The sequence below is a fragment of the Pseudomonas sp. UYIF39 genome (genome assembly GCF_029963765.1).
Lineage (GTDB): Bacteria > Pseudomonadota > Gammaproteobacteria > Pseudomonadales > Pseudomonadaceae > Aquipseudomonas.
The window spans coordinates 1-57,671 of the sequence record NZ_JALBYU010000024.1 but is presented as its reverse complement, the minus strand read 5'-3'; the positions used below and the strand labels follow the sequence as shown (position 1 = coordinate 57,671).

At 59.8% G+C, this 57,671-nt stretch carries 50 protein-coding genes and 1 pseudogene (1 of these 51 running past the window's edge); 23 read left to right on the top strand and 28 right to left on the bottom strand.

Features of this window, described 5'->3' with window-relative positions; all coding sequences use genetic code 11:
- The 4 genes from MO767_RS25150 to MO767_RS25135 all read right to left on the bottom strand — a co-directional run.
- Window positions 1–694: the 5' portion of a CheR family methyltransferase gene (locus MO767_RS25150; RefSeq protein WP_282482729.1), read on the bottom strand. It extends 578 nt beyond the left edge of the window; 694 of the gene's 1,272 nt are visible here — the first part of the coding sequence; the start codon lies at window positions 692–694; its stop codon lies off the left edge, out of view.
- The gene (locus MO767_RS25145) at window positions 691–1,227 is read right to left on the bottom strand and encodes a chemotaxis protein CheW (protein ID WP_282482728.1); all 537 of its coding nucleotides are present in this window, start codon (window positions 1,225–1,227) and stop codon (window positions 691–693) included. The genes MO767_RS25150 and MO767_RS25145 overlap by 4 nt, the downstream gene beginning before the upstream one ends.
- Window positions 1,227–2,849, bottom strand: coding sequence for a methyl-accepting chemotaxis protein (locus tag MO767_RS25140; RefSeq protein WP_282482727.1), 1,623 nt, complete (start codon window positions 2,847–2,849; stop codon window positions 1,227–1,229). Before MO767_RS25140 ends, MO767_RS25145 begins: the two co-directional genes overlap by 1 nt.
- 185 nt (window positions 2,850–3,034) lie before the next feature.
- Entirely contained in the window at window positions 3,035–3,757 is a 723-nt protein-coding gene (locus tag MO767_RS25135) for a tellurite resistance TerB family protein (protein ID WP_282482726.1), read from the bottom strand.
- Between the two features lie 186 nt (window positions 3,758–3,943).
- On the opposite strand from MO767_RS25135, the gene MO767_RS25130 reads away from it, so the two are divergent.
- From MO767_RS25130 to MO767_RS25095, 8 genes are all read left to right on the top strand, one after another.
- Window positions 3,944–4,858, top strand: a complete 915-nt coding sequence (locus MO767_RS25130; protein WP_149631243.1) for a LysR family transcriptional regulator — start codon at window positions 3,944–3,946, stop codon at window positions 4,856–4,858.
- A 100-nt stretch (window positions 4,859–4,958) separates the two neighbouring features.
- The gene (locus MO767_RS25125) at window positions 4,959–6,446 is read left to right on the top strand and encodes a gamma-aminobutyraldehyde dehydrogenase (RefSeq protein WP_282482725.1); all 1,488 of its coding nucleotides are present in this window, start codon (window positions 4,959–4,961) and stop codon (window positions 6,444–6,446) included.
- Window positions 6,447–6,528: 82 nt separating this feature from the next.
- On the top strand, window positions 6,529–7,680 hold the full coding sequence (gene ydcS / locus MO767_RS25120; RefSeq protein WP_282482724.1) for a putative ABC transporter substrate-binding protein YdcS: 1,152 nt from the start codon (window positions 6,529–6,531) through the stop codon (window positions 7,678–7,680).
- Window positions 7,681–7,869: 189 nt separating this feature from the next.
- Window positions 7,870–8,907 (top strand): ABC transporter ATP-binding protein, encoded by a 1,038-nt coding sequence (locus MO767_RS25115; protein WP_282482723.1) that lies wholly within the window; start codon window positions 7,870–7,872, stop codon window positions 8,905–8,907.
- 1 nt (window position 8,908) lies between these two features.
- Window positions 8,909–9,856 (top strand): ABC transporter permease, encoded by a 948-nt coding sequence (locus tag MO767_RS25110; protein WP_282482722.1) that lies wholly within the window; start codon window positions 8,909–8,911, stop codon window positions 9,854–9,856.
- Window positions 9,846–10,655 carry an ABC transporter permease gene (locus MO767_RS25105; protein WP_282482721.1) on the top strand — a complete coding sequence of 270 codons (810 nt, stop codon included), beginning with the start codon at window positions 9,846–9,848 and terminating at the stop codon, window positions 10,653–10,655. Before MO767_RS25110 ends, MO767_RS25105 begins: the two co-directional genes overlap by 11 nt.
- Before the next feature lie 50 nt (window positions 10,656–10,705).
- Window positions 10,706–12,130, top strand: a complete 1,425-nt coding sequence (locus MO767_RS25100) for a gamma-aminobutyraldehyde dehydrogenase (protein ID WP_282482720.1) — start codon at window positions 10,706–10,708, stop codon at window positions 12,128–12,130.
- Between the two features lie 146 nt (window positions 12,131–12,276).
- Window positions 12,277–13,761 (top strand): amino acid permease, encoded by a 1,485-nt coding sequence (locus MO767_RS25095; RefSeq protein WP_282482719.1) that lies wholly within the window; start codon window positions 12,277–12,279, stop codon window positions 13,759–13,761.
- A gap of 78 nt (window positions 13,762–13,839) precedes the next feature.
- Here the strand turns inward: MO767_RS25095 and MO767_RS25090 are convergent, their stop codons facing one another.
- Complete coding sequence (locus MO767_RS25090; protein ID WP_282482718.1) at window positions 13,840–14,430, bottom strand: hypothetical protein; 591 nt, start codon at window positions 14,428–14,430, stop codon at window positions 13,840–13,842.
- Window positions 14,431–14,992: 562 nt separating this feature from the next.
- On the opposite strand from MO767_RS25090, the pseudogene MO767_RS25085 reads away from it, so the two are divergent.
- A pseudogene (locus tag MO767_RS25085) lies at window positions 14,993–15,487 on the top strand (Bro-N domain-containing protein).
- A gap of 70 nt (window positions 15,488–15,557) precedes the next feature.
- Here the strand turns inward: MO767_RS25085 and MO767_RS25080 are convergent.
- Window positions 15,558–15,743, bottom strand: a complete 186-nt coding sequence (locus MO767_RS25080) for a hypothetical protein (RefSeq protein WP_282482717.1) — start codon at window positions 15,741–15,743, stop codon at window positions 15,558–15,560.
- 391 nt (window positions 15,744–16,134) lie between these two features.
- Here MO767_RS25080 and MO767_RS25075 point away from each other — a divergent pair, with 391 nt between their 5' ends.
- Entirely contained in the window at window positions 16,135–17,760 is a 1,626-nt protein-coding gene (locus MO767_RS25075; protein WP_282482716.1) for a glucan biosynthesis protein D, read from the top strand.
- Between the two features lie 63 nt (window positions 17,761–17,823).
- On the opposite strand, the gene MO767_RS25070 is transcribed toward MO767_RS25075, so the two are convergent.
- The 3 genes from MO767_RS25070 to MO767_RS25060 all read right to left on the bottom strand — a co-directional run bounded on the left by MO767_RS25070 (window position 17,824) and on the right by MO767_RS25060 (window position 21,448).
- Window positions 17,824–18,930 (bottom strand): NADH:flavin oxidoreductase/NADH oxidase, encoded by a 1,107-nt coding sequence (locus tag MO767_RS25070; RefSeq protein WP_282482715.1) that lies wholly within the window; start codon window positions 18,928–18,930, stop codon window positions 17,824–17,826.
- A gap of 199 nt (window positions 18,931–19,129) precedes the next feature.
- Window positions 19,130–20,839 carry a single-stranded-DNA-specific exonuclease RecJ gene (gene recJ, locus MO767_RS25065; protein WP_149631254.1) on the bottom strand — a complete coding sequence of 570 codons (1,710 nt, stop codon included), beginning with the start codon at window positions 20,837–20,839 and terminating at the stop codon, window positions 19,130–19,132.
- Between the two features lie 66 nt (window positions 20,840–20,905).
- Entirely contained in the window at window positions 20,906–21,448 is a 543-nt protein-coding gene (locus tag MO767_RS25060; protein WP_007897614.1) for a YaeQ family protein, read from the bottom strand.
- A 147-nt stretch (window positions 21,449–21,595) separates the two neighbouring features.
- Here MO767_RS25060 and MO767_RS25055 point away from each other — a divergent pair, with 147 nt between their 5' ends.
- Both MO767_RS25055 and MO767_RS25050 read left to right on the top strand, forming a co-directional pair.
- The gene (locus MO767_RS25055; RefSeq protein ID WP_282482714.1) at window positions 21,596–22,795 is read left to right on the top strand and encodes a CaiB/BaiF CoA-transferase family protein; all 1,200 of its coding nucleotides are present in this window, start codon (window positions 21,596–21,598) and stop codon (window positions 22,793–22,795) included.
- Window positions 22,749–23,702 carry a TIGR02285 family protein gene (locus tag MO767_RS25050; RefSeq protein ID WP_282482713.1) on the top strand — a complete coding sequence of 318 codons (954 nt, stop codon included), beginning with the start codon at window positions 22,749–22,751 and terminating at the stop codon, window positions 23,700–23,702. Before MO767_RS25055 ends, MO767_RS25050 begins: the two co-directional genes overlap by 47 nt.
- A 170-nt stretch (window positions 23,703–23,872) precedes the next feature.
- Here MO767_RS25050 and MO767_RS25045 read toward each other — a convergent pair whose 3' ends face one another.
- The 11 genes from MO767_RS25045 to ffh form a co-directional block, all read right to left on the bottom strand.
- Complete coding sequence (locus MO767_RS25045) at window positions 23,873–24,160, bottom strand: DUF3509 domain-containing protein (RefSeq protein ID WP_282482712.1); 288 nt, start codon at window positions 24,158–24,160, stop codon at window positions 23,873–23,875.
- Window positions 24,161–24,322: 162 nt separating this feature from the next.
- Window positions 24,323–25,681 carry a transporter substrate-binding domain-containing protein gene (locus MO767_RS25040; protein WP_282482711.1) on the bottom strand — a complete coding sequence of 453 codons (1,359 nt, stop codon included), beginning with the start codon at window positions 25,679–25,681 and terminating at the stop codon, window positions 24,323–24,325.
- 133 nt (window positions 25,682–25,814) lie between these two features.
- Window positions 25,815–27,224: a threonine synthase gene (gene thrC / locus MO767_RS25035; RefSeq protein ID WP_282482710.1), complete on the bottom strand. Its 1,410-nt coding sequence runs from the start codon at window positions 27,222–27,224 to the stop codon at window positions 25,815–25,817.
- Between the two features lie 66 nt (window positions 27,225–27,290).
- Complete coding sequence (locus MO767_RS25030; protein WP_282482709.1) at window positions 27,291–28,595, bottom strand: homoserine dehydrogenase; 1,305 nt, start codon at window positions 28,593–28,595, stop codon at window positions 27,291–27,293.
- A gap of 134 nt (window positions 28,596–28,729) precedes the next feature.
- Complete coding sequence (dsbC, locus tag MO767_RS25025) at window positions 28,730–29,461, bottom strand: bifunctional protein-disulfide isomerase/oxidoreductase DsbC (protein ID WP_282482708.1); 732 nt, start codon at window positions 29,459–29,461, stop codon at window positions 28,730–28,732.
- A gap of 157 nt (window positions 29,462–29,618) precedes the next feature.
- The gene (xerD, locus tag MO767_RS25020; RefSeq protein WP_282482707.1) at window positions 29,619–30,515 is read right to left on the bottom strand and encodes a site-specific tyrosine recombinase XerD; all 897 of its coding nucleotides are present in this window, start codon (window positions 30,513–30,515) and stop codon (window positions 29,619–29,621) included.
- A gap of 98 nt (window positions 30,516–30,613) precedes the next feature.
- Window positions 30,614–30,964 carry a 50S ribosomal protein L19 gene (rplS, locus tag MO767_RS25015; protein WP_003175895.1) on the bottom strand — a complete coding sequence of 117 codons (351 nt, stop codon included), beginning with the start codon at window positions 30,962–30,964 and terminating at the stop codon, window positions 30,614–30,616.
- 45 nt (window positions 30,965–31,009) lie between these two features.
- Entirely contained in the window at window positions 31,010–31,783 is a 774-nt protein-coding gene (gene trmD, locus MO767_RS25010) for a tRNA (guanosine(37)-N1)-methyltransferase TrmD (protein WP_282482706.1), read from the bottom strand.
- Window positions 31,765–32,301, bottom strand: a complete 537-nt coding sequence (gene rimM, locus MO767_RS25005; RefSeq protein ID WP_282482705.1) for a ribosome maturation factor RimM — start codon at window positions 32,299–32,301, stop codon at window positions 31,765–31,767. Before rimM ends, trmD begins: the two co-directional genes overlap by 19 nt.
- A gap of 5 nt (window positions 32,302–32,306) precedes the next feature.
- On the bottom strand, window positions 32,307–32,558 hold the full coding sequence (gene rpsP / locus MO767_RS25000; RefSeq protein WP_007944872.1) for a 30S ribosomal protein S16: 252 nt from the start codon (window positions 32,556–32,558) through the stop codon (window positions 32,307–32,309).
- Between the two features lie 249 nt (window positions 32,559–32,807).
- Window positions 32,808–34,184: a signal recognition particle protein gene (ffh, locus tag MO767_RS24995; protein ID WP_123365747.1), complete on the bottom strand. Its 1,377-nt coding sequence runs from the start codon at window positions 34,182–34,184 to the stop codon at window positions 32,808–32,810.
- Between the two features lie 210 nt (window positions 34,185–34,394).
- On the opposite strand from ffh, the gene ccsA reads away from it, so the two are divergent.
- The 3 genes from ccsA (at window position 34,395) to MO767_RS24980 (ending at window position 38,146) form a co-directional block, all read left to right on the top strand.
- Window positions 34,395–35,207, top strand: a complete 813-nt coding sequence (ccsA, locus tag MO767_RS24990; protein ID WP_282482704.1) for a cytochrome c biogenesis protein CcsA — start codon at window positions 34,395–34,397, stop codon at window positions 35,205–35,207.
- A 12-nt stretch (window positions 35,208–35,219) separates the two neighbouring features.
- Window positions 35,220–36,455 carry a transporter associated domain-containing protein gene (locus MO767_RS24985; protein WP_282482703.1) on the top strand — a complete coding sequence of 412 codons (1,236 nt, stop codon included), beginning with the start codon at window positions 35,220–35,222 and terminating at the stop codon, window positions 36,453–36,455.
- 374 nt (window positions 36,456–36,829) lie between these two features.
- On the top strand, window positions 36,830–38,146 hold the full coding sequence (locus tag MO767_RS24980; protein WP_056743381.1) for an MFS transporter: 1,317 nt from the start codon (window positions 36,830–36,832) through the stop codon (window positions 38,144–38,146).
- A gap of 129 nt (window positions 38,147–38,275) precedes the next feature.
- Here MO767_RS24980 and purT read toward each other — a convergent pair whose 3' ends face one another.
- The 4 genes from purT to MO767_RS24960 all read right to left on the bottom strand — a co-directional run bounded on the left by purT (window position 38,276) and on the right by MO767_RS24960 (window position 41,023).
- A complete protein-coding gene (gene purT, locus MO767_RS24975; RefSeq protein ID WP_046048195.1) occupies window positions 38,276–39,457 on the bottom strand; it encodes a formate-dependent phosphoribosylglycinamide formyltransferase in 1,182 nt (393 codons plus the stop codon).
- 161 nt (window positions 39,458–39,618) lie between these two features.
- Complete coding sequence (locus MO767_RS24970) at window positions 39,619–39,834, bottom strand: DUF1289 domain-containing protein (protein WP_282482702.1); 216 nt, start codon at window positions 39,832–39,834, stop codon at window positions 39,619–39,621.
- Window positions 39,831–40,355, bottom strand: coding sequence for a gamma carbonic anhydrase family protein (locus tag MO767_RS24965; protein ID WP_007954617.1), 525 nt, complete (start codon window positions 40,353–40,355; stop codon window positions 39,831–39,833). Before MO767_RS24965 ends, MO767_RS24970 begins: the two co-directional genes overlap by 4 nt.
- Window positions 40,356–40,423: 68 nt before the next feature.
- Window positions 40,424–41,023 carry a CoA pyrophosphatase gene (locus MO767_RS24960; protein WP_282482701.1) on the bottom strand — a complete coding sequence of 200 codons (600 nt, stop codon included), beginning with the start codon at window positions 41,021–41,023 and terminating at the stop codon, window positions 40,424–40,426.
- A gap of 152 nt (window positions 41,024–41,175) precedes the next feature.
- Here MO767_RS24960 and MO767_RS24955 point away from each other — a divergent pair, with 152 nt between their 5' ends.
- The 7 genes from MO767_RS24955 to nagE all read left to right on the top strand — a co-directional run bounded on the left by MO767_RS24955 (window position 41,176) and on the right by nagE (window position 49,864).
- Window positions 41,176–41,727 (top strand): NUDIX hydrolase, encoded by a 552-nt coding sequence (locus tag MO767_RS24955; protein ID WP_033056401.1) that lies wholly within the window; start codon window positions 41,176–41,178, stop codon window positions 41,725–41,727.
- A gap of 64 nt (window positions 41,728–41,791) precedes the next feature.
- Complete coding sequence (locus tag MO767_RS24950) at window positions 41,792–42,295, top strand: L,D-transpeptidase family protein (RefSeq protein WP_282482700.1); 504 nt, start codon at window positions 41,792–41,794, stop codon at window positions 42,293–42,295.
- A 294-nt stretch (window positions 42,296–42,589) separates the two neighbouring features.
- Complete coding sequence (locus tag MO767_RS24945; RefSeq protein ID WP_010463034.1) at window positions 42,590–43,321, top strand: GntR family transcriptional regulator; 732 nt, start codon at window positions 42,590–42,592, stop codon at window positions 43,319–43,321.
- A gap of 30 nt (window positions 43,322–43,351) precedes the next feature.
- Window positions 43,352–44,458: an N-acetylglucosamine-6-phosphate deacetylase gene (gene nagA / locus MO767_RS24940; RefSeq protein ID WP_282482699.1), complete on the top strand. Its 1,107-nt coding sequence runs from the start codon at window positions 43,352–43,354 to the stop codon at window positions 44,456–44,458.
- Entirely contained in the window at window positions 44,439–45,461 is a 1,023-nt protein-coding gene (locus tag MO767_RS24935; protein ID WP_282482698.1) for an SIS domain-containing protein, read from the top strand. The genes nagA and MO767_RS24935 overlap by 20 nt, the downstream gene beginning before the upstream one ends.
- Window positions 45,462–45,602: 141 nt before the next feature.
- Window positions 45,603–48,119, top strand: coding sequence for a phosphoenolpyruvate--protein phosphotransferase (gene ptsP, locus MO767_RS24930; RefSeq protein ID WP_282482697.1), 2,517 nt, complete (start codon window positions 45,603–45,605; stop codon window positions 48,117–48,119).
- A gap of 29 nt (window positions 48,120–48,148) precedes the next feature.
- Window positions 48,149–49,864 (top strand): N-acetylglucosamine-specific PTS transporter subunit IIBC, encoded by a 1,716-nt coding sequence (gene nagE / locus MO767_RS24925; RefSeq protein WP_282482696.1) that lies wholly within the window; start codon window positions 48,149–48,151, stop codon window positions 49,862–49,864.
- A 102-nt stretch (window positions 49,865–49,966) separates the two neighbouring features.
- Here the strand turns inward: nagE and MO767_RS24920 are convergent, their stop codons facing one another.
- Together MO767_RS24920 and purL are read right to left on the bottom strand one after the other, a co-directional pair.
- Window positions 49,967–50,278: a YqfO family protein gene (locus MO767_RS24920; protein ID WP_282482695.1), complete on the bottom strand. Its 312-nt coding sequence runs from the start codon at window positions 50,276–50,278 to the stop codon at window positions 49,967–49,969.
- A gap of 20 nt (window positions 50,279–50,298) precedes the next feature.
- Entirely contained in the window at window positions 50,299–54,195 is a 3,897-nt protein-coding gene (gene purL, locus MO767_RS24915) for a phosphoribosylformylglycinamidine synthase (protein ID WP_282482694.1), read from the bottom strand.
- A gap of 274 nt (window positions 54,196–54,469) precedes the next feature.
- On the opposite strand from purL, the gene mltF reads away from it, so the two are divergent.
- Window positions 54,470–55,930 (top strand): membrane-bound lytic murein transglycosylase MltF, encoded by a 1,461-nt coding sequence (mltF, locus tag MO767_RS24910; protein WP_282482693.1) that lies wholly within the window; start codon window positions 54,470–54,472, stop codon window positions 55,928–55,930.
- A gap of 99 nt (window positions 55,931–56,029) precedes the next feature.
- On the opposite strand, the gene pdxJ is transcribed toward mltF, so the two are convergent.
- Complete coding sequence (pdxJ, locus tag MO767_RS24905; RefSeq protein ID WP_282482692.1) at window positions 56,030–56,776, bottom strand: pyridoxine 5'-phosphate synthase; 747 nt, start codon at window positions 56,774–56,776, stop codon at window positions 56,030–56,032.
- A 102-nt stretch (window positions 56,777–56,878) separates the two neighbouring features.
- Window positions 56,879–57,562, bottom strand: a complete 684-nt coding sequence (gene recO, locus MO767_RS24900; protein ID WP_282482691.1) for a DNA repair protein RecO — start codon at window positions 57,560–57,562, stop codon at window positions 56,879–56,881.
- Between the last annotated feature and the right edge of the window lie 109 nt (window positions 57,563–57,671).

Here is a 57,671-nt window from a genome sequence, read left to right as displayed (position 1 = left end):
CCACATGGGTCAAACGCTTGAGCACTTCGAACACTTGCTGCTGGGTCGGCTGATCGAAATAGATCAGCAGGTTACGGCAAAACACAAAGTCATAAGGCGGCTCGTTGGCCAGCAACGCCGGAGCCAGCAGATTGCCGACCTGCAAACGCACTTGTTCGAGCACTCGCCCGCTGAGGCGATAGCCCTCGCCTTCGGCGGTGAAATGCCGGTCGCGAAAGGCGATGTCCTGACCCCGAAACGAATTCTTGCCGTACAGCGCGTGCCGGGCTGTTTCCACCGACAACGGACTGACGTCCATGCCTTCGACCTTGAACTGGTGCGGCTGTAACCCGGCATCGAGCAACGCCATGGCGATGGAATACGGTTCTTCACCGGTGGAACACGGCAGGCTGAGAATTCTCAGCGCACGCATATTGTTGATGTCGCTCAGGCGTTGGGTGGCCAGTTTCGCCAACGTGGCGAAGGATTCCGGGTAACGGAAAAACCAGGTCTCGGGGACAATCACCGCTTCGATCAGCGCCTGCTGCTCGTCCTGCGAACCCTGCAAGGTGTGCCAGTACTCATCGGCCGTCAGCGCGTTGGATGCCGTGCTGCGCTGGCGCACCGCACGCTCGATGATCGCCGGGCCCACCGAGGTCACGTCGAGACCGATGCGCTCTTTGAGGAAATCGAAAAACCGCTGATCGCTGCTCATGGCCGCTCCTCAAGCAGCGCCAGGTTCAGAGGCTGCGACGGAAACAGCAGCGCACGAACCTGATCATCGAGCAAGTCGGCAACCCGCACCCATTGCAGCAAACCCTGGGCATCTTCTCGTACCGGCCCGAGGTACGGCGCCTGACGATTGTCCAGGCCATAGGGCTGAAAATCCGCCGGGTTGCAGCGCAAGGTATCGGTGGCCTGTTCCAGAATCAGTCCGAGCAATTGCGCCTCAGCGGTTTCATCCGGACGGTAATTGACCAGCACCAGGCGCGTGCTGGTGCGGGCCTGGGCCGGTTGGCCGAACGTCAGCGCACTGAGATCGATCACCGGCACCACCGCGCCGCGGTAGGCGAATACCCCGGCGACCCAGTCCGGCGCGCGGGGAATCGGTTTCAACGGCAGACGCGGCAGCACTTCCGCCACCTCGATAGCCTGCAAGGCATAACGCTCGTTGCCGATGCGGAACACCAGAAACAATGATTGCAGCGCCGGCTTCACGGCGATGCGTTTGGCCGTGGGTTCGCTCATCAGACTTTGAATCGCGAAACGCCGCTGCGCAGCCCTACGGCCACCTGGCTCAGCTCATCGATGGCGAAACTGGCCTGGCGCAGGGACTCGACGGTCTGGCTGCTGGCATCGCCCAACTGCACCAGCGCGTGGTTGATCTGCTCCGCGCCCGTGGCCTGGGCCTGCATGCCTTCGTTGACCATCAACACCCGCGGCGCCAATGCCTGAACCTGATGGATGATCTGCGACAACTGCTCGCCGATTTGCTGCACTTCGGACATCCCACGGCGCACTTCTTCAGAGAACTTGTCCATGCCCATCACCCCGGCCGACACCGCCGACTGGATCTCGCGCACCATCTGCTCGATGTCGTACGTGGCGACGGCAGTCTGGTCCGCCAGACGCCGCACTTCGGTGGCGACCACGGCAAAACCGCGGCCGTATTCACCGGCCTTTTCGGCCTCAATCGCCGCGTTGAGCGACAGGAGATTGGTCTGGTCGGCGACTTTGACGATGGTCACCACCACTTGGTTGATGTTGCCGGCCTTCTCATTGAGGATCGCCAGTTTGGCGTTGACCAGTTCGGCCGCGCCCATCACCGAGTGCATGGTCTCTTCCATCCGCGCCAGGCCTTGCTGCCCGGAACCGGCGAGCACCGAGGCCTGATCGGCGGCGGTGGACACTTCAATCATCGTGCGCACCAGATCCCGCGAAGTGGCCGCAATCTCACGGGACGTCGCGCCGATTTCGGTGGTGGTGGCGGCGGTTTCGGTGGCGGTCGCTTGCTGTTGCTTGGAGGTGGCCGCGATCTCGGTCACCGAAGTGGTGACCTGCACCGAGGAACGCTGGGCCTGGGACACCAGGGACGTCAGCTCGGCCATCATGTCGTTGAAGCCGGTTTCCACGGCGCCGAATTCGTCCTTGCGCGCCAGATTCAAGCGGTTGCTGAGATCACCGGTACGCATGACTTCGAGAATTCCGACGATACGGTTCATCGGCGCCATGATTGCGCGCATCAACAAAAGACCACACAACCCAGCACTAATGACCGCGACCAGCAACGAAATGGCCATGATCAGCTTCGCCGCTGCTACCGATGAAATGATCGAGTCAGTGGCCGCCTCAGTCGCTTCCCTGTTGAATTCAATGAGCTCGTCCAGCTGTTTGCGGCCGACGGCCCATGCCGGGGTCAGCTCTTCGGTGAATATGCGACGGGCCTGTGCGAAGTCCTTATTCTGGTAGGCATCGAGTACCGCTTCGAGCAGCTTGTCATATTGACCGTGCAGCTTTTCAAACTCCTCGAATCTTACCTGATCATCTTTCTCGAAGATGGTACTCCGGTAGCTGGCCATCGAGCGTTGCAGCCTTTCCTCAATACCCTTGTACAGATCCTTGTCAGCCTGGGTCAGGCCTCGACCGCCCCCCAGCCCGATCAGCTGCTGGGTCAGCACGTAATCATCGACCCAGGCACCGCGAATCAGGGAGCTGTAGTGAATCCCGGGAACACTGTCCGAGCGCAGAACGTTCTCACTGGACTCAATCGACAGTAAACGGGAATACGACACGACGACCATCAGCAACATGATGGCGATAATCACCGCAAAGCTCGCCAAGATGCGTTGGCGCAACGTCCAGTTCTTCACAGTCAGTCCTCGGGGGGCATTTCAAATGCTGCCGAGTATAGCCGAGGGCGGGGTTAAATCTGGAAAGCGTTGCGCGCCACTTCTCATACCCGGCAAAAACAGCCGGAATTGGCCCTGTAGGGAGCATGTAGCGCGGCTGAAGGCGCCTTCGCGATACGACTTGCCCGCGAAGGCGGCCTGATGACTTACACAGACACTTGGCGAACCTGCTTTTCCAGCTCAGCCTTAAGCCCCGGCTCAAGCTTGAGCTGACGCGCCAATTCATCCAGGTAGGACTTCTCCATGAAGCTCTCTTCATCCACCAACATCACACTGGCGATGTACATCTCCGCAGCCATTTCCGGCGTGCTCGCGGCGCGGGCAACTTCTGTCGGGTCGAGCGGTTTGCTGAGTTCGGCATGCAGCCACTGCTGCAATTCCTGATCGTTGTCGAGTTTGGTGAATTCGCCTTCTATCAGCGCACGTTCACGCTCATCGACATGGCCATCGGCTTTAGCGGCGGCCACCAGCGCTTTGAGAATCGCCTGGCTGTGCAGTTCGACTTGCTCTGCCGGCAAGCGATCGAGGGTTTGCGGTTCAGTCTTCGGTGCGGTGCCCTGCTGAGCCTGCCAGTTGCCATACGCCTTGTAGGCAATCACGCCCAATGCGGCGAGGCCGCCGTAAGTCAGGACCTTGCCCCCGACATTGCGCCCTTTCTTGCTGCCCAGCAGCAAGCCCATGGCACCCGCCGCCAACGCCCCGCCGCCTGCGCCCGACAGCAAACTGCCGAGGCCACCCGAACCGCCGCTGCCGCCGAGCAATCCGCCCAAACCACCGCCGGAGGTCTTGTTTTGTGAGCCGCCAGCCTTGTTCTGCAACATGTCCTGACCGGACTTGAGTAGCTGATCGAGCAATCCACGCGTGTTCATTTGCCGCCTCCTAAAAGGGGTTAACCGGATCAATAAGGCCACCAGCCTAGTTCGAAAGTGCCCGGCATTCGGGGGCGAGAGTGCTTCGAGATGTTGCACAGCGCCGCTCAGCCGACCATGGCCCTTCAGAAAAATGGATATACACTCAAGCAAATCTATAAAAACCGCCCACCGGGTACTTTCTCCATGATGACCTTGCGTCAGATCCGTCACTTCATCGCCGTGGCCGAGACCGGCTCCATCTCCGCCGCTGCGCAAACCGCGTTCATTTCTCAGTCCACCTTGACCCTGGCTATCCAGCAACTGGAGCAGGAAATCGGCGTCGGCCTGTTCAACCGTCACGCCAAGGGCATGACGCTGACCCACCAGGGCCACCAATTCCTACGCCAGGCGCACCTGATTCTGGCGACGGTGGATAACGCCAAACGCAGCCTGCAACAGAGCACCGATCAGGTCGCCGGGCAGTTGATCATCGGCGTGACCAGCCTGGTGGCCGGTTACTACCTTGCGGATCTACTTACTCGTTTCCAGCGCGCCTACCCCAATGTCGAGATCCGGGTGATGGAGGACGAGCGCCCTTACATCGAGCATTTGCTGGTCAGCGGCGAGATCGATGTAGGCGTACTGATCCTCTCCAACCTCGAGGACCGCCACGCCTTGCAGACCGAAGTGCTGACCCACTCGCCCCATCGGTTATGGCTGCCGGCCCAGCATCCGCTGCTGGAACACGACAGCATCAACCTCGCCGACGTGGCCCGCGAACCGCTGATTCAGTTGAACGTCGATGAAATGGATCGCAACGCGCAACGCATGTGGGCGGCGGCTTCGCTGCAACCGCGCATCACCTTAAGAACGGCGTCGACGGAGGCCGTGCGAAGCCTGGTGGCAGCGGGATTGGGCGTGTCGATCCAGCCAGACATGACTTACCGCCCGTGGTCACTGGAGGGCGACATCATCGAAGCCCGCCCGATCGCGGACCTGAGCCAGACCCTCGACGTCGGCCTGGCTTGGCGTCGTGGCACCGCGCGCCCTGTGCTGGTGGACCCGTTCCTGACCGTCGCCCGCGAGCAACCCCACGGCGGACGCAAGCCATCTATTTAATCGAACGCCACCTTCAGTATTTAGAATTTGTCGACCTCGGGTCTGAGCACTAGTCTTGCTGCATCTATAAGACGGCCGGGCCCCAGTCACAGGGAGCAGCATGGCCACACAAGAAAAGAGAACCCGAAAAATGGCTGGCGCGCAGACCCCGTTGTTTACCGCGTTGTTGATCGATGGCGAATTGGTCGCGGGCCAGGGGTTTGTCGAACCGATCCTCAACCCGGCCACCGGTGAAGTGCTGACCCACATCGCCGAAGCCAGTACCGAGCAAGTCGAAGCCGCGATCCTCGCCGCCCACCGCGCCTTTGCCGGTTGGTCGCGGACCACGCCGCAGCAACGCTCGAACCTGTTGCTGGACATCGCCAACGCCATCGAAAAACAAGCCGACCTCCTCGCCCGTCTCGAATCGCTGAACTGCGGCAAGCCGTTGCACCTGGCGCGTCAGGATGACTTGAGCGCCACGGTCGATGTGTTCCGCTTCTTTGCCGGCGCCGTGCGCTGCCAGACTGGCCAGCTCAGCGGCGAATACCTGCCGGGCTACACCAGCATGGTCCGACGCGATCCGATTGGCGTGGTGGCGTCGATTGCGCCGTGGAACTACCCGATCATGATGGCCGCGTGGAAAATCGCCCCGGCCCTGGCCGCTGGCAACACGCTGGTGTTCAAACCGTCCGAGCACACGCCGCTGTCGATTCTGGCCCTGGCGCCCGCGCTGGCTGAGATCCTGCCGCGCGGTGTGATCAACATCATTTGCGGCGGCGGTGAAGGCGTCGGCAGCCACTTGGTCAGTCATCCTAAAGTGCGCATGGTGTCGTTGACTGGCGATATCGTCACCGGGCAAAAAATCCTCCAAGCCGCAGCAAAAACCCTCAAACGCACTCACCTCGAACTCGGCGGCAAGGCCCCGGTGATCGTCTGCAACGATGCCGACATTCAAGCCGTGGTCGAAGGCGTGCGCACTTACGGCTATTACAACGCCGGCCAGGATTGCACCGCGGCCTGCCGAATTTATGCACAGGCCGGGATTCATGACCGCTTGGTGGCCGAACTCGGCGCGGCGGTCAGCAGTTTGCGCTTCGCCGGCAAACGCGACGCCGACAACGAGATCGGCCCGCTGATCAGCACCCGCCAACGCGACCGCGTGGCCAGTTTCGTCGAGCGCGCCCTCGGCCAGCCGCACATCGAACGAGTGACCGGCGCGGCGGTGCATTCCGGCGCCGGCTTCTATTACCAGCCGACGCTGCTGGCCGGTTGCAAGCAAGGCGATGAAATCGTCCAGCGCGAAGTGTTTGGGCCGGTGGTCACCGTGACCCGTTTCGATCAGCTCGAACAAGCCGTGGACTGGGCCAACGACTCGGAATACGGCCTCGCCTCCTCGGTCTGGACCCAGAACCTGGACAAGGCGATGCAGGTCGCGGCGCGCTTGCAGTACGGCTGCACCTGGATCAACAGCCATTTCATGCTGGTCAGCGAGATGCCCCACGGCGGCCTGAAGCGTTCGGGCTACGGCAAAGACTTATCCAGCGATTCGCTTCAGGACTACAGCGTGGTGCGGCACATCATGGCCCGCCACGGCCAGCATCTCTGACTACGCTTATAACAAGCCGCTAACGGCATGCTTCACCACGTTCAAAACTGCCCCGACCATAATTAAAGAAGAGGGAAACCCCATGTTCGTGCACAAGACCGCACTGCTCAGTGCAATCACCACCGCGCTGCTGGCCAGTGCCAGTATCCAGGCCGCCGAACCGCTGAAAGCCGTTGGCGCAGGCGAAGGTCAGCTGGATATCGTGGCCTGGCCTGGCTACATCGAACGTGGCGAAAGCGACAAGGCCTACGACTGGGTCACCGGTTTCGAGAAGGAAACCGGCTGCAAGGTCAATGTGAAAACCGCCGCCACATCCGATGAGATGGTCAGCCTGATGGCCAAGGGTGGTTACGACCTGGTGACGGCGTCGGGCGATGCTTCCCTGCGACTGATCGTCGGCAAGCGTGTGCAGCCGATCAATACGGCGTTGATCCCGAACTGGAAGAACATTGACCCTCGCCTCAAGGATGGCCCTTGGTACGTCGTCAATAAGCAAACCTACGGCACCCCGTACCAGTGGGGCCCGAACGTGTTGATGTACAACACCAATGTCTTCAAAACCGCCCCGGACAGCTGGAGCGTGGTGTTCGAGGAACAAACCCTGCCGGACGGCAAGTCCAACAAGGGCCGGGTCCAGGCCTACGACGGCCCGATCTACATCGCCGATGCGGCGCTTTATCTCAAATCGAAACAGCCAGAACTGGGCATCAAAGACCCGTACCAGCTCAACGAAGTCCAGTACAAAGCGGCGCTAGACCTGCTTCGCAAGCAACAGCCCTTGATCCACCGCTACTGGCATGACGCGACCGTGCAGATGAGTGACATCAAGAACGAAGGCGTGGTGGCATCCAGCACTTGGGGCTACATGGTCAATGGCCTGGTGGCCGACAAGCAGCCAGTGGCCTCGGTTATTCCAAAGGAAGGTGCAACGGGTTGGGCCGACACCACCATGTTGCACGCCGAAGCCAAGCACCCCAACTGTGCCTACAAGTGGATGGACTGGTCGCTGCAGCCGAAAGTACAAGGTGACGTATCGGCCTGGTTCGGCGCACTGCCCGCAGTGCCTGAAGGTTGCAAGGCCAGTGAATTGCTCGGCGCCGAAGGCTGTGCAGCCAACGGTTACGCTCAGTTCGCCAACCTGGCCTTCTGGAAAACCCCGCAGGCTGAAGGCGGCAAGTTTGTGCCGTACAGCCGCTGGACCCAGGACTACATCGCGATCATGGGCGGTCGCTAAGCCCCCTGTAGCAGCTGCCGAGGCACGAGGCTGCGTTGCGTGTCCGCAGGACCGCCCCCAGGGCCGCTGCGCAGCCCGACGCAGCCTCGTACCTCGACAGCTGCTACGACGCTGTTCATTAAGTTTCAGTTTTTCAGACGTCCAGGCAGGGCCGCTGTGACGGCCCTCGCCTTTTTGGAGCACCGCACCATGACGCTTGCAGTCCAGTTCACCAACGTTTCCCGTCAGTTCGGCGAAGTGAAGGCCGTTGACCGGGTTTCCATCGATATCCAGGACGGCGAGTTCTTTTCCATGCTGGGCCCTTCCGGTTCGGGCAAAACCACCTGCCTGCGCCTGATCGCCGGTTTCGAACAACCGAGTGCAGGCTCTATCCGTATTCACGGCGAAGAAGCCGCCGGGCTGCCGCCGTATCAGCGTGACGTGAACACCGTGTTCCAGGATTACGCGTTGTTCCCGCACATGAACGTACTCGACAACGTCGCTTACGGTTTGAAGGTCAAAGGCGTCGGCAAGTCCGAACGCCAGAAGCGCGCCGAAGAAGCCCTCGACATGGTCGCCCTCGGCGGCTACGGCGAGCGCAAACCGGTGCAGCTGTCCGGTGGTCAGCGCCAGCGTGTCGCCCTGGCCCGCGCCCTGGTCAATCGCCCTCGCGTGCTGCTGCTCGACGAACCGTTGGGTGCGCTCGACTTGAAGCTGCGCGAGCAAATGCAGAGTGAGCTGAAGAAGCTGCAACGCCAGCTCGGCATCACTTTCATTTTTGTTACCCACGACCAGACAGAAGCGCTGTCGATGTCCGATCGTGTGGCGGTGTTCAACAAAGGGCGCATCGAACAGGTCGACACTCCGCGCAACCTCTACATGAAACCGACTACATCCTTTGTGGCGGAATTCGTCGGCACCTCCAACGTGATTCGCGGCGATCTGGCGAAACAATTGAGCGGCAATCCACAGCCGTTCTCGATTCGCCCGGAACATGTACGTTTCGCCGAAGGGCCGCTGGCCAGCCATGAAATTGAAGTCAGCGGTTTGCTCCATGACATTCAGTACCAGGGCAGCGCCACGCGCTATGAAGTGAAACTGGAAAACGGCCAGACCCTGAACATCAGCCAGGCCAACGTCCAGTGGCTGGACGTCAGCGCGCAACATCAGACCGGGCAACGCATCAGCGCGCGCTGGGCACGGGAAGCAATGATTCCGCTGCACGACACCGTCGTCGGTGGGGTGTGAGATGAACAGCGTGGCTCTCCCTCAAACCCCGACCGGCGGCTCGCCATTGCGCAGGTTTTCCAACCTGCTGTATCGCCGGCCGAACTTGTACCTGACGATGCTGCTGGTACCGCCGCTGCTGTGGTTCGGCGCGATCTACCTCGGCTCGCTGCTGGTGCTGCTGTGGCAAGGCTTCTACACCTTCGACGACTTCACCATGGCGGTCACGCCTGACCTGACCCTGGCTAACTTCGCTGCCCTGTTCCAGCCATCGAACTTCGACATCATCCTGCGCACCTTGAGCATGGCCGTCGTCGTGTCGATCGCCAGCGCCATCGTCGCGTTCCCGATTGCCTATTACATGGCGCGCTACACCACCGGCAAAACCAAGGCGTTTTTCTACATCGCGGTGATGATGCCGATGTGGGCCAGTTACATCGTCAAGGCGTATGCCTGGACCTTGTTGCTGGCCAAGGGCGGCGTGGCGCAGTGGTTCGTTCAACACCTGGGTCTGGAGCCGGTTTTGCAGTTCGTTTTGGGCATTCCGGGCGTCGGCGGCAGCACCTTGTCGACCTCGCACCTGGGGCGCTTCATGGTGTTCGTCTACATCTGGCTGCCGTTCATGATCCTGCCCATTCAGGCCTCGCTTGAACGTCTGCCGCCGTCCTTGCTGCAAGCCTCGGCCGACCTCGGCGCCACGCCGCGCCAGACCTTCATGCAAGTGACTCTTCCACTGTCGATTCCGGGCATCGCGGCCGGTTCGATCTTCACCTTTTCGCTGACCCTGGGCGATTTCATCGTGCCGCAACTGGTGGGCCCGCCGGGCTACTTCGTCGGCAGCATGGTGTACGCCCAGCAAGGCGCGATCGGCAACATGCCGATGGCCGCGGCCTTCACGCTGGTGCCGATTGTGTTGATCGCCATTTACCTGACTATCGTGAAACGACTGGGGGCCTTCGATGCACTCTGAGAAAGCATCCTTGGGCCTGCGCATCGCCGCCTGGGGTGGGTTGGTGTTTTTGCACTTTCCGATCCTGATCATCTTCCTGTACGCCTTCAACACCGAAGACGCAGCGTTCAGTTTTCCGCCCAAGGGCTTCACCCTGAAGTGGATCGGCGTGGCGTTCTCGCGTCCCGACGTGCTGGAAGCGATCAAGCTATCGCTGCAAATCGCTTCCGTCGCGACGTTGATTGCGATGGTCCTCGGCACGCTGGCATCGGCGGCGTTGTACCGCCGGGATTTCTTCGGCAAGCAAGGCATCTCACTGATGCTGATCCTGCCGATTGCCTTGCCGGGGATCATTACCGGTATCGCCTTGCTGGCGACCTTCAAGACGCTGGGCATCGAACCGGGGATGTTCACCATCATCGTCGGTCACGCGACCTTCTGTGTGGTGATCGTCTACAACAATGTCATCGCCCGGTTGCGCCGCACTTCGCACAGTTTGATCGAGGCCTCGATGGACCTCGGCGCCGACGGCTGGCAGACCTTCCGCTACATCGTCCTGCCGAACCTCGGCTCGGCGTTGCTGGCCGGCGGCATGTTGGCGTTTGCCCTGTCGTTCGACGAAATCATCGTCACAACCTTCACCGCCGGCCATGAACGCACCCTGCCGCTGTGGCTGTTGAACCAGCTCAGCCGCCCACGGGACGTGCCGGTGACCAACGTCGTCGCGATGCTGGTGATGATGGTGACCATGCTGCCGATCCTCGGCGCTTATTACCTGACCCGTGGCGGCGAAAGCGTTGCGGGCAGTGGCGGCAAGTGATTTTCCTGACCATTCCAATAATGAATTTGCGGTAGAAAGAGGACAAAGCCATGCAAACCAAACTCTTGATCAATGGCCAACTGATCGACGGCGAAGGCCCCGCCCAACCGGTGTTCAACCCGGCCCTCGGTCGGGTGTTGATCGAAATCAACGAAGCCAGTGAAGCCCAGGTCGATGCCGCCGTGCGTGCTGCCGACAGCGCCTTCGAAGGCTGGTCGCAAACCACACCGAAAGAACGTTCGCTGCTGCTGCTCAAACTCGCCGACGCCATCGAAGCACACGGCGAAGAACTGGCCAAACTGGAGTCGGATAACTGCGGCAAGCCTTACAACGCCGCGCTGAACGACGAGATCCCGGCAATTGCCGACGTGTTCCGCTTCTTCGCCGGCGCCAGCCGTTGCATGAGCGGTTCGGCGGGCGGTGAATACCTGCACGGCCACACCTCGATGATCCGTCGCGATCCGGTTGGCGTGATCGCGTCCATCGCACCGTGGAACTACCCGCTGATGATGGTCGCCTGGAAAATCGCCCCGGCCCTCGCGGCGGGTAATACCGTGGTGCTCAAGCCGTCGGAACAAACCCCGCTGACCGCGCTGCGTCTGGCGGAACTGGCGTCGGAGATTTTCCCGGCCGGTGTGCTTAACCTGGTGTTCGGTCGAGGTCCTACGGTCGGCAGCCCATTGGTCACACACCCGAAAGTGCGCATGGTCTCGTTGACCGGTTCGATCGCCACCGGTTCGAACATCATTTCCAGCACCGCCGACAGCGTCAAACGCATGCACATGGAACTGGGCGGCAAAGCCCCGGTGATCATCTTCGACGACGCCGACATCGACGCCGCAGTGGAAGGCATTCGCACCTTCGGCTTCTACAACGCCGGTCAGGACTGCACCGCCGCCTGCCGCATCTACGCGCAGGAAGGCATCTATGACAAGTTCGTCGAGAAGCTCGGCGAAGCGGTCAGCAGCATCAAGTACGGTCTGCAGGATGATCCGTCGACCGAGCTCGGGCCGCTGATCACTGCGCAACATCGCGACCGCGTGGCCGGGTTTGTCGAGCGCGCCGTGGCTCAGCCGCATATCCGTTTGATCACCGGTGGCAAGGCTGTTGAGGGCAATGGTTTCTTCTTCGAACCGACTGTGTTGGCGGACGCGCATCAGGATGACGAGATTGTTCGTCGCGAAGTGTTCGGGCCGGTGGTGTCGGTGACCAAATTTACCGATGAAGCGCAGGTGCTCGGTTGGGCCAACGATTCGGACTACGGCCTGGCATCATCGGTCTGGACCTCGGACGTCGGTCGCGCGCATCGCTTGTCTGCACGCTTGCAGTACGGCTGCACGTGGGTGAATACGCACTTCATGCTGGTCAGCGAAATGCCGCACGGCGGTCAGAAACTGTCCGGTTATGGGAAGGACATGTCCATGTACGGGCTGGAGGACTACACCGTCGTTCGGCATGTGATGTTCAAGCATTAAAAAAGCTTCGCGAGCAGGCACATTCCCCTGCTCGCGATGGCCTCACCGCAACACAAAACAATAACCACCGATCCGGGCAACGCCGTCATGGCTCTGTCACGGTTTCGGACATCCGAAATCTGCCGATTTTGCGGAGTTAACACACCATGAGTGCATCACCCGAACTCTCTGCAGCCGTTGCCGACAGCGACGCCGAGCAACTACGCAAGCTGGGTTACACCTCGAACTTCAATCGCAGCATGAGCCTGTGGGAAAACTTCGCCCTGGGCTTCACTTATCTCTCGCCGGTCGTAGGGGTTTATACCCTGTTCGGCCTGTGCCTCGCCGCCGGTGGGCCACCGATGTTCTGGGCCTATTTGCTGGTCGGATGCGGCCAGTTGCTGGTGTGCCTGATCTTCGGCGAAGTGGTCTCGCAGTTCCCGATCTCCGGCGGCGTGTACCCGTGGGCTCGTCGCTTGGTGGGCAAGCGCTGGGCGTGGATGGTCGGCTGGATCTACTCCATCGCCCTGTGCGTCACCATCGCCGCCGTTGCGGTGGGCGCCGGTCCGTACCTGGCCGCCATGATGGGCTTTGAACCGAGCAACAACACCAACATCGTCATCGCACTGTTCCTGACCTTGTTCGCCACCCTGGTCAACCTCAGCGGCACCAAGGTGCTGGCACGGATCGCCATGTTCGGCTTCCTCTGCGAGCTCGTCGGTGCGGTGATCGTCGGTGTTTACCTGCTGATCTTCGAACGTCATCAGTCGATCAGCGTGTTGTTCAACACTTTCGATATCAGCATTGACGGCTCCTACCTTCCGGCGTTCCTCACCGCCTCGCTGGCGGGGATGTTCCTGTATTACGGCTTCGAAGCCTGCGGCGACGTGGCCGAAGAAACCCCGAACCCGAGCAAGCAGATCCCGGTGGCCATGCGCATGACCATCTACATCGGCGGCATCGCGGCGATGTTCGCCTGCCTGGCGCTGATCCTCGCGGTGCCAGACATGCAAGCGGTGATCAACGGCACCGACAAGGACCCGGTGACCACCATCCTCAACAACGCCTTCGGCCCGGTCGGTTCGAAAGTGGTGATGGGCGTGGTGATGATTTCCTTCATATCCTGCGTCATCAGCCTGCAAGCGGCGGCGAGTCGTCTGCTGTATTCCTACGCTCGGGATGAAATGGTCATCGGCAGCTCACTGCTGAAGAAGATTTCCCCTACGACCCAGGTTCCGGTTGCGGCGCTGTTCGTGTCCGGCGTCCTGCCGGCGCTGATCATTGTGCTGGGCTTCTTCCTGCAGGATGCGGTGGCAACCATCGTCAGCTTTGCGGCCATCGGTATCTATCTGGCATTCCAGATGATCGTGCTCGCCGCGTTGTATGCGCGCATGAAGGGCTGGAAACCGAACGGCAAATTCACCCTCGGCGCCTGGGGCTGGGCGGTGAACATCGGCGCGCTGGTCTATGGCGTCGGCGCGATCATCAACATGGCTTGGCCGCGCACGCCGGATGCGGTGTGGTACATCAACTACGCGATGGTGTTGAGTACTGCGATCGTGATTGGGCTGGGGCTGCTTTATATGTGGCTTGCCAAGCCGTATGACCATGGGACTGCGCCTGCGGGGGATGCTTGGAAGGTTAGTCGATAAGGTTTTTTGCTCGCTCGGCACCGCTAGTGGTGCCGGCGCTGAAATATCCCCTTTCTCACACTTCTAGAGAAAGGGGAGTTAATGGCGGCTATTGACTGAAGAGAAAGCCATCAAAGCAACAGTTCTGCTTGATCGTGCTTCAGCACAGATATGCTGATCGAAAAGTTTGATTTTTTCATCTGCCTTTTGTTTGGCGTAGTCCGACATAAATGCAACAAGCCCATCAAGCTGACTCACATTTCCTACCACTTTAAAAGCTTTTTCTTTATTAACGAAAACTAGCGAATTTTTCTTTTGAGACAACAACTCAATTACGTTACTCAGTGTTCCAGTACTTTTTGCATCCCATATCATCAAGCCGTAATCCGCAGCCTCGGCCATGACAACATCCTTCGCCGTAAAAAAAGCTCGCGACCCTTTGGAGTGCTTGGTTTCCACGATTCTAGCGGGCCACTCTCCAAGATTGTTTCGCGGGACCACGCCACTGCAATAAATAGTAGTTTTAGATCGAGCCAGGCTCAACAGATACTCTTGAATAGAAGTATCGGCTCCACCTGCGTCGCCAACCACGACATCAAACTCTGAATCAACGATATTATTGATACGCTCTTTAACCTTCGGATCAAGGTGCTTGATATTAATAGAGCCCGCAATAAATACAGTTGTCATCTATCTCATTTCCAAGTTAATGCCGCGACGTAGATCTTTCCCACCTTGGGATGGCCCCAAGGACCGTCTATCTGTTTGAGGGATACTTTCAAGGCATTCTCCATTTTTAAACCCTGTCCATAAGCACCGAAATTTCCTTGGCGCTTTTTGACCATAGACAATGAAAATAGAGTTTCCAGTCAAACGCCGCGTGGCGCTGACTGTCATGCAAAAACAGGAAGTTCCTAAAGATCAAGCCTTCCAGAAAAGACTCTGATTCCTACAGCATGCGGCGCCAAGGTAGACTTGGCGCCGCGAGCGCCTGAACGATAGGCTTTACCTCGTCGCTGCCAAATCAGCGACCCGGGGTCGAAGCCGGGAAATTTCAAAACGGTGCTTACGCGCCCCCATAGAATTGAGGCAGTTTCATGTCTTCAGTTCTGATTTATGGCGGGCCGTGTGGCGCGGGCCTTCCGGCTTCCGTTTTGATTGGAAGTGTCCCGACTTCGAACGCCACTCGGTCCGCCACCCAACCTGTCGAAGGGTTGGTGGCGACTTTCCTACTCAAAACGGAAGTCACTTCATGTCAGCACACGCTCAAAACTCGCTTTTACCTTACTTCTCCCCAACCATCTTCACCCGCCACAACCGCTTCCTCCCCGCCTTCATGCAGGACAACCAAGCCTGGTTCTGAGTCCAGGATCTCGGTCGCTTGATGGGCCGCCCGATGCACCAACGCCTCACCCTGAAACTTGATCCGGACCAGCGTCGATACGTCTGGTTGCTCAAGAATGGGAAAACTTTCGAATCACTGATGGTCAGCGAATCAGGGATGTATGCCCTTCTGGTGCACCATTTCGTCCCGGAAAACCGAAACCTTCGCCAGTGGTTGAGCAACGTGGTCATGCCAATGCTGCGTGAATCGAAAGCGGCATCTGTGGATAACATTCCAAGCCTGAGTTCATTGCAGTGGGCCGGGATCTCGGTGCCGCTGCTGCATTGGCAGCATCAGGCCTGGATCAAGTGGCGGGATATGCCTGATCTGATGCAGGCACAGCGGCCATTCACCACTGGTTGAGTTGATGCACAAAGGGACGGACTTTGCAGTCCATCCCTTTGGTTTCCCAGCATGCCTCAATCTCCTTCCTTCAAAACCGCGAAACACTCCTCATCGCCTCCACCAGATACCGCATCGCAATCTGGTCGCTTTCCGACAGCTCTCGATAGCGCTCCAACAATTTCATCTCGTCCGAACTGAGCCGACGCCTTCGGCGCACTGTGGTCAGGCAAGGAAAGATTCCCAGCAACTGGGTGATGCCTTGTACTTTCGTCATGGACGATGTCCTTCTATAAGCCCGAGAAAACTTCAAAAACCGCATCGCCCTCTCCTTTTTGTAGTCGCCGGCCTGAAGGGCAGAGGTCGGTCATGAACACAGAATAGGAACTATCGTGGCGCTGAAAAGCGATTTTTAGAGTAATTAGTCAAAAAAAGCAGAAATGCCCTATAAATCAGAAAGTACTGTCGGAAAACTTAACCGACATTTCTTGTTTCATTGCCACGAAGCCAAAGTGCTACCCATCATTTTTTCTACACAACCGAACGGTTTAAGCTATTTGTTATCTGTTTAATGTCCGTTGCGTTTGGCCGAAGGCATGTCCGAACCTTTATTTTTGATCCAGCACGTGCCAGGAACGGCGCGGGATTGTTCACGACAGGTTGAACTTATGCACCGCAGGAATTTGCTCAAAGCATCCATGGCCATCGCTGCCTATACCGGATTATCAGCCACCGGCCTGCTGGCTTCGTGGGCCTGGGCCGGTACCGGCGCGGCGGATGGCGAAGCTCAGGCGTTCGACTTCGAAGCGCTGAAGATCCAGGCCAAGCAGCTCGCCGGCAATCGCTATCAGGACACCAAGCAGGTGCTGCCGCCGACCCTGGCGACCATGACGCCGCAGAACTTCAACGCGATCCGCTACGACGGCAACCACTCGCTGTGGAATGACCTCAACGGTCAGCTGGATGTGCAGTTCTTCCACGTGGGCATGGGTTTCAAACAACCGGTGCGCATGTACAGCGTCGACCCCAAGACACGTCAGGCGCGAGAGGTGCATTTCCGCCCGTCCCTGTTCAACTATGAAAAAACCACGGTCGACACCAAGCAGCTCACAGGCGACTTGGGGTTTTCCGGGTTCAAGCTGTTCAAGGCCCCGGAGCTGGACCAGCACGACGTGCTGTCCTTCCTCGGCGCCAGCTATTTCCGTGCGGTCGATGCCTCAGGCCAGTACGGTCTGTCGGCACGCGGTCTGGCGATTGATACCTATGCCAAGAAGCGTGAAGAATTCCCGGACTTCACCAAATTCTGGTTCGAGACTCCGGACAAGGACAGTACCCGTTTCGTGGTCTACGCCCTGCTGGATTCACCGAGCGCCACCGGTGCCTACCGTTTCGACATCGACTGTCAGGCCAGCCAGGTCGTCATGGGCATCGACGCACACATCAATGCGCGCACCGCCATCGAACAACTGGGCATCGCGCCGATGACCAGCATGTTCAGCTGCGGCACCCATGAACGGCGCATGTGCGACACGATTCACCCGCAAATCCACGACTCTGATCGCCTGGCCATGTGGCGTGGCAACGGCGAGTGGATCTGCCGCCCGCTCAACAACCCGGCCACCCTGCAATTCAACGCCTTTGCCGACACCGACCCGAAAGGTTTCGGTCTGGTGCAGACCGATCATGAGTTCGACAGCTATCAAGACACCGTCGACTGGTACAGCAAGCGTCCGAGCCTGTGGGTAGAACCCACGACCGCGTGGGGCGAAGGCTCTATTGATCTGATGGAAATTCCTACAACCGGCGAAACCCTGGATAACATCGTCGCATTCTGGACCCCGAAAAAACCGGTCGCGGCCGGCGACTCCCTGAACTACGGCTACAAGCTGTACTGGAGCGCACTGCCACCGGTCGGCACGCCGTTGGCGCGGGTCAACGCCACTCGTTCAGGCATGGGCGGCTTCATCGAAGGCTGGGCCCCCGGCGAGCATTACCCGGAGGTTTGGGCTCGACGGTTTGCCGTGGACTTCACGGGTGGCGGTCTGGATCGCTTGCCTGAAGGCGCGGGGATCGAGCCGGTGGTCACGTGCTCGAATGGGCAGGTCAAGGACTTCAACGTGCTGGTGCTGGATGACATCAAGGGTTACCGCATTACCTTTGACTGGTACCCGACCAATGACAGCGTAGAACCAGTGGAGCTGCGGTTGTTCATACGCACCCATGACCGCACGTTGAGTGAAACCTGGTTGTACCAGTATTTCCCGCCTGCACCTGAGAAGCGCAAATACACCTGACAGCTGCAGAAACGCAAAAGCCCCGGTCAACTCGACCGGGGCTTTTTGGTTTTACAGCATCAATCAGTCGCGCAAATCCGACTCATGAATCGGCTGTTCACGATGGGTGGCCCGCTGATACTGCGCCGGCCAGATGGCTTTGCGTCCCCCCAGGTCATCATCGGCGTGCAGCGGCCAGTACGGATCACGCAGCAACTCACGGGCCAGGAAGATGATGTCAGCCTGGCAGGTGCGCAGAATGTGCTCGGCCTGGGCCGGTTCGGTGATCATTCCTACCGTGCCGGTGGCAATACCTGACTCTTTGCGCACACGTTCGGCGAAACGGGTCTGATAACCGGGACCTGTAGGAATCTCGGCGTTCGCCGCCGTACCGCCCGACGAGACGTCAATCAGGTCTACGCCCAACGTTTTGAGGCGTCGCGCCAGCTCGACCGTTTCATCGGGATTCCAGCCGTCTTCCACCCAATCGGTGGCCGACACCCGCACGAACAGCGGTAGCTCTTCAGGCCACACCGCACGCACCGCTTCGGTGACTTGCAGCACCAGCCGGATGCGATTCTCGAACGAACCACCATATTGATCGCGCCGCTGATTGCTCAGGGGCGAAAGAAACTGATGCAACAGGTAACCGTGGGCGGCGTGTATTTCCACCACTTTGAAACCGGCGATCAGTGCTCGCTGGGCTGAAGCGACAAAGGCCTGAATGACTTCAGCGATCTCGCCATCATCGAGCTGCCTGGGGTGGGTGTGCTGCGGATCGAAAGCAATCGGCGATGGGCCCACCGGAACCCAGCCACCGTCTTCGGGTTTGACGCTGCCATGTTTACCGATCCACGGCCGATGGGTGCTGGCCTTACGCCCGGCGTGGGCCAATTGAATGCCGGCCACAGCGCCTTGAGCCGCAATGAAACGCGTGATGCGTTGCAACGGTTCGATCTGTTCATCGTTCCACAGGCCGAGGTCCTCGGCGGTGATGCGTCCGTCGGCGGTCACTGCCGTGGCTTCGGTAAACACCAGGCCGGCGCCGCCGACAGCGCGGCTGCCGAGGTGGACCAGGTGCCAGTCATTGGCCAGTCCATCAACGCTGGAGTACTGGCACATCGGCGACACCGCAATGCGGTTGAGCAGGGTCAATTGGCGAAGGGTATAGGGTTCAAGCAGCAGACTCATGGGGCACCTCTCGAATCAGTGGGCAGGCTCCAGGGTTCTGTTTGAAAAGTCGACGAGTGACAGGAAAGAGGTGCAACACCCGCCCCCGCGGGCAAAAAATTCGACAAGACGTCACAAGGATAATCAAGCAGTGCTTAGAGACTAGTCGACATCGGGGGATGGTGGAGGGTTCAGGTGGATTGGGTGCCAGAAGTTCGCATCAACGCGGTTCGATGTGGGCAATCATCAACTGCACCGTCTCGTTGCCACGAAACTCGTTGAGGTCGAGTTTGTAGGCCAATTCCACCCACTTGATGGTCGGATTCGGCCAGATGTCGCGGTCGATGCCGAAGGCAATGCCATCCAGTTTTACCGAACCACACTCACTCTTCAGCACCACTTTGAGGTGCCGCTCGCCGACCACTCGCTGCTCAACCAACTGGAACACGCCGTGGAACAGCGGTTCCGGGAAGTGCTGCCCCCAAGGTCCGGCATGGCGCAGGGCGCGGGCCAGTTCGAGGTGGAATTCCTCGACCGCCAACGTGCCGTCCGACAGCAATCGCCCCGTCAGGTCTTCTTCGCGTAATTGCCTACGCACTTCCGCATCAAAGGCTTCGGCAAACAACGGAAAATTCGCTTCTGGCAGCGTCAGGCCGGCGGCCATCGCATGGCCGCCGTATTTGCTGATCAGGTTCGGATGCTGCGCCGCCACCACGCTCAAGGCGTCACGAATATGAAAACCCTGAACCGAACGCCCCGAGCCCTTGAGCAAGCCATCGCCGGCATCGGCAAAGGCAATGGTCGGGCGGAAATAGCGATCTTTCATACGCGATGCAAGGATTCCGATGACACCCTGGTGCCACTCGGGATCGAACAGGCACAAGCCGAACGGCATCGACTCGACCGGCAAATCCTTCAGTTGAGCCAGCGCTTCACGCTGCATGCCCTGCTCGATGGATTTGCGGTCCTGGTTCATGCCGTCGAGTTGAGCGGCCATTTCACGCGCCAGACCGGCATCTTCGGTGAGCAGGCATTCGATGCCCAGGCTCATGTCATCCAGACGCCCCGCCGCGTTCAGACGCGGGCCAACAATGAAACCCAGGTCGGTAGAGGTGATGCGCGTGTGGTCACGCTTGGCGACTTCGAGGATCGCCTTGATCCCCGGCCGAGCACGCCCGGCGCGAATCCGTTCCAGGCCTTGGTGCACCAGAATCCGGTTGTTGGCATCCAACGGCACCACGTCGGCGACGCTGCCCAGCGCCACCAAGTCCAGCAACTCGCCGATGTTCGGCTGCGGCTTGCTCTCGTACCAACCGAGGCTGCGCAAACGCGCACGCAAGGCCATCAGCACATAGAAAATCACCCCGACGCCGGCCAGCGCCTTGCTCGGAAACTCGCAACCCGGCTGGTTCGGATTGACGATGGCATCGGCCAGCGGCAACTCGTCACCGGGCAAGTGGTGGTCGGTGACCAGCACCTGGAGCCCAGCCTTTTTCGCCGCTGCCACGCCTTCAACGCTGGAGATACCGTTGTCCACAGTGATCAGCAGTTGTGGTGTACGGGTCAGCGCCACTTCAACGATTTCCGGCGTCAGGCCGTAGCCATACTCGAACCGGTTCGGCACCAAATAGTCGACGTGCGCCGCGCCCAGCAGGCGCAAGCCCAACATGCCCACGGTGCTGGCCGTCGCGCCATCGGCGTCGAAGTCACCGACGATCAGAATCCGCTGACGCTGCTCGAGCGCCGTCACCAGCAAGTCCACCGCCGCATCGATGCCCTTGAGTTGCTGGTACGGAATCAACCGCGCCAGGCTCTTGTCCAGTTCAGCCTCGGACAACACGCCGCGCGCCGCGTAAAGGCGAGTCAGCAGCGGCGGCAAATCACCGAGGAATGGCAGGGTGTCGGGCAACAGGCGAGGTTCGATGCGCATGGGGTGACAGGTGCTTCTCTTGGATACGTAGGATAAAAACGGGTAACGCGGACCAGCAGCGAATTATCAGCCGCGTTCGCCGCTCAGCCACTGCAACTGGACTTCGTGCTGACCACGGTCGTCGGTGACGAAAATCGTCCCTTCGCTGATCATCACATCCCACTTGATAACCCGGGGCATGTCTTTGGCCAGGGTTTCCAGCACTTCCTGCGGAACAGCAGCGATGTGCACGTTTTTCAGGTTCTTGATCGCCGGGATCACTTTGGTCTCCCAGACGCGCAGGCTGCCGTAGGCCAGCAGGCTGGTGCGCTCGGTGCGACGAGAGCACCAGGTCAGGCGATCGGCGTCGGGCTGGCCGACTTCGATCCAGTGCAGAACGCGGTCGTCCAGGCTCTTTTCCCACAGGGCAGGTTCGTCCACGTCTGACAGACCGCGACCGAACGACAACTGCTCGTTGTACCAGAAGGCGTAGGCCAGCAGCCGCACGGTCATGCGCTCTTCAGTTTCCGAAGGGTGACGGGCGATGGTCTGCTTCACGCTCTCGTACACGCTGCGGTCGAGGTCGGTAAGGTTCAGTTCAAACTTGTAGGTCGTGGACGGCTGGGCCATGAACGGGCTTCTTGATACGGGGAAAGGCGGCAAGTCTAACCGATGCGGTAGGCAATCCACGAATTGAAGGCAATCAACCTTGGTCGTCTGACGTTCGGCTATGCTAAAACCCTGTATTCGCTCAACCTTTGTCCTACAGGATCCAGCATGCCGCTCACCGGAAAACCGCTCTCAGGTCTGAAAGTCATTGAATTGGGTACGCTGATCGCCGGGCCGTTTGCCTCGCGCATTTGCGGCGAGTTCGGTGCCGAGGTGATCAAAATCGAGTCCCCCGATGGCGGCGATCCGTTGCGCAAATGGCGAAAACTGTATGAAGGCACCTCGCTGTGGTGGTTCGTCCAGGCGCGCAACAAGAAATCCCTGACCCTGAATCTCAAACACCCCGACGGCCTGGCGATCCTGAAAAAACTGCTCAGCGAGGCGGACATCCTGATCGAAAATTTTCGCCCGGGCGTGTTGGAAAAACTCGGTTTGGGTTGGGAAGTCTTGCACGCACTGAACCCGAAACTGGTGATGGTGCGTCTCTCGGGTTTCGGTCAGACCGGGCCGATGAAGGATCAGCCAGGCTTTGGCGCCGTCGGTGAATCGATGGGCGGCTTGCGCTACATTACCGGGTTCGAAGACCGGCCACCGGTGCGCACCGGGATTTCCATTGGCGACTCGATTGCTGCGTTGTGGGGTGTGATCGGCGCGCTGATGGCGTTGCGTCATCGCGAGGTCAACGGTGGCCTTGGCCAAGTGGTGGATGTGGCGCTGTATGAAGCGATCTTCGCCATGATGGAAAGCATGGTCCCGGAGTTCGACGTGTTCGGTTTCATCCGCGAGCGCACCGGCAACATCATGCCGGGCATCACGCCCTCCTCTATCCACACCAGTGCCGACGGCAAACATGTGCAGATCGGCGCCAATGGCGATGCGATCTTCAAACGCTTCATGCTGATCATTGGTCGCGAGGACCTGGCCAATGACCCGGTGCTGGCCAGCAACGACGGACGCGATAGCCGTCGCGACGAGATTTATGGGGTGATTGATCGCTGGGTCAACTCGCTGCCGCTGGACACCCTCATCGAGCAGTTGAATCAGGCCGACGTACCAGCCAGCCGAATCTTCAGTGCTGAAGACATGTTCAGTGATCCGCAGTACCTGGCCCGGGAAATGTTCCTGAAGGCCAAGTTGCCGGACGGCAAAGATTTCAAGATGCCGGGAATCGTGCCGAAACTCTCAGAGACACCCGGCACTTCGGAATGGGTCGGACCGCAGTTGGGCGAACACAATGCGCAGGTACTCAACGATCTTGGTTATGACAAGGCACAGATCGCAAAGCTGCGTGAAGACGGGGCCATCTAAGCTGGAACGCCTGCGCTCATCAGCACTCGCTCACGCCCATGGCTGGCGGGTTTTGGCGACGCTCATCTTATTGTCCTGCCTTGTCTCTCCCGCCTGGGCGCAGCCCAAAGAGACGCTGATCTGGCTGCTGCGCGATTTGCCGCCAACGATGATTCTCGAAGGTCCGAAAAAAGGACAGGGAATCATCGATCAAATGCTGCCACTGTTGATCGCCGGCATGCCGCAATACCAACACGCCCTGATGCGGGTCAACCGGGCCCGCGGCATGCAAATGCTCCACGAAACGTCGTTTACGTGCGATCCCTCGCTGGTCTGGACCAAGGAGCGGGAACAGTGGATTACGTTCTCCATTCCGGCCTTCCGTGCCGTCAGCAATGGCCTGGTCGTCCGGCAGGAAGATCGAGCGGTGCTGGAACCCTTTCTTGTCGACGGTGAAGTCGATCTGGCGGCAATGCTGGCCAGTGGTCGAAAGAAAGTCGGCGTGGTGGCTGAGCGCAGTTATGGTCAATTCCTCGACACGCTGCTGAAACAGGCACTGCCCGATGCGTTGACACGTCACTACGGCGACGACGCCCTTGGCAGTCTGTTACAGATGCAGCGCCTGGGTCGCTTGCAGGTGGTTTTGGGTTACTGGCCGGAAATTCGCTATAAGGCCAATCAGGCACAGATCGCCGACGACCAGTTGGAGTTCTATCCGGTCAAGGGCATGGGTAAATACCTGTCCGGGCACATTGGCTGCTCCAATACACCTCAAGGCCGAAAGGCGATCAATGAGATCAACCAGCTGTTACGCACCATGCCGCATGATCGACTGGATCAGCAATACGCTGACTGGCTGGATCCGGAAAGGCGCAGCGACTACCTGAAAGAAACCAAAGCGTTTTTTGAGCACCAGGCCGAGCAATGACAACTCGCAGGCAAAAAGAAACCCCGAGAAGTGGGGAAACGACTCGGGGTTAAACGTGGCCTACATAAAGACCAGTGGCAGCAAGCTACAAGCACCGGAGCACAATGCTTGATCCTGCTGTTACAAGGTCTGACTGACCTAAGCGCAGGAAGGTTCCCACAAAAAACAATTCAATTTCGGTTGGCCAGGATTTTGTCCTGAGCAGCATTACGCAACGCCGCGATAACGCAGGGCTCCAGCCGACCTTCGGCGATCAGCACGTCGCGATGCAATCCGTCGACGACATCCGTCAGCAGACGTTTGCTGGTCAACTGGGCCTGATTGAACGCCCGCTCCACCACGATCGCGCCAGTCGCATTTTTCAATGTCACCTGGCATTCGCCATGGGTTCCCGACGGGGTCAACGTTACCTGATACGGGCTCAGAGCTTCACCGAGCAATAGACTGATACTTTCCATCTCGATCACCACTCAATAGTCCGAAAACAAAGTGCCTGGGGCGTGCCTACAGTAAATGACCACTGGCTCGAGAAGAAAGTTCTGGATACCGACTGCTGGTGAAACTGCGCCTCGGGTCAATAGAGCATGCACGGCCAAGATGACAGATAAAAAACAGCCGCGTCATGCCTGCTGCTTGCGCTTGCCGATATCGGTCCATCCTCCCAGCAGGCCCCGCAATTGTCCGTCGGCACTGTAAAAAGGCACCGTCCACTGATAGACATGCCTGACGCCGTTGTTGAACATTAATTGACGCTCGGTGAAGCGGGTCTTGCGCGTACCGAGCTGGGCCATGAACTCTGCATGCAGCAGCTCGGCAGTCTCTTTAGGCAAGACGTCCAGTTCAATCAGCCGTCGTCCCTGAACCTGGTCGAAACGGGTCGACAAGCCCTCCTCATAACTCTTGTTGCACATGATCAAACGCCCTTCCAGATCACGAACAAACATCGGATCGGGCATGGCGTCCATCAACGCATGCTGGAAGGCAAGCTGATCACTCAGACTTTTCTCGGCATCCAGGCGCTGCTGGATCAATACCGTGAGCCGTCGGTTCCAGAGCAGGGACAACAGGCCGAACAGACTGACGATTACCATTCCCCAGCAGCCCCACTCGGCGAGTCGCTGCCAGACGCCGGGTACCTTGACCGGGGCAATCCCATTGAGCCATTTCAGGCGAATGGCGCGCAATTCAGCAGGATCAAGCGCCTCAAGCGCCTTGTTGAGGATACTCGACAGCTGAGGCTGACCTTTGCGTACGGCCAAGTGGTCCGCCTCCCATTTGCCCTCGACCGTATACCCGACCTTGAGCTGCCCGGACGGATAGAGTTGTGCTCCGGTTTCGTTTTCGATGGTGGCATAGGCCTCACCGCTCTCGACCAGCGCCCGGGCCTCCGCGTAGGTTTTAACCGAGCGCAGCTCGATGTCCGGATGGTCGCGGCGAATCGTGGCCTCCAGCGCATGCCGGGTCGGCAACACCAGAACCCTTCCCGACAGCTGCTCCAGGGATTGCACCTCTGGCGCCCCGGCCCGCCCGACGAACACCCAGCCAGCGCCACCGAACGCATGACTGAAATCCAGAAACGTCTTGCGTTCGTCATTCATCGCCAGTGTCGTGCTCATGTCCGCTGCGCCACTTTCCAATCGCCCGAGCAACTGATCGGTGGAAAACGATTCTTCGTGAACAAACTGCAATCCCGTCATCGCGCTGATGCGGTTGAGCAGATCATTGTTCAAGCCGTTCCATTGGCCGTGCTCATCCTTGAACAGGTAAAGCGGATATTGCACCGATGCGACGATGACTTTCGAATGCTCGGCAATCCATTTCAACTCCTGAGCATCCAGCTCGATCATTAGGCCAGCAACCGATCCTTTGGAATCGGTCGCCGCCAACTGCGACGCGCTCCCCCATTGAGCAAAGCCCAGGATGCCGACTAAAAAAAACATCCAGCACGCGGCTGGTTTTAACCCTCTGAAAAACAGCATTGCCACTTCCTTGGTAATCGTCTCGCCCGCCCTTCATAGGCGGCTCTTCATTTACGAAACCCGACAAGTGTGGCATGCAGAAATGAGAAAGCCCGTCAGGAGACGGGCTTCAAAATGTGACAGATTTAATCGGTTACAGAGGCTTGCCGCGGTTGCCATGCTGACTGACAAAGGCCTGCACGGCTTTCAGGTCATTTGGCAGCACGGTGCAGCGCTCATCTCGCTCAAACAAATCAGAAAGATGTGCAGGTAGTTCGAGCGCTTTTCCTACGCCAGCTTTTTCCACTGCGTCCGGGAATTTGACCGGATGCGCCGTACCGAGGATCACCATTGGGATATCCAGGCTGCGACGGCACTCGCGCGCCGCCTTCACGCCGATGGCGGTGTGCGGATCCAGCAGTTCGCCGGTTTGCTCAAAAACTTCGGCAATGGTTTCGCAGGTTTGAGCGTCATCGACGGCCAGCGAATCGAACAGCTTGCGGGCTTCGGTCCAGCGTTCCTGTTCGACGCTGAAGCCACCACCCTGCTTGAAGGTGTCCATCAAACCGGCAATCGCTGCGCCGTTGCGACCGTGCAGGTCGAACAGCAGGCGTTCGAAGTTCGACGACACCATGATGTCCATCGACGGCGACAGCGTGGCGTGCAGGGTGTCCTTGACGTACTGATTGCCACTCATGAAGCGGTGCAGGATGTCGTTGCGGTTGGTGGCGACGATCAACTGGTTGATCGGCAGGCCCATGTTGCGCGCCAGGTAACCGGCGAAAATGTCGCCAAAGTTGCCGGTCGGCACCGAGAACGATACCGAACGTGCCGGGCCGCCCAACTGCAGGGCTGCATGGAAGTAGTAAACGATCTGAGCCATGATTCGCGCCCAGTTGATCGAGTTCACGGCCACCAGACGCGTGCCTTTGAGGAAGCTCTGGTCGGCGAAGCTGGCCTTGACCATTTCCTGGCAGTCATCGAAGTTGCCTTCGATGGCGATGTTATGGATGTTCTCGCCGAAGAGGGTGGTCATCTGGCGACGCTGCACTTCGGACACGCGGTTGTGCGGGTGCAGGATGAAGATGTCGACGTTTTCGCAGTGCTTGCAGCCTTCGATGGCGGCCGAACCGGTGTCGCCGGAGGTGGCGCCAACAATCACTACGCGCTCACCACGTTTTTCCAGCACGTAGTCGAGCAAGCGACCGAGCAATTGCAGGGCGAAGTCTTTGAACGCGAGGGTCGGGCCGTGGAATAGCTCCAGCACCCATTCGTTGCCGTTCAGCTGACGCAGAGGTGCCACGGCGTTGTGGGAAAACACGCCATAAGTTTCTTCAAGAATCTTTTTGAAATCGGCATCGGGAATGCTGCCCGTGACGAACGGGCGCATCACCCGGAAGGCCAGCTCGTGATACGGCAGACCAGCCCAGGAAGCGATTTCTTCCTGGGTGAAACGTGGCAGGTTTTCCGGGACGTACAGACCACCGTCCGTGGCCAGACCGGCCAGCAGGACGTCTTCGAAATTCAGGGCCGGTGCCTGGCCGCGGGTACTGATATAACGCATGACTGACTCCAATAGACAGTGTTCGCAAAGCCGGGCCCGCAGGCGAGCCCGGTGAACGATAACGGCTTAGTTCAGGTGCTCGACGCGGATCCGTACGACCGGACCGACTACGCCCGCCAAGGCTTCCAGGGCGGCGATCGCGTCGTTCATGTGCTGTTCCAGCACGCGGTGAGTCAGCAGGATCATCGGCACCAGACCGTCGTGTTCTTCGACTTCCTTCTGCATGATCGATTCGATGTTGATGCCGCGCTCCGACAGGATGCTCGCCACCTGCGCCAACACGCCCGGATGGTCCTTGGCCTGGATGCGCAGGTAATAGGAGCTTTCGCAGGCTTCGATCGGCAGGATCGGGTGGGCCGACAGCGAATCCGGCTGAAAGGCCAGGTGCGGTACGCGGTTTTCCGGATCGGAAGTCATGGCGCGAACCACATCCACCAGGTCGGCGATCACCGACGAAGCGGTCGGCTCCATGCCAGCGCCAGCGCCGTAGAACAGGGTCGAACCGGCGGCATCACCGTTGACCATCACCGCGTTCATCACGCCGTTGACGTTGGCGATCAGGCGATCGGCCGGGATCAGCGTCGGGTGCACGCGCAGTTCGATGCCAGCCGCGGTGCTGCGCGCCACGCCCAGGTGCTTGATGCGATAGCCCAGCGCTTCGGCGTAGTTCACGTCAGCGGTGGTCAACTTGGTGATGCCTTCGGTGTAGGCCTTGTCGAACTGCAGCGGAATACCGAACGCGATGGACGCCAGGATCGTCAGCTTGTGGGCCGCGTCGATGCCTTCAACGTCGAAGGTCGGATCGGCCTCGGCGTAACCCAGGGCTTGCGCCTCGGCGAGTACGTCTTCGAAAGTCCGGCCCTTCTCACGCATTTCGGTGAGGATGAAGTTGCCGGTGCCGTTGATGATGCCGGCGACCCAGTTGATGCGGTTGGCCGACAGGCCTTCACGGATCGCCTTGATCACCGGAATGCCACCGGCCACGGCGGCTTCGAACGCCACAATCACGCCCTTCTCGCGGGCCTTGGCGAAAATTTCATTACCGTGAACGGCGATCAACGCCTTGTTCGCGGTCACCACGTGTTTTCCGTTCTCGATCGCTTTGAGTACCAGCTCGCGGGCAACGGTGTAGCCGCCCAACAGCTCTATGACGATGTCGATCTCAGGGTTCGTGGCCACTTCGAAGACATCGTTGGTAATCGCAATACCGGTCGTCTGGAACTGAGGCTTTGGCGTGCGCGTGGCAATTTGTGCCACTTCGATTCCACGCCCGGCACGACGAGCAATTTCCTCGGCGTTACGCTGAAGTACGTTGAAGGTACCGCCACCGACGGTCCCTAACCCACAGATGCCTACTTTGACCGGTTTCACTGTGAACTCCCCATAAAACGGCCGACTCAAGGCCGGCCGTGAAAACAACCGCATACTCGCGGTTCTCTATTAATGGCTCGGCGAACGCTGCCGCCGAACCATGATCGTCAATGGCTGACCGTGACGATGCGAATTTATTTCGCGTCCAGCGCCAGTTTGGCGACTTGTGGCGCAGGCTGGTAGCCCGGAATGACCTGGCCGTCGGCCAAAACGATGGCCGGTGTACCGTTCACGCCGATCGACTGACCGAGGGCGAACTGCTTGGAAACCGGGTTATCGCACTTGGCGGCCTTGATTTCCTTGCCGTCGACCATCTTGTCCATCGCGGCTTTCTTGTCTTTCGAGCACCAGACCGCTTGCAGCTGCTCATCACCCGGTGAGCCCAGGCCCTGGCGCGGGAACGCGACATAACGCACTTCGATGCCGCGCTTGTTCAGCTCTGGCACTTCAGCGTGCAGCTTGTGGCAGTACGGGCAGGTGGTGTCGGTGAATACGGTGATGTGCGATTTGGTTTCACCGATCGCCGGGTAAACCACGGTTTCCGCGACAGGAATTGCGTTAACCAGTTTGGAAACGCCCAGGCGTTCGGTCTTCTCGGTCAGGTTGACCGGCTTGCCGTCCTTGAGCTGGAACAGATAGCCCTGAACGACATACTGGCCGTCGGCGCTGGCGTACAGCACGCGGCTGCCCTTGAGTTTGACTTCGTACATCCCTGGCAGCGGGCTGGCGGTGATGCTTTCTACCGGCACCTCGAGCTGGAGGTTTTCCAGGCTTTTACGAATGGCTTTGTCGGCCGCGTCATCGGCGACGGCAAAGGTGCTGACCAACGCAATGGCTGCGGCGGCGAAAATATGGGTCAGACGCATGAGAACTCCTGAAGGCGGACAAATGGGACGATCAGAACGCCCGTGCCGAAACACCGGGTCATAAACGCCCATCGTGCAAACCGGCAAAGCCTACCACATAAGGCCCCTGTGGCCGACTCCGGCGGATGCAAGCGGATTGTACCTGGTCGTTTATCGTTCATCCGCGCGGATGATGTTTGGCGTGCAGGTCCTGCAAGCGGGCGCGGGCGACGTGGGTGTAGATCTGCGTGGTCGACAGATCGCTGTGGCCGAGCAGCATTTGCACCACCCGCAAGTCGGCGCCATGGTTGAGCAAGTGCGTGGCGAAGGCATGGCGCAAGGTGTGCGGCGACAACGACTTGCCGATCCCGGCAACCTTGGCCTGGTGCTTGATGCGATGCCAGAAGGTCTGCCGAGTCATCTGCTCGCCGCGCTGGCTGGGGAACATGACATCGCTGGGACGCCCACCAAGCAGCTCCTGGCGGCCATCGCGCAGGTAACGCTCGACCCAGACAATCGCCTCCTCGCCCATCGGCACCAGCCGCTCCTTGCTGCCCTTGCCCATCACACGCAGCACGCCTTGGCGCAGATTGACCTGCTCCAGCGTCAGGCTGATCAGTTCCGTCACACGCAAGCCGCAGGCATAAAGCACTTCGAGCATGGCGCGGTCGCGCTGGCCGATGGCTTCGCTCAGGTCAGGCGCTTTTAACAAGGCCTCCACATCCGCTTCCGACAGGGATTTGGGCAACGGCCTACCCAGTTGCGGCATATCGACACGCAAAGTCGGATCGACGGCGATCAGCTTTTCCCGCAGCAAATAGCGATAGAAGCCACGCACACCGGAGAGAAATCGTGCGGTGGAACGGGGTTTGTAGTTTTGCTCCAGACGCCAGGCCAAGTGATCGAGGATCAATTCGCGGCCGGCGTTGATCAACTCCAACCCTTTTTCCTGCAGCCAGCCGTTGAACAGGGTCAGGTCGCTGCGATAGGCATCGCGGGTGTTATCGGAAAGTCCTTTCTCCAGCCACAGAGCGTCGAGGAATTGGTCTATCAGTGGATGATCGATGGCGGGCATAAAGGCTCAGGCAAGACCGACAGTAAGCTAGGGAAGATAAATCGCAGGCAACAAAAAAGCAGCCCGTAGGCTGCTTTTTTCTGCATCGGAAGCTGGACTTAAGCCAGTTTTTCCTTGATGCGAGCTGCTTTACCGGACAGGTCACGCAGGTAGTACAGCTTGGCTTTACGTACGTCACCGCGACGTTTAACGGCCATGCTGTCGATTTGCGGGCTGTAGGTCTGGAAAGTACGCTCTACGCCAACACCGTTGGAGATTTTACGAACGGTGAAAGCACTGTTTACGCCGCGGTTACGCTTGGCGATAACAACACCTTCGAACGCTTGCAGACGCGAACGGTCGCCTTCCTTCACTTTCACCTGAACGACAATGGTGTCGCCCGGGGCAAAGGTAGGGATCTCTTTGGTCATCTGCTCTGCTTCGAGTGCAAGGATGATTTTGTTAGTCATGCTGTGCTCCTAAGGTAAATCGTCGGATCTACCATCGATACGTTGTTAACTATCGTCCCGCTCGCGGATGTATTCCTCGAGCAGCTTCTTCTCTTCTCCAGAAAGCGAGCGGCTTTCCAGAAGATCGGCGCGTCGTTCAAAGGTCCTACTAAGGGACTGCTGTAAACGCCAACGCCGGATATGCGCGTGATTGCCACTTAGCAACACGTCGGGAACACGCTGATCCGCATACACCTCCGGTCGGGTGTAGTGCGGGCAATCCAGCAAACCATCCGTAAAGGAATCTTCCTCGGCGGAGTCCGCATGCCCTAAAGCTCCAGGCAGCAGTCGTGTAACCGCATCGATCAGGACCATCGCCGGCAGCTCGCCGCCAGACAGTACATAGTCGCCAATCGACCACTCTTCATCGACATGAGCCTCTATAAAACGCTCGTCAATGCCTTCATAGCGGCCGGCAATCAGGATCAATGCATCCAGATTCGCCAACTCGCGTACCGCCGACTGATTCAGTTGACGGCCTTGGGGGGACAGGTAAATCACCTTCGCCGCCTCCCCGGCTGCTGCCTTGGCCTGAACCAACGCATCTTCCAGGGGCTTGATCTTCATCACCATGCCCGGACCACCGCCAAATGGGCGATCGTCCACAGTGTGATGTCGATCCGTCGTGTAGTCTCGCGGATTCCAACAGGTGAGCTGCAACAGCCCCTGTTTCACCGCACGACTGGTGATGCCGTACTCGCTGATGGCGGAGAACATCTCGGGAAACAAACTGATCACTTCTACGCGCAAGTTAGCCACGCTTAGAAGCCCGCATCCCATTCCACCTTCATCTCGCCTGCGGCAAGGTCGACGGCCAACACGCATTGCTCCGTATAGGGCAACAGGCGTTCGCGATCATCCAGGCTGCCAGCGCAAGGCTTGACCACCATTACATCATTGGCGCCGGTTTCCAGAAGATGATCGATTTTCCCGAGCAATTGCCCGAGTTGATCAATGACCTTCAGACCTTCCAGCTGGTACCAGTAGTACTCGCCGTCGGTCAATTCAGGGAACAGGTTGCGCGGCACGCAGATCTCATAACCGGCCAGAAGACGAGCTTCTTCACGATCATCAAGACCCTTGAGCTTTGCGACCAGGAACTTGTCGTTCCCACGTCCGCTGACCAGCTCGACCTGTTTCACATTACCTTCGCGCTTGAGCGTCCAGGTTTTGTACTGCAACAGGTTTTCAGTCGGATCAGTAAAGGAATACACCTTCACTTCGCCGCGAACGCCATGAACCGAATAAATTTTGCCGATAACGATCAAATCATCAGCAACAGCTGGCGTCGCGTTCATATTGCTCAGGCCGCAGCCTTAGCCGCGTCCTTCAACAACTGAGCAACACGCTCAGAAGGTTGTGCACCAACGCTCAGCCAGTAGGCTACGCGCTCTTGGTTCACGGACAGACGGACTTCTTGACCACGAGCAACAGGGTTGAAGAAACCAACCTGTTCCTTGTGCGAACCGTCGCGCGGGTTGCGGCTGTCGGTTACGGTCAAGTGGTAAAACGGGCGCTTTTTGGAGCCGCCAAGGGCAAGACGGATTGTTAGCATGTGAACATCGTTCCTGTAGTCGGTGCTGCAAATCTAAAGGCACAGCGGGCATAGGTGCCCGAAAGGCCGCATATTCTAAGGAATATCCGGACTTTTGCAAATGTCTTTTTCCGGCTGCCTATCGGCCGCCATCAAGATTTGCTATAGAGCCGTCGTTGAAAACGGCCAGTCAGCTCCCGCCAAGTGCGGGTTTGCTGGAGATCCCACTTCCGTGTGGGAGGTGCAAGGGCAAGCCCCTGCGTAAATTAATTACATTCTAGGCGCGCCGCCGCCGGGCAACATACCGCCCATGCCGCGCATCATTTTGGCCATTCCGCCTTTTGCGGAGAACTTCTTCATCATCTTCTGCATCTGCTTGTGCTGCTTGATCAAGCGACCGATGTCCTGCACCTGAGTGCCGGAACCCATGGCGATCCGGCGTTTGCGCGAACCGCTGATCATCTCAGGGTCGCGGCGCTCGGCCGGGGTCATGGAATTGATGATGGCTTCCATCTGCTTGAATTGTTTCTCTGCCGCACCCTGAGCGTTGCCCATCTGCGCCAGGTTCATGCCGCCGATATTTGGCAGTTTGTCCATGAGACCGCCGAGGCCGCCCATGTTTTTCATCTGTTGCAACTGATCGCGGAAGTCTTCGAGGTCGAAGCCCTTGCCCTTCTTCAGCTTCTTGGCCAGTTTGTCGGCCTTGTCCTTGTCGAGGGTCTGTTCGGCCTGCTCGATCAGGCTGAGTACGTCGCCCATACCGAGGATGCGCGAAGCAATACGCTCCGGGTGGAACGGCTCGAGCGCGTCGCTCTTCTCGCCCATACCGATGAACTTGATCGGCTTGCCGGTGATGGCGCGCACCGACAGTGCAGCACCGCCACGGGCGTCGCCGTCGACCTTGGTCAGGATCACACCGGTCAGCGGCAGCGCGTCGCCGAAGGCCTTGGCCGTGTTGGCGGCGTCCTGGCCGGTCATGGCGTCGACCACGAACAGCGTTTCGACCGGGTTGATCGCGGCATGCAGCGCCTTGATCTCGCCCATCATCTCTTCATCGATGTGCAGGCGACCGGCGGTATCGACGATGACCACGTCGATGAACTTCAGTTTTGCTTCTTTAATAGCCGCTTGCGCGATGTCGACCGGTTTCTGGCTGAGGTCGGACGGGAAGAAGGTTACGCCGACTTCACCCGCGAGCATTTCCAGCTGCTTGATCGCCGCCGGACGGTAAACGTCCGCAGACACGATCATGACCGACTTCTTCTTGCGCTCTTTGAGGAAGCGCGCGAGTTTGCCGGCGGTGGTGGTTTTACCCGCACCCTGCAAACCGGCCATCAGCACGACGGCCGGAGGAACGGCGCTCAGGTTCAAGTCTTCGTTGGCCGCGCCCATCAGGCTTTCGAGTTCGGCCTGGACGATTTTCACGAAGGCCTGGCCCGGCGTCAGACTGCGCGACACCTCGGTGCCGACGGCGCGTTCCTTGACCGAATTGACGAAGTCCTTGACGACCGGCAAGGCGACGTCAGCTTCGAGCAACGCCATGCGCACTTCACGCAGGGTGTCTTTGATGTTGTCTTCGGTCAGCTTGGCCTTGCCGGTGACATGGCGCAGCGTCTGCGAGAGACGGTCGGTTAAGTTTTCAAACATTGCGCGATCCTTTCAGGCCCTGTGTAGACCGGGATAATGGCGGCCCAGACCGGAATAATCATGTGCTCGGCGAGCCTGCGGCGTGGGCAGGTCGCGGATTATAGCGAAGACTGCGCCTGGCGGACACCTCGTCGTCAGGTTGCCTGGTCTTTCGTGCTGCGGGGGTTCTATGCCAAACTCAGCGCCTTTCGGGCTTGCCTAACAGGATTTATGCTCCCCTTGTCACCCAGCTTGCTAACTACCCTCGCCGCCGCCTGCTTATATGCCGCTGCGACCCTCTATCAGGGCACTCGTCTGGCCACCGGCGCCAAGGCGAACAAATGCCTGCTGGTCACGCTCGGCGTGCTCGCCGTGCTGGCTCATGGCGCCAGTCTGTTCACCCACCTGCTGACACCGATTGGCCTGGGCCTGGATTTTTTCAGCGCCGCCAGCCTGATTGCCGCCGCGGTGATTGCCCTGACGCTGTTGGCCTGCTCGCGGATCCCGGTGGAAAACCTGCTTATATTGCTGTTCCCGCTCGGCGCCGCCACCGTGCTGCTCGCACAGTTCGCCCCCGCCGGCACAGCGCAGATCATCGACGAAGAACCGGGCATCCTCGCCCACATCCTGCTGTCGATCCTCGCCTACGGCATGTTCACCATCGCGGTATTCCAGGCGTTGTTGCTGCTGGTTCAAGACCATCAGCTCAAGCACAAGCACCCGTCGGGCCTGATCAAGAACTTCCCGCCACTGCAAACCATGGAAAGCCTGCTGTTCGGTTTTCTCTGGGCCGGCTGGACCCTGCTGTCGCTGTCGCTGATCTCCGGCTGGCTGTTCGTAGAAAACCTTTTCGCTCAGCACTTGGTGCACAAAACCTTGCTGGCATGCCTCGCTTGGATCGTCTTCAGCGTGCTGCTCTGGGGCCGTAACCGCCTCGGCTGGCGCGGACACAAGGCCATTCGCTGGACCCTCGCCGGTTTCTGCCTGCTGATGCTGGCGTATTTCGGCAGTAAGCTGGTTCGTGAATACATCCTGCATATCTGACGGGCGGCATTAATGGACGACTTGCCCATAGGGCCGATGCTCGCGGTAGTGGCCCTGCTGATTTTATGGTCGGGGCTGTTTACCGCCATCGAAGCTGCGCAACAGTACTTGCTCGCCCAGCGGACCGCTTCGCGTTCGAGCGACAAGCCGGTGGCAAAACTGAGCTTTTCGCTCAATAGCCTGATCCTCTGCAACACTGTGTGCCGCGTACTGGTCGTGGTCATCAGCACCTTGCTGGCGATTTTCACGTGGGCGGAAAACGGTCCATGGGTGGCCTGCCTGGGGGCTGGCGCCGTGCTTCTGGTGTTCGCCGACTACCTGCCGCGTACCCTCGCCGTCCGTTATCCGGACGCCGTCCTGGCCCTGGGCAACACCTTGCTTGGCGCGCCACTGAAAATCGTCTATCCCGCCGCCTGGTTGCTCAATGGCATAAGCCAGTTGCTGATGCGACCGTTCGCCCGCAAAGTCAACGTGGTGCAGCAGAGCGAAGACGAGGCCCCGAATGATCGGCACGACGATCACGAACACGCCGCCTGCCGCCCACACCCGCTGTCAGGCATCCATGCGCTGGACAACATCACGGTCAACGACATTCTGGTGCCACGCAGTGACGTCGACGGGGTCAATCTGGACGACTCCCTCGAGGAAATCATTGAGCAGCTTCGCACCAATAAACGCACGCGCCTGCCGGTTTTCCACAGCGACATCAATCAGGTCGAGGCGGTGCTCAATACCCGGCAGATCCGCCACCTGCTGTCCGACGCCAGCCTGACCCGAGAAGCACTGCTGGCAGCCTGTCACGACCCCTACTTCGTGCCGGAAAGCACCCCGTTGCAACTGCAGCTGTTGAATTTCCACAAACAACAGCGACGCCTGGGCATGGTGGTCGACGAGTATGGCGAAGTGCTCGGTGTCGTGACTCTGGAAGACATTCTCGAAGAAATCGTCGGCGAGTTCGAAAGCCAGCACAGCCTGGATAACCCGCACATCCATCCACAGGCCGATGGCCGCCTGGTGATCGAAGGGGCGGCGTCGATTCGCGAATTGAACAAGAGCCTGGGCTGGCACTTGCCGAGCGACGGTCCGAAAACCCTCAACGGGTTGGTAACCGAGGCGCTGGAAACGATTCCGGACAGTGCGGTATGCCTCAAGATCGGGCGTTATCGGCTGGAGATTCTGGAGACTGAAGACAATCGGGTCAGCCGGGTACTGATCTGGCATACCAGCTCGGTTCCAGTCGTTATCTAAACCTTGGCACCTCCCCTGTGGTGCGAGGTTTATCTGTGGCGAGGGGATTTATCCCCGTTGGGCTGCAAAGCAGCCCCAAGACCTCAAGTGAGGTTTGTCAGATAAAATCCAGTTGCAGATATTTTGGCGCTGCTTCGCAACGCAACGGGGATAAATCCCCTCGCCACAACTGCATTGCCAGCCCTTAGGCACTTATTGGCATCGCCAGCCCTTGGCCTCTTGTTCGATCGTTAGCCGCCTTTCTATAATCGAACCGCTTACCCAAGCCCCGCCCTACCCAAGTGCTACCCGCACTCTGCGTTAAGCCCACATCCCTGGGTGTTCGACCATAATAATTCGCTCCACTGGGGCACATGACTGTCAGGGATAACCGCATGACGACCAGCACGACTTATAACGATACCGCGCCTGCGCAACCGACGAACTCCGCCACCCGCGTGGCCACGGCGAGCTTCATCGGCACCGCCATCGAGTTCTACGATTTCTACGTCTATGCCACTGCCGCTGCGCTGGTGATCGGTCCGGTGTTTTTTCCGCAGACTTCCGGCACGGCCCAGATGCTGTCCGCGTTCCTCACCTTCGGCATCGCCTTCCTGGCTCGACCGCTAGGCTCGGCGCTTTTCGGCCACTTCGGTGACCGCATCGGGCGCAAATCGACACTGGTTGCCTCTCTGTTGCTGATGGGCGTGTGCACCACGCTGATCGGCGTGCTACCAGGCTACGACAGCATCGGGGCCTGGGCGCCGATCCTGCTCTGCGTGCTGCGCTTCGGCCAAGGCCTGGGACTCGGCGGCGAATGGGGCGGCGCGGCGCTGCTGGCGACGGAGAATGCGCCGAAGGGCAAACGCGCCTGGTTCGGCATGTTCCCGCAGCTTGGCCCCTCGATCGGCTTCCTCGCGGCCAACGGCCTGTTTCTTACGCTGGCCATGACCCTGAACGACGAGCAGTTCCGCTCGTGGGGCTGGCGGATTCCGTTCCTGCTCAGTGCCGCGCTGGTGATGGTCGGTCTGTACGTGCGCCTCAAGCTTCACGAAACCCCGGTGTTTGCCAACGCAATGGCACGCCAGGAGCGGGTGAAGATCCCGCTGGTCGAACTGCTCAGCCAATACTGGGCGCCGATGTTGCTGGGTGCCGGGGCGATGGTGGTGTGCTACGCGCTGTTCTATATCTCGACAGTGTTTTCGCTGAGTTATGGCGTGTCGACGCTCGGCTACACCCGCGAGACCTTCCTCGCGCTGCTGTGCTTCGCCGTGCTGTTCATGGCCGCCGCTACGCCGCTGTCGGCCTGGGCCAGTGATCGATACGGGCGCAAACCGGTGCTGATCATCGGCGGTGTGCTGGCGATTCTGTCCGGCTTCCTGATGGAACCGCTGCTGACCCAAGGTTCGACCTGGGGCGTGGCGCTGTTCCTGTGCATCGAGCTGTTTCTGATGGGCGTGACGTTTGCGCCGATGGGCGCGCTGCTGCCGGAGCTGTTTCCAACCCACGTGCGTTATACCGGTGCGTCGGCGGCCTACAACCTGGGCGGCATTGTCGGGGCCTCGGCGGCACCGTTCTTCGCACAGAAGCTGGTGGCGATGGGCGGTTTGAGTTATGTCGGCGGGTATGTGTCGGGGGCGGCGGTGCTGAGCTTGATTGCTGTGCTGTGCCTGAAGGAAACGCGCAATAACGATCTGAATCGGGTTGCCTGACAGATCGCCATCGCGAGCAAGCTCGCTCCCACAGGGTTCTTGGTTGGCCACAGATTGTGTGTACACCCCAATTCCCATGTGGGAGCGAGCTTGCTCCGGGCGGCGATCCGACGATAGCCGCGACTCGGTTTACAACTCTACAACAACAGCCTGAGAAGCACGGGTCGCTTTAGCACGAGCCGCGTCAATTGACTCATCACGCGCCAACGCCACACCCATCCGACGCTGACCATTGACCTCAGGCTTGCCGAACAGACGCAACGCCGTATCCGGCTCGCTCAACGCAGCACCGAGATTGGCGAAAGCCGTCTGAGTGGACTGCCCTTCCACCAGAATCACCGCCGAAGCCGATGGACCGAACTGACGGATCAATGGAATCGGCAGGCCCAGAATCGCCCGTGCGTGCAGCGCGAACTGCGACAGGTCCTGGGAAATCAACGTCACCAGACCGGTGTCATGTGGACGCGGCGAGACTTCGCTGAACCAGACTTGATCGCCTTTGATGAACAGCTCGACACCAAACAGACCACGGCCACCCAAGGCTTCAGTGACGGCTTTGGCAACGCGCTCGGATTCGGCCAGGGCAATCGGGCTCATGGCTTGTGGCTGCCAGGATTCCTGATAGTCGCCCTTCTCCTGACGGTGGCCGACTGGCGCGCAGAACGTAGTGCCGCCAACGTGACGCACGGTCAACAGGGTGATTTCGTAGTCGAAGTCGATAAAGCCTTCGATGATCACGCGGCCTTTACCGGCACGGCCGCCTTCTTGAGCGTAATCCCAGGCTTTCTGCACGTCATCGACGCTACGCAGAAGGCTCTGGCCTTTACCCGAGGAACTCATGACTGGCTTGACCACGCACGGAAAGCCCAGGTCCTGAACGGCCTTGCTGTAATCCTCGAAGGTGTCGGCGAAGTGGTACGGCGAGGTGGGCAGGTCCAGCTCTTCAGCGGCCAGGCGACGGATGCCTTCGCGGTTCATGGTCAGCTGCGCGGCGCGAGCGGTCGGGATCACGGTGAAGCCTTCGGCCTCCAGTTCCACGAGGGTCGCGGTGGCAATGGCTTCGATTTCCGGCACGATGAAATGCGGCTTTTCGGCTTCGATCACCGCTCGCAGGGCGGCGCCGTCGAGCATGTTGATCACATGGCTGCGATGGGCGACCTGCATGGCAGGCGCATTGGCGTAGCGATCCACGGCAATCACTTCAACGCCCAGGCGTTGCAGCTCGATCACCACTTCCTTGCCCAACTCGCCACAGCCACACAGCAATACGCGGGTCGCGGTTGGCGACAATGGAGTTCCGATACGGGTCATCTCAGGTCCTCAAGAAGCGGATCATCGAGGGTCGCAGCGCCTGGCGCGCTTCCCATGGGAAGAAAGCGCGGCATTTTACATGAACCTGCGGGTTTGGCTTCAGCTGACGACGGCCTGTTTGCGCAAGCGCCAGGCAGTGCGCAGCACTTTCAAGGCACAACTCAAATGCCTGGCTTCTGCTCGATCATCCAGAGAATGCCACTCGATTTGGCCCGCTCATGGCACAACCCCAACACTTTGCGGCGCTCTTCGTTGTCCATCCGGCTCCAGCGCGTGATCTCTTCCACTGTGCGCTGACACCCGGTGCAAATATCGTCCTCGTCCAGCGCGCAGATACTCACGCAAGGCGATCGAACCGGGCGCTCGGGCGTACTCATTCTTCCTGCTCTACCAGATCGCGGGCATAACGTTGCGAGTTATGCACATAGTGAGCAGCGCTGGCCTCCAGCATTTTTTTCTGCGGCTCGGTCAGCTCGCGCACCACTTTGCCGGGGGAGCCCATGACCAGCGAACCGTCTGGAATCTCCTTGCCCTCACCAATCAGTGAGTTGGCGCCGATGATGCAGTTCTTGCCAATTTTCGCGCCGTTGAGGATCACCGCGTTAATGCCGATCAAGCTGTAATCGCCCACCGTGCAGCCATGAAGCATGGCGTTATGGCCGATGGTCACGCCGGTGCCGATCGTCAGCGGGTACCCCATGTCGGTGTGCATCACCGTGCCGTCCTGGACGTTGCTGTTCTTGCCGATCAGGATCAGTTCGTTGTCGCCACGCAGCACAGCGTTGAACCAGACGTTGGCGCCCTCTTCCAGTTTGACCTTACCCACCAGCACGGCATTGGGTGCGACCCAGCTCTGCGGATGGGTTTCGACGCGGGCGTCGCCCAGGCGATATTTCATCTTATTGTCCTCAAGGCCAGGCTGGCTCACGTGCAAAAAGCGGGGTTCACGCCATACAGGCGATGGCTTCAGGTATTGATAAACGTCTTGGGTGGCTGGTGCAGGCTGATTTTGGCGTCATAGAGCAGGTTGATCAACTCGACGATCATAATCGCCGTCAGGCCCCAGATTTTGTACTCGCCATAGCGATAGCTCGGCACGTACCAACTGCGGCCCTGGTAATCGATTCGATGGGTGTGTTCGCGCGGATCCTTGCGGAAGAACTCCAGCGGTACGCTGAAGACTGCGGCAATCTCGGCATCGTTGGCCCGGTACTCGACAAAGTCGGGAATCACACCGACATAGGGTGTGACCTTGATGCCGTGCAGGGAAATCAGCGGGCTGAGCGGGCCGATCACTTCGACCAGCCCCGGCGGCAGGCCGATTTCTTCTTCGGCTTCGCGCAGGGCGGTAAAAACAAGGTCAGGGTCTTCAGGGTCGCGTCGCCCGCCGGGAAAGGCGACTTCGCCGCCATGGGTCGAGAGCCCGCTGGCGCGCAGGGTCAGAACCAGTTCCGGTTCGTCACTGCGAGTGATGGGCACGAGTACCGCGGCTTCAGGGAAACGTTTGTCGGTTTCCAGTGTGCGTGGGGTGTGGTTGCTTACTCGATGCAGTAGCTCGTCCAGCATGAGACTTCTCGATCTCGATTTATTCGCTACCTCGCATCATGCACCAATCGAACCGACCGCCCAAGCCCATAACCACCGCATGTCGCTAAACGACAACTTGCCGACAGACACCGCCGCACGCCAAGATAGGCGCAGCATTCAGGAACCCAAGCATGAAATTTTGCAGTCAGTGCGGCAACCCGGTGACCCAGCGCATTCCCGAGGGCGATTCGCGCCTGCGTTTTGTCTGTGACAGCTGTCAGGCGATCCACTATCAGAACCCCAATATCGTCGCCGGTTGCGTGGCGACCTGGGGCTCCAAGGTCTTGCTGTGCCGCCGCGCCATCGAGCCTCGGCTCGGTTATTGGACCCTGCCTGCCGGCTTCATGGAAAACGGTGAAACCATCGAACAGGCGGCCATTCGCGAGACGGCCGAAGAAGCCTGCGCGCGGGTGCGCAACCTGAGCATCTATACGTTGATCGACGTGCCGCACATCAGCCAGGTGCATGTGTTCTTTCGCGCAGAGCTGGTGGACCTGGACTTTTGCGCTGGTCCCGAGAGCCTGGAAGTAGCGCTTTTCGAAGAAGCTGACATCCCTTGGTCCGAGCTGGCTTTCCGCACGGTGGGCCGTACCTTAGAATGCTTCTTCGCTGACCGGCGGACCGAGGTCTACCCCGTGCGGTCCGAGTCGATCCCGCCGCTTGCTCAGCCTGCCATCACATAAAGCTCCTTGTACTAAAATCACCTATAACTAAATAGTCGCGACACCTCTTAGGGATATCGTTTCAATGCGCTGGTTGCTTGCCGTGTTTTGCTTGTCGTTCGTTGCTGTCTCCCAGGCTTCCGTCGCTGAAACCCTGGACGGCAAAGTCATCGAAAAAGTTCTCGTGCTCAAGTCCGCCCACCAAATGCAATTGATCAATGACGGCAAGCCGATCAAGACCTATCGCATCTCATTGGGAAAAAGACCCATCGGCCCGAAACTCATGGAAGGCGACAAACGCACGCCTGAAGGTTTTTACTGGCTGGACTGGCGCAAGGTCAGTGACCGTTTCAATTTGGCGATGCACATCTCCTACCCGAACATCAGTGACTCCGCGCGCTCCCGACGTGAAGGCGTCGAACCCGGTGGCATGATCATGATCCACGGCACCCCGGACACTGAAGAAAACCCCGAAGACCTGTTCCACACGCTGGACTGGACCGACGGCTGCATTGCCATGCGCAACATGGACATGCGCGAGGTTTGGGGTTTGGTGCCGGACGGCACGATGATCGAAATCCGTCCGTAAAGGCTACCTTCGGTCGCCCTCGAAAAAATAAATTAAAAAGATCGCAGCCTTCGGCAGCGCCTACCGGGTAGATACCAATTTCACCCGTAGGAGCTGCCGCAGGCTGCGATCTTTGCCTTCAAAATCCCCATCTCTAATACCACTTAAAACCTACAGCCCCTCAGCCTACCCAATTGGGCAGGCATTCTCGCGCCCATAGCAAAGCACTGGCATTGACATGGTATTTAAGTGGTATTAGGTTTCATCCCACCACCGGGCGACAACAATCCTATATCCGCATCGGACCGAACCTAAATGAATGACCTCCAGGCCCTACGCCCTGACGACACCCAGCCCACGCCGCTGTACCTGCAACTGGCGCGCAATCTGGAAGCGGCGATCCATGCCGGCCAGTGGAAAGCCGAACAGGCGATGCCGTCGGAACGCAATCTCAGCGAGCTGCTGGGCATCTCCCGGGTCACCGCCCGCAAAGCGCTGGAAGTTTTGTTCGAGCAAGGCCTGATCCGCCGCAACCAAGGTTCCGGCACCTTCATCACCCCACGCCTGGAACAACCGCTGTCGCGCCTCTCGGGCTTCAGCGAGATGCTGCGCCTGAAGGGCTTCGTCCCCGGCTCGCAATGGCTGGAGCGTGAAATCACTCCGCCAACCCACGAAGAACTGATCCGCCTGGGCCTCTCGCCGAACGACAAGGTCGCGCGGCTCAAGCGTCTGCGTAAAGCCGACGACACGGTGATGGCGATCGAGATGAGCACCCTGCCCGCCTCGATCATTCCCAAGCCACAAGCGGTGGGCGACTCCCTGTACGAATACCTCGACGGCATCGGCAAGCCGATCGTCCGCGCCCTGCAGCACATTCAGGCGATCAACGCCTCGGACGAATTCGCCGCCCTGGTGGGCATCGCCCCCGGCACCGCCATGCTGCTGATGACCCGGGTCGGTTACCTGGAAGACAACACGCCGATCGAAGTCACCGACACCTATTGCCGCAACGACTACTACGACTTTGTTGCAGAGCTTCGTCGATAACCGCTTCGCCGCTAAAACCGAGAACCAATCATGTCCGAAGACAACATCCTCACCGCCCGCGGCTGGGTTCGCGGCCGGCTGATCCACGAACACGGCAAGGTCGTGTCGATCGACGGCCAACCGTGCGATCCGGCCGACAACGACCTGCCTTACCTGCTGCCGGGTTTCATCGACCTGCACGTTCATGGCGGCGGCGGCAAGGACATCATGGAAGGTGCGCCAGCCTTCGAGACCATCACCAAAACCCACGTGCGTTTCGGCACGACCTCGCTGCTGGCCACCACCATGACCGCGCCGCCTGCAGAAATTTCCAGCGTACTCAAAGCCGTCGGCGAATATTGTTTACAGCGCCCCAAAGGCAGCGCCCGAGTCCTTGGCGTGCACCTCGAAGGCCCGTACATCAACCCTGGCAAACTCGGCGCCCAACCGAATTTCGCCCACACCGCGTTGATGGCCGAAGTCGAAGAATATCTGGCACTGGCGCCGATCCGGGTGATCACCATCGCCCCGGAAATCGCCGGCCACGACGCCTTGATCCGTGACCTCAGCGCTCGCGGCGTGCGCATGCAAATCGGCCACACGCTCGGCAGTTACGAGGAAGGCGTGGCCGCGCTTGAAGCCGGTGCCAGCAGTTTCACCCACCTCTACAACGCCATGAGCCCGCTGCATCATCGCGAGCCGGGCATCGTCGGCGCGGCGCTGGCTCACGCCAAATACGCCGAACTGATTCCGGACTTACTGCACGTTCACCCCGGCGCCATCCGCGTGGCCTTGCGCTCGATCCCATGCCTGTATTGCGTCACCGACTCCACCGCCGCGGCCGGCATGCCCGACGGTGAATACAAGCTCGGCAGCCACACCGTGACCAAATGCCTGGGCGGTGTGCGCTTGCCCGACGGCACGCTGGCCGGCAGCACGCTGACCATGGATCAGGCCCTGCGCAATCTGGTGAGGATCGGTTTGCCGATCGCCGAGGCCTCGCAACGTCTTTCGCAATTCCCCGCCGACTACCTCGGCCTCAACGAACGCGGGCGCCTGCAACCCGGCAGCTGGGCCGACTGCGTGCGGCTCGATCGCTCACTCACACTGACCGCCGTCATGGTCGAAGGAGAAGACATTGACTTCAAAAATGCTTGAAGAGGCGCTGTCCTCGTTCGAGGCCGTGCAAGCCCAACTGCAACAACTCGACCCGCAGATGATCGAGATCGCCGGGCGCCTGCGCCGTCAGCCGCCGCAAGTGGCAATGACCGTCGCTCGCGGTAGCTCCGATCATGCCGCCAGTTACTTCGCCTACCTGACCATGCAGCAATTGGGCTTCCCGGTGGCGTCGTTGCCGATGTCGGTGGTGACCATGCTGCAAGCGCCGTTGAAGGTCAGCGGCCAAGTGGCGTTCGCCTTTTCGCAGTCCGGGCAAAGTCCCGATCTGGTCAACAGCATGCGTCTGCTGCGTAAGCGCGGCGCCCTGAGCATCTCGATGGTCAACGCCGAGAGTTCGCCACTGGAGGCCGCGTGTGAGTTCAGCTTGCCGCTGTGCGCCGGCACCGAAAGCAGCGTCGCGGCGACCAAGAGTTTTATCGCCACCCTCAGCGCCAGCGCCCGTCTGATCGCCCACTGGAAAGAGGACGGGGAATTGCTGGAGGCTGGCCTCGCACTGCCGGAAGGTTTGCGCCAGGCGGCGAAACAGGACTGGAGCCTGGCCATCGACGCCCTGCGTGATTGCCAGCGCCTGATGGTGATCGGCCGTGGCGCCGGTTTCGCCATCGCCCAGGAAGCCGCGTTGAAATTCAAGGAAACCTCGGCGATCCAGGCCGAAGCCTTCAGCAGCGCCGAGGTCCGTCACGGCCCAATGGCGTTGATCGACGAAAATTATCCACTGCTGATCTTCGCCCCTCGCGGCGCCGAGCAGGCCGGTTTGCTGAGCCTCGCCGCCGACATGCGCCAGCGCGGTGCCCGCGTTTTGCTGGCCGCACCGGATGACATTGCCGAACGCGACCTCACCCTGAGCCGCGCCGAACACCCGGCCCTCGACCCGATTCTGGCGATCCAGAGTTTCTACGTCATGGCCGCCGGTTTGGCCGTCGCCCGAGGCATGGACCCGGACCAGCCGCGGCACTTGAGCAAAGTGACCCGCACGCACTGAGTGGAGAACCCTGTAGCAGCTGTCGAGTGAAACGAGGCTGCGATCTTTTCAACGCAGAATCAAAAGATCGCAGCCTCGTTTCACTCGACAGCTGCTACAGGGCGAGTTGATCCGAACCGTTTTTACTGATGAGACCGAGCCATGCACAACAATAATAAAGAGCTGACCCTCAGCGCCCCGCTCAGCGGCCCGGTGCTCACGCTCGCCAAAGTCCCGGACCCGGTGTTCGCCAGCGGCGCCATGGGCGACGGGATCGCCATCGATCCGCTGAACGACACCCTCCATGCCCCGTGCGCTGGCATCGTGGTACACGTCGCGCGCACCGGCCACGCCGTCACCTTGCGTGCCGACAACGGCGCCGAATTGCTGCTGCACCTGGGCCTCGACACCGTCGAGTTGCAGGGCGAAGGCTTCTCGATGCTGGTCAAGGAAGGCGCCCGGGTCAGCAACGGCCAGCCGCTGTTGCGCTACGACCTGGACAAGGTCGCGCAACAGTGCAAAAGCCTGGTCAGCCTGATGATCCTGACCAACAGCCAGGACTTTCAGGCGCGACCGATCACGCTGAAGTCGGTCAAAGTTGGCGAGCCATTGCTGCACATCATTCGTCGGCACGCGTCGGGTAGGCAGGCTGAAGCGGAGCTTTCCGGGGAAGAGATTTACGGCCACATTCGTATCGCCCATCGTGGCGGTTTGCATGCTCGTCCGGCAGCGCTGATTCGTCAGACGGCGCAAGGTTTCAAGAGCAAATCGCAGCTGCACTTCGCTGGCAAATCGGCGACCTGCGACAGCTTGATCGGGTTGATGGGCTTGGCCATCAGCGAGCAGGACGAGGTTCAGGTCAGCTGTCAGGGGCCGGACGCCGAAGCCGCGTTGCAAGCGTTGCTGATCGCGTTATCCACAGCGCTGGCCGAAGACAGCCACGCCGCCGCGCCAACACCGATTGCCCGACGCACTCGAGCTGCCGAAGCGGGCGTGCTGCACGGCGTCTGCGCTGCTCCCGGTTTGGTTGCCGGGCCGTTGTTCCGCTTGACCGCAATCAGCCTGCCGGTGGACGCCGGCAACCATGATCCCGAACAACAGCTGCACGTTCTCGACACCGCGCTGACCGTTGTGCGCAGTGAAATCGACCACACGCTGGCCCAAGCCAGGAAACGTAAAAACACCGACGAAGAAGCGATCTTCGCCGCACATCTCGCCCTGCTCGAAGACCCGGCGCTGGTGAACGCAGCAAACACCTCCATCGATCAGGGCATGGCCGCAACCCACGCCTGGAGCCAATCAATCGACGTGCAGTGCGAGGTGCTCCAGCATCTCGGCAGCCCGCTGTTGGCCGAGCGTGCCAACGATCTGCGCGACCTCAAACAACGCGTGCTGCGCGCCCTGCTCGGCGAAACCTGGCACTACGACGTGCCGGCCGGCGCCATCGTCGCCGCCCATGAACTGACGCCGTCCGATCTGCTGCAACTCAGTCAGCAAGGTGTCGCCGGGTTGTGCGTGGCCGAAGGCGGCGCGACTTCCCACGTGGCGATTCTCGCGCGTGGCAAAGGCTTGCCGTGCATGGTTGCACTGGGTTCTACGCTGCTGGATCAGCAGCAAGGCCAAGCGGTTGTGCTGGATGCCGATGGCGGTCGCCTCGAACTGATGCCAAATGCCGAACGTTTGGCTGAAGTGCAACAGGCACAACTCGATCATCAACAGCGCCGCGCCGAGCAACAGGCTCAGGCACACACCCCGGCGCTGACGCTCGACGGTTTGCACATTGAAGTCGCCGCCAATGTGGCTTCCAGCGCCGAAGCGGCTGATGCCCTGGCCAATGGCGCCGACGGCGTCGGCTTGCTGCGTACCGAGTTTCTGTTTGTGGATCGCAACACTGCACCGGACGAACAAGAACAGCGTCTTGCCTATCAAGCCGTACTCGATGCCATGGGCGACAAGTCGGTGATCATCCGCACCATCGACGTTGGCGGCGACAAACAACTCGACTACCTGCCGCTGCCCGCTGAAGCCAATCCCGTGCTTGGTCTGCGCGGTATTCGCCTGGCTCAGGTCCGTCCGGAAATCCTCGATCAGCAATTGCGCGCGCTGCTCCACGTCAATCCGCTTTCGCGCTGCCGGATCCTGTTGCCGATGGTGACCGAAGTCGATGAGCTGCTGCACATCCGTCAGCGTCTCGACGCGTTGTGCACTGAACTTGGTGTAAGTGAGCGCCCGGAGCTGGGCGTGATGATCGAAGTCCCCGCCGCCGCACTGCTGGCCGAGCAGCTTGCAGAGCATGCGGACTTCCTGTCCATCGGCACCAACGACTTGTCGCAATACACCTTGGCCATGGACCGCGACCACGCTGGCCTCGCTTCGCGGGTCGACGCCATGCACCCGGCATTGCTGCGATTGATCGCCCAGACTTGCGCGGGTGCTGCGGCGCATAACCGTTGGGTCGGTGTCTGCGGCGCGCTCGCCTCCGATCCGCTGGCCACGCCGGTACTGATTGGCCTGGGCGTCAGCGAGTTGTCGGTCAGCCCGGTGCAGATCGGTGAAATCAAGGACCGCGTCCGCCACCTGGACGCGAGCGAATGCCGACGCCTCAGCCAGGACCTGCTCAAGTTGAGCAGCGCCGCTGCTGTGCGTCACGCCTGTCACCAGCAATGGCCTCTGAGCTAAAAAACAACAAGAAACCAGGGAGATCCGCCATGTACCAATACTTCATCGAAGGCCTGCAACGCCTCGGCCGCGCGCTGATGCTGCCGATCGCGATCCTTCCCATTGCCGGCCTGTTGCTGCGCCTTGGCGACACCGACCTGCTGAACATCGCGATCATCCACGACGCCGGCCAAGTCATCTTCGCCAACCTGGCGATGATCTTCGCCATCGGCATCGCGGTCGGTTTCGCCAAGGACAACAACGGCACCGCAGGCCTCGCCGGAGTCATTGGCTACCTGGTGATGATCTCCACCCTCAAGGTGCTCGACGCGAGCATCAACATGGGCATGCTCGCCGGGATCGTCAGCGGCTTGATGGCCGGCGCGCTGTACAACCGTTTCAAGGACATCAAGCTCCCGGAGTACCTGGCATTCTTTGGCGGCCGGCGCTTCGTGCCGATCGTCACCGGGTTCGCCGCCGTCGGCCTGGGCGTCATCTTTGGCTTGATCTGGCCACCCATCCAACACGGCATCAACAGCTTCGGCACGTTGATGATGGAAAGCGGCAGCTTCGGCGCGTTCGTCTTTGGCGTTTTCAACCGCCTGCTGATCGTCACCGGACTGCACCACATCCTCAACAACATGGCGTGGTTCGTCTTCGGCAACTTCACCGACCCTACCACGGGCGCCATCGTCACCGGCGACCTGTCGCGCTACTTCGCCGGTGACCCGAAAGGTGGCCAGTTCATGACCGGCATGTTCCCGATGATGATCTTCGGTCTCCCCGCTGCTTGTCTGGCGATGTACCGCAACGCCCTGCCGGAACGCCGCAAGGTCATGGGCGGGATCCTTCTGTCGATGGCGCTGACGTCATTTTTGACGGGTGTAACTGAGCCGATCGAATTCGCCTTCATGTTCCTCGCGCCGCTGCTTTATCTAGTGCATGCGTTGCTGACTGGGCTGTCGATGGCGATCACCAACCTGTTGAATATCCATCTCGGCTTTACGTTTTCCGGTGGTTTGATCGACATGATTCTCGGCTGGGGTAAATCCACCAACGGCTGGCTGGTCATCCCGGTGGGACTGGCGTATGCGGTGATCTACTACGTGGTGTTTGATTTCTGCATTCGCCGCTTCAACCTCAAGACGCCGGGGCGTGAAGATGTTCTGAGTGTCGACAAAGTAGTCATCGCCGAGAATGAACGGGCTGGGGCTTACATCAAAGCGCTGGGTGGTGCGCAGAATTTGATCACCGTGGGTGCATGCACCACTCGGTTGCGGCTGGACATGGTGGATCGCAACAAGGTAAACGATGCGGAGTTGAAAGCGCTGGGTGCGATGGCGGTGGTGCGTCCGGGCAAGGGTGGGAGTTTGCAGGTAGTGGTCGGGCCGATGGCCGACAGCATTGCCGATGAGATTCGCTTGGCGATGCCTGCGTTGGGGCGCGCGATCATTTCCTCCCCCGCTGCGGTGATTGATGCGCCGCAACCTGCGGCGGTGGCGAATTCAGAAGCACAGCAATGGTTGAATGCGTTGGGCGGTAGCGAGAACGTATTGCAGATGGATTGCATCGCCATGACCCGGATTCGATTGCAACTGGCGGATGGCAAGGCGTTGTCGGAGTGTGATTTGAAGGCGCTGGGATGCCAGGGTGTGAGTCAGTTGGAAGGTGGGGTTTGGCATCTGTTGGTTGGCGACAAGGCGTCGAGTTTGAATGATGCGCTGGATGCGTTGGTGAATCGCAGTGAGGTGAGTGCCAAGGTTTAAACCACGCCCTCTGTAGGGGTGTATGCATTCATTGATTGTTCAGGCAACAAAAAACCCGCTGAACACAAATTCAGCGGGTTTCTCATTTCAGCGGCAGACAGATCAGAAATCCTCCAACCGCCACACTTCATAAGCCGGCGTCTCGTAGGGATGGCTCTGCTTCAGAGCCAACACCACAGAACGAATCAACTCATTCGCCACGACAAGCTCAACCTTCCATTCCTCAACCTGCTCGACCTGCCCCGCTTCACCAATAAACGGCTGACTGCCATCCAACGGGCGAAACTGGCCGAGGCCGAGCACTTGCCAGGCGCAATGGTCGTAGTCGCCGATCCGTCCGCCGCCGGCGGCGAATACGGCACTTTTGACCTGTTCCACATGACTGGCCGGAACAAAAAAGCTGAGCTTGTACATCGCGCTTAGTTAACCCGCTTTTAGTTTACCCAGACGCGAGCATTACGGAACATACGCATCCAAGGTGCGTCTTCGTTCCAGTCTTCCGAACGCCACGAGTTCTGCACCGCGCGGAACACACGCTCCGGGTGAGGCATCATAATCGTCACGCGACCGTCGCGACTGGTCAAACCGGTGATCCCGCGCGGCGAGCCGTTCGGGTTGGCCGGGTAGCTTTCGGTGACCTTGCCGTGGTTGTCGACAAAACGCATCGCCACGCAACCCGACAGATCAGCTTCCAGCAACGCTTCTTCGCTGGCGAACTCGGCATGACCTTCACCGTGAGCAATAGCGATCGGCATACGCGAACCGGCCATGCCTTGCAGGAAGATCGAGTTCGACTCCTGGACCTGAACCATCGCCACGCGCGCTTCGAACTGCTCGGAACGGTTACGCACAAAGTGCGGCCAGAACTCGCTGCCCGGGATCAGCTCGTGCAGGTTGGACATCATCTGGCAACCGTTGCACACGCCGAGGGTGAAGCTGTCGTTGCGTTCGAAGAAGCCCTGGAACGCATCGCGAGCACGGCTGTTGAACAGCGCGGACTTGGCCCAGCCTTCGCCGGCGCCGAGAACGTCGCCGTAGGAGAAACCGCCGCAAGCAACCAGACCTTTGAACTCGTTCAGGTCGACACGGCCGGCCAGAATGTCGCTCATGTGCACGTCGATCGCGTTGAAACCGGCGCGGTCGAACGCGGCCGCCATTTCCACCTGACCGTTGACGCCCTGCTCACGCAGCACAGCAACCTGTGGGCGGATGCCTTTCTTGATGTAAGGCGCGGCGACGTCCTGGTTGACGTCGTAGCTCAGCTTGACGCTCAGGCCCGGGTTGTCTTCTTGCAGCAGCACGTCGAACTCTTGTTCGGCGCAGTCGGCGTTATCACGCAGACGCTGGATCTGGTAGCTGGTTTCAGCCCACTGACGTTGCAGCAGGCGACGCTGACCTTCGAACACGGTTTCGCCGTTGAAGGTGATGTTGATCTGGCCGTTGTTCATCGGCTGACCGATCACCGACACGCACTCGCCCAGACCGGCAGCGCTGAACTGCGCGAGGATGTCCGGGGTAGCGTCCTGGCGAACCTGGATCACGGCGCCCAGTTCTTCGTTGAACAGGATCGCGGCGATGTCGGCGGAGGTTTCTGCCAGACCGTCGAGGTTCAGGCTCAGACCGCAATGACCGGCGAAGGCCATTTCCACGGTGCTGGTCAGCAGACCACCGTCGGAACGGTCGTGGTAAGCCAGCAGGTGACCGTCGGCGTTGAGGCCCTGGATCACGGCGAAGAAGGCTTTGAGGTCTTCGGCGTCGTCGACGTCCGGCGCTTGCGAGCCGAGCTTGCCGTGAACCTGGGCCAGGATCGAGGCGCCCATGCGGTTCTGGCCGCGACCCAGATCGATCAGGATCAGGTCGGTGGTGCCCTTGTCCATGCGCAGTTCCGGCGTCAGGGTCTGACGGATGTCAGCCACAGGCGCGAAACCGGTCACGATCAGGGACATCGGCGATGTGACGGTCTTGTCGACGCCTTCGTCGTTCCAGCGGGTGGCCATGGACATGGAGTCCTTGCCCACCGGAATGGTAATGCCCAGCTCAGGGCACAGTTCCATGCCGACCGCTTTCACGGTGTCGTACAGACGCGCGTCTTCACCCGGGTGACCGGCAGCGGACATCCAGTTGGCCGACAGTTTGATGTCGGAGATTTTGTTGATGCGCGAAGCCGCGATGTTGGTCAGGGTTTCGCCGATGGCCATACGGCCCGACGCTGGAGCGTCCAGCAGTGCCAGCGGAGTACGCTCGCCCATGGCCATGGCTTCACCGGTGTAAACGTCGAAGCTGGTGGCGGTGACGGCAACGTCGGCTACCGGAACCTGCCACGGGCCGACCATCTGATCACGGGCCACGAGGCCGGTGATGGTGCGGTCGCCGATGGTGATCAGGAAGCTTTTGCTCGCCACGGCCGGGTGATGCAGAACGCGCTCGACGCAGTCTGCAATCTCGAGGGTCGACGGATCGAAATCGTCGCCCAGTTCGTTTTCACGAACGGCCGAACGGTGCATGCGCGGGGCTTTGCCCAGCAGCACTTCCAGTGGCATGTCCACCGGGCTATTGCCGAAGTGGCTGTCGGTGACCGTCAGTTGCGGCTCGGCAGTGGCTTCGCCGACGACGGCAAACGGGCAACGCTCGCGTTCGCAGATTGCCTGGAAGCGTTCGAAGTCAGCCGGACCGACCGCCAAAACGTAGCGTTCCTGGGATTCGTTACTCCAGATTTCGTGCGGGGCCATGCCCGGCTCGTCGTTTGGAATGTTGCGCAGTTCAAAGCGACCGCCACGGTTGCCATCGTTGACCAGTTCCGGGAAGGCGTTGGACAGACCGCCCGCGCCGACGTCATGGATGAAGCTGATCGGGTTGTGTTCACCCAACTGCCAGCAACGGTCGATGACTTCCTGGCAGCGACGTTCCATCTCAGGGTTTTCGCGCTGTACGGAAGCGAAGTCCAGGTCTGCCGAGCTGGTGCCGGTGGCCATGGAGGAAGCCGCGCCGCCGCCCAAGCCGATCAGCATCGCCGGGCCGCCGAGTACGATCAGCTTGGAGCCAACGGTGATCTCGCCTTTCTGTACGTGTTCGGCACGGATGTTACCCATACCGCCGGCCAGCATGATCGGCTTGTGGTAACCGCGAACTTCGTCGCCACGCGGGGTGGTGATCGACTGTTCGAAGGTACGGAAATAACCGGTCAGGGCCGGACGACCGAATTCGTTGTTGAACGCGGCGCCACCCAGTGGGCCTTCGATCATGATGTCCAGCGCGGTAACGATGCGCTCAGGCTTGCCGTACGGCACTTCCCACGGCTGTTCGAAGCCCGGGATTTGCAGGTTGGACACGGTGAAACCAGTCAGGCCAGCCTTTGGCTTGGCACCGCGACCGGTTGCGCCTTCGTCGCGAATCTCGCCACCGGAACCGGTGGATGCGCCCGGGAACGGGGCAATCGCGGTCGGGTGGTTGTGAGTTTCGACTTTCATCAGGATGTGCACCGGTTCCTGCACCGCGCCGTACTGACGGGTTTCAGGGTCCGGGAAGAAACGGCCGGCGACGTTACCGACGATCACCGAAGCGTTGTCCTTATAAGCCGACAGAACGCCTTCGCTGTGCATCACGTAGGTGTTCTTGATCATGCCGAACAGGCTTTTTTCCTGGCTCTGACCGTCGATGTCCCAACTGGCGTTGAAGATCTTGTGACGGCAGTGCTCGGAGTTCGCCTGGGCGAACATCATCAGTTCGATGTCGTGCGGGTTGCGCTTCAAGCCGACGAAGGCGTTGACCAGGTAATCGATCTCGTCTTCGGCCAGGGCCAGGCCCAGCTCGGTGTTGGCTTTTTCCAGCGCGGCGCGGCCGCCACCCAGCACGTCGATCGCGGTCAGCGGTTTCGGCTCGGCATGGCTGAACAGGCCGGCGGCTTGTTCAAGGTTGCCTAGGACGATTTGGGTCATGCGGTCGTGCAAGGCGTTTGCGATCAGCTGGGCCTCGGCCTCGCTGAACTGGCCGGCGACGTAGAACGCAATGCCGCGTTCCAGGCGCTGGATTTTACTCAGGCCGCAGTTGCGAGCGATGTCGCTGGCTTTACTGGACCACGGCGAGATGGTGCCGAACCGCGGCAACACCAGGAACAGACGACCGGTCGGCTCTTGTACCGGAACACTTGGGCCGTACTTCAGAAGGCGCGCGAGCACCTGCTGTTCGTCGCCGGTCAGGACGCCGGTAACTTCGGCGAAGTGAGCGAATTCAGCATACAAGCCACTGACAGCCGGAACTTTCTGGCTCAGTTGCTCAAGGAGTTTGCTGTGGCGAAAGGCAGAAAGGGCAGGAGCGCCGCGCAGGATCAACATCTTCGGGACAGCCTCGGGAAGGGGTGTGCTTTGAGGCCGTGCATTCTAGCCTAAACAGGCCGCGACATCACCCGAAACGGTACGGGCGGCTGCACCCGGGCGTCGGGCCGGGAGTTCGGACAGCAAACAGGTGTGCGCCGAGCGTTATTTTTTCTGTGACAAAATGCTGCCAGGGCCCATTCCTGCGGGCTCCGGAGCGGTTTTTTGTTGCCTAGCAGACAAGCCCTTCGCTGTCGAGATATGGCGCTCGTGGTCCTTTGCGTATACTGCGCAGATGTTTTCCCCAACGGCTTTGCGTCCGCGGTACGCCAAATGGCTGATCGCAACCGGACTCTTCCTGATGCTCAGTGGCTGTGTTGATAAACCCAACACGCTGGAGCGCGTAAAGGAGGATGGCGTGCTGCGGGTGGTTACCCGTAACAGTCCCGCCACCTACTTTCAGGATCGCAACGGTGAAACCGGCTTCGAATACGAGCTGGTGAAACGCTTCGCCGACGATCTGGGGGTGGAACTCAAAATCGAAACCGCCGACAACCTCGACGACCTGTTTGATCAGGTGGGCAAACCCAACGGCGCGGTGCTGGCTGCTGCCGGCCTGGTCAGCAGCGAAGCCCGTAAAAAGCAGGTGCGGTTTTCCCACTCCTATCTCGAAGTCACCCCACAGATCATCTACCGCAACGGCCAATCGCGGCCGACCGACGCGAAGGATCTGGTGGGCAAGAAGATCATAGTGCTCAAGGGCAGCACTCACGCCGAGCAATTGGCGGAGCTGAAAAAGAAATTTCCCGGCATTGAATACGAAGAGTCCGACGCCGTTGAAGTCGTCGACTTGCTGCGGATGGTCGATGAAGGTCAGATCGATCTGACCCTGGTCGATTCAAACGAAGTTGCGATGAACCAGGTCTACTTCCCCAACGTGCGGGTAGCTTTCGACCTCGGTGACGCCAGCAACCAGAGCTGGGCAGTAGCCGCTGGCGACGACAACAGCTTGCTCAACGAGATCAACGACTACCTCGACAAGGTGAAGAAAAACGGCACCCTGCAACGCCTGAAAGACCGCTATTACGGGCATGTCGATGTACTGGGTTACATGGGCGCCACCACCTTCGCCCAACACTTGCAGCAACGTCTGCCCAAATATGAACAGCACTTCAAGGCGTACGCCAAGAAAGAGAAAGTCGACTGGCGTCTGCTGGCCGCGGTCGGTTATCAGGAATCCCTGTGGCAACCGGCCGTCACGTCGAAGACTGGTGTGCGCGGCCTGATGATGCTGACCCAGAACACTGCGCAGGCCATGGGTGTGTCCAATCGACTGGACCCCAAACAAAGCATCATGGGTGGCGCCAAGTACCTGGCCTACATGAAGGAACAGCTGGATGAGTCGATCCAGGAGCCGGATCGCACATGGTTTGCACTGGCGGCCTACAACGTTGGCAGCGGCCATCTGGATGACGCGCGCAAACTGGCGGCCAAGGAAGGACTGAACCCGAACAAGTGGCTGGACGTGAAGAAGATCCTGCCGCGCCTGTCCGAGAAGAAGTGGTTCAGCAAAACCCGTTACGGCTATGCCCGTGGCGGCGAACCCGTTCACTTCGTGGCGAACATCCGCCGCTACTACGACATCCTGACGTGGGTGACGCAGCCACAGCTGGAAGGCAATCAGGTCGCCGAGGGCAACCTGCATGTGCCGGGGGTCGATAAGACCAAGCCGAATCAGGAAACCCCGCAGCTCTGACACCGCGCGGCCTGTGTACAAAAGATCGCAGCCTACGGCAGCGCCTACAAGGTGATGTGTACACCAGTAGGCGCTGACGAAGCCTGCGATTTTTTGATCTTAGCCTTTCAAAGCAGCAGCCAGAATCAGCGCCTTCATTTCCGCCACCGCCGATTTAAAGCCCACGAATAACGCATGAGCCACCAGCGCGTGGCCGATGTTCAGCTCGTTGATACCCTTGATCGCGGCGACCGCCTCAACGTTGTGATAGTGCAGACCGTGACCGGCATTGACGATCAGGCCTTGAGCCAGACCAAACGCCACGCCATCCGCAACACGCTTGAGCTCTTCAGCCACATCGGTCGGCGTCTCGGCATCGGCATAACGACCGGTATGCAGTTCAATAGCCGGCGCACCAACACGACGGGACGCTTCGATCTGCCGCTCGTCAGCATCAATGAACAGCGACACTTCACAGCCGATCTTTGCCAGGCGATCCACCGCTGCTTTAATCCGTGCTTCCTGCCCCGCCACGTCCAGACCACCCTCGGTCGTCAGTTCCTGACGGGTTTCCGGCACCAGGCAAATGTGCGCCGGACGAATGTGTTCGGCGAACGCCATCATCTCTTCGGTGACGCCCATTTCGAAGTTCATGCGGGTTTGCAGCACATCCTTGAGCAGCAACACGTCGCGCTCCTGAATGTGCCGACGGTCTTCACGCAGGTGCACGGTAATGCCGTCAGCGCCCGCCTCTTCCGCGTCCAGTGCTGCCTTGACCGGATCCGGATAGCGCGTGCCCCGGGCCTGGCGCAGGGTGGCTACGTGGTCGATGTTCACGCCAAGAAGAATGCGATTGCTGGTGGTCACGGAAGCGCTCCTGAAAATGGAAAAGTTCGGCGCACAGCATACACGGGGAGATAGGGTCTGTTGATGTTTGGCAGCGCGGCCGCTGCCAAGCATCAACAGACCCTATGGCTTGCGAAACAACTCGCGACTGACCAAGGGACGACCGCCCAGATGAACGGCCAGTGCCTGGCGCATCAAGCGCTTGGCTGCCGATAGCGCGCCAGGGGCTGACCAATCTGCATCGGCCATGGCCAACAGCTCGGTGCCATTGAACAGACCGGGTTGCAGCAGGTAGACCCGTTCGAGCCCCGCATCCACTTGCAGACGGTACAGACCGTCCGGCGCGATGGGATCGCCATGGATGTCGGTGGTCAAGGCGAAGCCGTAACCGAGATCATCGAGCAGCCGCCACTCGAAGGAACGCAACAACGGTTCCAGCGGACGACCTTCGGCCAGCGCAAGCAGGGTCGCGGCGTAGTGATCAAACACAGCGGGATGTGGGTCTTCAGCGGGCAACAGGCGGATCAACAGTTCGTTGAGGTAGAGGCCGCTGAACAGCGCTTCACCATTGAGCCAAGTGGAGACGCCTGCGCTTTCCATGCGACCGACGTTCTTCAATTCACCCCGTCCACGGAACTCGACTTCCAGCGGCACGAATGGCCGCGCCAGCGTTCCGGCCTTGCCACGAGCACTGCGCAACACCGCCCGCAGCCGACCTTGCGGCGTGAGGAAATCCACCAGCGCGCTGTTTTCGCGGTAGGCGCGACTGTGGAGCACGAAGGCGGGTTGGCCGATGGGTTGGGACATGGAGTTCTCAATGACGGAACGCAGTTTTACAAACAACCCAAACCCAATGTGGGAGGGGGGGGGGGGGGGGGGGGGGGGGGGGGGGGGGGGGGGGGGGGGGGGGGGGGGG

Excerpts from the sequence above, each read along its gene's own strand:
- MO767_RS25145 (WP_282482728.1), bottom strand. The coding sequence starts at position 1,227 with ATGAGCGAACCCACGGCCAAACGCATCGCCGTGAAGCCGGCGCTGCAA.
- MO767_RS25135 (WP_282482726.1), bottom strand. The coding sequence starts at position 3,757 with ATGAACACGCGTGGATTGCTCGATCAGCTACTCAAGTCCGGTCAGGAC.
- MO767_RS25130 (WP_149631243.1), top strand. The coding sequence starts at position 3,944 with ATGATGACCTTGCGTCAGATCCGTCACTTCATCGCCGTGGCCGAGACC.
- MO767_RS25125 (WP_282482725.1), top strand. The coding sequence starts at position 4,959 with ATGGCCACACAAGAAAAGAGAACCCGAAAAATGGCTGGCGCGCAGACC.
- ydcS (WP_282482724.1), top strand. The coding sequence starts at position 6,529 with ATGTTCGTGCACAAGACCGCACTGCTCAGTGCAATCACCACCGCGCTG.
- MO767_RS25115 (WP_282482723.1), top strand. The coding sequence starts at position 7,870 with ATGACGCTTGCAGTCCAGTTCACCAACGTTTCCCGTCAGTTCGGCGAA.
- MO767_RS25110 (WP_282482722.1), top strand. The coding sequence starts at position 8,909 with ATGAACAGCGTGGCTCTCCCTCAAACCCCGACCGGCGGCTCGCCATTG.
- MO767_RS25105 (WP_282482721.1), top strand. The coding sequence starts at position 9,846 with ATGCACTCTGAGAAAGCATCCTTGGGCCTGCGCATCGCCGCCTGGGGT.
- MO767_RS25100 (WP_282482720.1), top strand. The coding sequence starts at position 10,706 with ATGCAAACCAAACTCTTGATCAATGGCCAACTGATCGACGGCGAAGGC.
- MO767_RS25095 (WP_282482719.1), top strand. The coding sequence starts at position 12,277 with ATGAGTGCATCACCCGAACTCTCTGCAGCCGTTGCCGACAGCGACGCC.
- MO767_RS25090 (WP_282482718.1), bottom strand. The coding sequence starts at position 14,430 with ATGACAACTGTATTTATTGCGGGCTCTATTAATATCAAGCACCTTGAT.
- MO767_RS25080 (WP_282482717.1), bottom strand. The coding sequence starts at position 15,743 with ATGACGAAAGTACAAGGCATCACCCAGTTGCTGGGAATCTTTCCTTGC.
- MO767_RS25075 (WP_282482716.1), top strand. The coding sequence starts at position 16,135 with ATGCACCGCAGGAATTTGCTCAAAGCATCCATGGCCATCGCTGCCTAT.
- MO767_RS25070 (WP_282482715.1), bottom strand. The coding sequence starts at position 18,930 with ATGAGTCTGCTGCTTGAACCCTATACCCTTCGCCAATTGACCCTGCTC.
- recJ (WP_149631254.1), bottom strand. The coding sequence starts at position 20,839 with ATGCGCATCGAACCTCGCCTGTTGCCCGACACCCTGCCATTCCTCGGT.
- MO767_RS25060 (WP_007897614.1), bottom strand. The coding sequence starts at position 21,448 with ATGGCCCAGCCGTCCACGACCTACAAGTTTGAACTGAACCTTACCGAC.
- MO767_RS25055 (WP_282482714.1), top strand. The coding sequence starts at position 21,596 with ATGCCGCTCACCGGAAAACCGCTCTCAGGTCTGAAAGTCATTGAATTG.
- MO767_RS25050 (WP_282482713.1), top strand. The coding sequence starts at position 22,749 with ATGACAAGGCACAGATCGCAAAGCTGCGTGAAGACGGGGCCATCTAAG.
- MO767_RS25045 (WP_282482712.1), bottom strand. The coding sequence starts at position 24,160 with ATGGAAAGTATCAGTCTATTGCTCGGTGAAGCTCTGAGCCCGTATCAG.
- MO767_RS25040 (WP_282482711.1), bottom strand. The coding sequence starts at position 25,681 with ATGCTGTTTTTCAGAGGGTTAAAACCAGCCGCGTGCTGGATGTTTTTT.
- thrC (WP_282482710.1), bottom strand. The coding sequence starts at position 27,224 with ATGCGTTATATCAGTACCCGCGGCCAGGCACCGGCCCTGAATTTCGAA.
- dsbC (WP_282482708.1), bottom strand. The coding sequence starts at position 29,461 with ATGCGTCTGACCCATATTTTCGCCGCCGCAGCCATTGCGTTGGTCAGC.
- xerD (WP_282482707.1), bottom strand. The coding sequence starts at position 30,515 with ATGCCCGCCATCGATCATCCACTGATAGACCAATTCCTCGACGCTCTG.
- rplS (WP_003175895.1), bottom strand. The coding sequence starts at position 30,964 with ATGACTAACAAAATCATCCTTGCACTCGAAGCAGAGCAGATGACCAAA.
- trmD (WP_282482706.1), bottom strand. The coding sequence starts at position 31,783 with ATGGGATGCGGGCTTCTAAGCGTGGCTAACTTGCGCGTAGAAGTGATC.
- rimM (WP_282482705.1), bottom strand. The coding sequence starts at position 32,301 with ATGAACGCGACGCCAGCTGTTGCTGATGATTTGATCGTTATCGGCAAA.
- rpsP (WP_007944872.1), bottom strand. The coding sequence starts at position 32,558 with ATGCTAACAATCCGTCTTGCCCTTGGCGGCTCCAAAAAGCGCCCGTTT.
- ffh (WP_123365747.1), bottom strand. The coding sequence starts at position 34,184 with ATGTTTGAAAACTTAACCGACCGTCTCTCGCAGACGCTGCGCCATGTC.
- ccsA (WP_282482704.1), top strand. The coding sequence starts at position 34,395 with ATGCTCCCCTTGTCACCCAGCTTGCTAACTACCCTCGCCGCCGCCTGC.
- MO767_RS24985 (WP_282482703.1), top strand. The coding sequence starts at position 35,220 with ATGGACGACTTGCCCATAGGGCCGATGCTCGCGGTAGTGGCCCTGCTG.
- MO767_RS24980 (WP_056743381.1), top strand. The coding sequence starts at position 36,830 with ATGACGACCAGCACGACTTATAACGATACCGCGCCTGCGCAACCGACG.
- purT (WP_046048195.1), bottom strand. The coding sequence starts at position 39,457 with ATGACCCGTATCGGAACTCCATTGTCGCCAACCGCGACCCGCGTATTG.
- MO767_RS24970 (WP_282482702.1), bottom strand. The coding sequence starts at position 39,834 with ATGAGTACGCCCGAGCGCCCGGTTCGATCGCCTTGCGTGAGTATCTGC.
- MO767_RS24965 (WP_007954617.1), bottom strand. The coding sequence starts at position 40,355 with ATGAAATATCGCCTGGGCGACGCCCGCGTCGAAACCCATCCGCAGAGC.
- MO767_RS24960 (WP_282482701.1), bottom strand. The coding sequence starts at position 41,023 with ATGCTGGACGAGCTACTGCATCGAGTAAGCAACCACACCCCACGCACA.
- MO767_RS24955 (WP_033056401.1), top strand. The coding sequence starts at position 41,176 with ATGAAATTTTGCAGTCAGTGCGGCAACCCGGTGACCCAGCGCATTCCC.
- MO767_RS24950 (WP_282482700.1), top strand. The coding sequence starts at position 41,792 with ATGCGCTGGTTGCTTGCCGTGTTTTGCTTGTCGTTCGTTGCTGTCTCC.
- MO767_RS24945 (WP_010463034.1), top strand. The coding sequence starts at position 42,590 with ATGAATGACCTCCAGGCCCTACGCCCTGACGACACCCAGCCCACGCCG.
- nagA (WP_282482699.1), top strand. The coding sequence starts at position 43,352 with ATGTCCGAAGACAACATCCTCACCGCCCGCGGCTGGGTTCGCGGCCGG.
- ptsP (WP_282482697.1), top strand. The coding sequence starts at position 45,603 with ATGCACAACAATAATAAAGAGCTGACCCTCAGCGCCCCGCTCAGCGGC.
- nagE (WP_282482696.1), top strand. The coding sequence starts at position 48,149 with ATGTACCAATACTTCATCGAAGGCCTGCAACGCCTCGGCCGCGCGCTG.
- MO767_RS24920 (WP_282482695.1), bottom strand. The coding sequence starts at position 50,278 with ATGTACAAGCTCAGCTTTTTTGTTCCGGCCAGTCATGTGGAACAGGTC.
- purL (WP_282482694.1), bottom strand. The coding sequence starts at position 54,195 with ATGTTGATCCTGCGCGGCGCTCCTGCCCTTTCTGCCTTTCGCCACAGC.
- mltF (WP_282482693.1), top strand. The coding sequence starts at position 54,470 with ATGTTTTCCCCAACGGCTTTGCGTCCGCGGTACGCCAAATGGCTGATC.
- recO (WP_282482691.1), bottom strand. The coding sequence starts at position 57,562 with ATGTCCCAACCCATCGGCCAACCCGCCTTCGTGCTCCACAGTCGCGCC.